Genomic DNA, 57671 nt, shown 5'->3' with positions numbered 1-57671 from the left:
ATTATATTGAAAAATCTATTCATAATTAAAACGCAATTATCTGGTTTGAAACAAAGATAAAATCTGTGTTAATTTAAATAAAAAGAAAAAATATTTGTTATTTTTTTGTTTTGTGAATAAGAAAGGAGGTATTTATGTTGGTTTCGAATAATCACCAAGATATTACATTGGTTGGAAATGAGAGACAAGTGAGTTTAATTAAACTTGTTGAAGAGCTAGGAACGATTCGTGTTTCAGACATGAGTAAGCGGTTTAATGTTACAGAAGAAACGATTCGTAGGGATTTTGAACGGTTGGAAAAAGAGGGATTTCTAACAAGAATTCATGGAGGTGCAATTACTTCAAAACAGAATGAAACTGAGATTCCAGTTTTAAAGAGACAGGAAATCAACATTGATGAAAAACAGGCCATTGCATACAAAGCCTCTTCTTTTGTAGAGGATGGAGACATTATCGCCCTTGATGCAAGTACCACAGCTTTGCAAATGACAAAATATCTAATAGGTAAAGATATAACGGTCATTACGAATTCAATTGGTGTTACTCTGGAACTTGCGAAAAAACCAGGGATAACAGTCATTACTATTGGAGGATATTTATTAGAAGATTCTATGTCGTTTGTTGGATCCTCAAGTGAAAAAATAATTGAAGACTATCACGTTGATAAGTATTTCTTTTCATGTATAGGATTTGATGTGAAAAGGGGTATTAGTGAAGTTAACGAACAGCAAGGACAGATAAAAAAGAAATTTCTCTCTATTTCTGGAGAATATTTTTTACTTGCCGATCATAGTAAATACGGAAATAAGTCATTAATTAAAATATCAAATCTCAATAAAATAAATTATTTGATAACTGATCACAAAATGGCTGTAAACGATTTAAGGACCATTCGTAATTTAGGTGTAAATACAATAGTTGCTGATTAAACCACACAAATTAAGTGTGGTTTTTTTATCGAAAAGTGAAAGCAAATTAAAGCTGTTACTTATCACAATTATTTGGATTGTGGTATTTTTTTATTTTATTGTTATTTACCGTTTTCAAATGTTTGTTTTACAATTGAATTAACGTACAATTTTTTGATTTTTTTAAATAAAACAATAAAATAATGTTGCAATTCAAAAATAACAGAATTATAATAAAAATCAATCAAGGAGATGAAGTACATGAACAACAAGTTTGTTTTTGGAGTTGACTTTGGAACAGAATCTGCAAGAGCAGTATTAGTAAATACGACTAATGGTGAAATCATTGCTTCATCAGTAAGTGCGTACCCTCACGGAGTAATAACTAGTTTTTTACCTGGTACAAATGAACGATTACAAAAGGAGTGGGCCTTACAGCATCCAGGCGATTATTTATACTGTTTAAAAGAAACAATTCATCAATGTTTAATAGAATCAAAGGTTTCAAGAGAAGATGTAATCGGGATCGGAATAGATTTTACTGCTAGTACAGTAATGCCAATCAAAAAAAGTGGTAATCCTCTTTGTTTTTATGAGGAATACAAAAAAAACCCACATAGCTGGGTGAAACTTTGGAAACACCATGCGGCACATAAAGAATCTTTACATATAAATGAAATCGCATACAAAAGAAATGAAAATTTTGTAAAAAGATATGGTGGAGAAATTTCCGAAGAGTGGATGTTCCCAAAAATTTTGCAGGTGTTAAATGAAGCGCCAGAAATATACGATGCGACGGATAAATTCATTGAGGCTGGTGACTGGATTGTATTTCAGCTCACTGGTGAAGAAAAGAGAAGCTCTTGTATGGCTGGTTATAAAGGGACATGGTGTAAAGAAAGTGGCTATCCGAACAAAGATTATTTAAAAATTCTACATCCTCATTTGGAAAACGTTGTGGAAGAAAAATTGTCCAACGATATTTATTCAATCGGATCAAGAGCAGGTCATTTAACGAAAGAATATGCTGATGAGCTAAACCTAACCGAGAATGTCGTAGTGGCAGTGGGGATTATTGATGCACATGCAGCAGTATTAGGAGCTGGAATCAGTGAACCAGGATCCATGGTCATGGCAATGGGAACTTCAATATGCCATATGTGTATCGATCCAAAAGAAGTTTTTGTCCCAGGAATCGGTGGGGTTGTTAAAGACGGAATTATTCCTGGATTTTATGCCTACGAAGCTGGACAAAGTGCTGGTGGAGATACATTTGTTTGGTTTATGAGAAATTGTATTCCGAAAGAATATCAAGAGGAAGCAGATCATCGGGGTATATCAATATACAAATTAATGGAAGAAAAAGCAGCGAGCTTAAAAATAGGTGAAAGTGGAGTTGTCGCCCTAGATTGGTGGAATGGAAACCGATCTGTCCTAAAAGATTCAAATCTCACTGGAACATTATTAGGAATTACATTGCAAACGAAACCTGAACATATATACAGGGCATTAATGGAATCCTTGGCATTTGGAACACGAAAAATTATCGATGCTTTTATTGAAAACGATATCAATATCTACAAGCTTTATGCTGGTGGCGGCTTAGCTGAAAAAAACAAACTATTAATGCAAATTTTTGCTGATATTACAGGTAAAGAGGTTCATGTTGTAACAGCACCACATGCAAGTGCAATGGGATCAGCGATATTAGCTGCAACTGCAGCAGGTACAGAAAGTGGTGGATGGGATTCGGTTGAGTCAGCAATAGATCACATGGTCCACTACGAAAGCGAAGTTTTTAATCCCATTTCTGAAAATAGTCGTACATACGATAAATTATTTACCAATTATGCAGCACTCTATAATTATTTTGGAAAAGAAGCACCTGTAATGAAATCGTTATTAGAAATACAAAGAAACAGTAAATAAAACAATTAGGCGGTGGATAAAGATGGCGTTACTTGGCCCTTCACTGATGTGTGCGGATATGGGAAACCTTAAAGATGAGGTAATCCGTTTAGATCAAGCAGGAATAGATTTTTTTCACCTCGACGTAATGGATGGGAAATTTGTTCCGAATTTTACGTTAGGTCCTGACTTAATTCGTAGAATAAGAGATTACACAGAAAAGCCTTTTGATGTACATTTAATGATTGAAAAACCGGAAGACCATTTAAACCTCTTTGTTGAAGCTGGGGCAGATATGATTTCAGTTCATGCAGAGGCTACACAGCATTTACAAAGAACATTGCAAACGATTCGTGATAATGGACTGAAAGCAGGAGTTGCCTTAAATCCATCCACACCTCTTACGGAAATCGAATACGTTCTGGATGTTATAGATTATGTAACGATTATGACAGTGAATCCAGGGTTTGCTGGACAAAAATTCGTTCCTTTAATGACGAAGAAGGTAAAAGAATTAAAGCGAATGATTGATGAAAATGGATACAAATTTGATATTCAGGTGGATGGGAATATCGGATATCATACAATCCCGGACGTATTAAAGTATGGGGCCAATATGCTAGTTTTAGGGACGTCCTGTTTATTTCGACCTGAGATAACCTTTGAAGAAGGCGTTAACAATTTAAGAGATTTTATTGAAAAGCAAAAAATTGAAATGAACGAGAGTGAGGGAAGAAAATGGGGGAAATAACCGTAGTTGGGAGTATCAATATAGACCTTACAGCCCTTACTAACCGATATCCTAACAGAGGAGAAACCATCTTTGGCAAAAGAATGGAAGTTTTGCCAGGTGGAAAAGGAGCAAACCAGGCAACAGCTTGTGCAAGGCTAGGCAAGACTGTAAATATGATTGGATCAATTGGTCAAGATCTGTATGGTGATATTATTTTAAACTCTCTGCAAAAGGATCAAGTTAATACTTCATTTGTAAAGCGTGTAAAAGAAAGCTCCACTGGATGTGCCATCATTACCATTGATAGCACTGCAGAGAATACAATGCTTGTTATGAAAGGAGCAAACGATTTTCTTACTGTACAAGATATTGAAAACGCTTTTTCCGAAATTGAGGATAGCAAAGTTCTTCTCGTTCAGATGGAGATTCCAGAAGAAGTTGTCATTGAGTCAATGAAGCAGGCAAGGAAAAAAGGCATGTATGTCATACTTGACCCAGCTCCTGCAGAAGGAATAACGGTACGCGCACTAGAATATGCAGATTTAATTACTCCAAACCGGCAAGAAACAAAACAATTAACAGGTATTGATGTGACGGATGTCGATACCGCCTATAAAGCAGCAAAATACTTTGATTCCATGGGAGTAAAAAATGCCATCATCAAGATGGCTGATCAAGGGTCACTCGTCTATCAGAATGGACAGTCAGATTATGTTGCATCCTTCCCAGTGAAAGCAGTTGATACTGTTGGGGCAGGGGATTCCTTTGCAGGTGCATTAGCATGTGCTATTGCTGAAGGCCAGAATTTGGTATCCGCTGTAAAGTTTGCTTCCATTGTTGGGGCTTTAAAGGTAACCAAGATTGGTGCACAAGCGGGAATTCCTACTCTTGAAGAAGTAAACAAGTTCTGTGATGAAAGAAATATTTCCTATTATAGACTTGAGAAAAATCAAGTGCCTCAAAAATAAAGCCAATAGGGAGGAGGATTTTAATGTCAGAGTACTTGTTGCAAATGAAAAATATAAGTAAAACATTCCCTGGGGTCAAAGCTTTAGAGGATGTAAGACTCGAGGTAAAACCAGGTGAGGTACATGCTTTGATAGGTGAAAATGGAGCTGGTAAATCAACGTTAATTAAAATACTAGCTGGTATATATTCTCCAGATCCTGGAGTTGAATTTTATTTCGAAGGTAAGAATGCTGAAATCAAGAAACCAATTGATGCAACTTTAAAAGGAATATCTATTATCTATCAAGATTTAAGTTTATTCCCTAACCTTTCTGTTGCAGAAAATATTTATATAGGTAGTGATAGTAATAGTAACAGCTTGAAAAAGATAAATTGGAATAAAATGGAGGAAATTGCTGAGCGTGCATTAAAAGAACTTGATGTCCAAATTGATTTGAAATTACCAGTTGAGAAGCTAAGTATTGCCCAGCAGCAATTAATCGAAATCGCACGGGCTTTAGCATTTGAAGCGAAATTAATTGTAATGGACGAGCCTACATCATCACTTTCTGCTGGAGAAGTAGAAAAATTATATAAAGTCATTAATAATCTGAAACAAAAAGGAATCTCGATAATATTTGTTAGCCATAAGCTAAAAGAACTTTTTACCGTTTCAGATCGTTTCACAGTTTTGCGTGACGGTAAGTATGTTGGAACCTATGAAGTTAAGGATTTAACGGAAGACAAATTAATTAATTTAATGGTTGGACGGCAAGTTTTATATGAAAAAAATAAGGGCGGTGTCCAAACCGGCCAAACCATCTTTGAAGTAAAAGGATTATCCAAGGATGGTAATTTCAAAGATATCTCATTTGAATTAAAACAAGGAGAAGTCCTGGGCATAACCGGTCTTGTAGGTTCCGGCAGAACTGAACTTGCGCAAGCGATTTTCGGAATTAATAGACCTTATACTGGTGAAGTAAAAATTAATGGAGAGAGTGTTTCTATTAAGTCATCTGAAGATGCAGTAAAAAAGGGAATTGCCTATATTCCGGAAAGCAGGAAGACACAGGGTTTAATATTAGAACAATCCATCATTAATAATATTTCCCTTTCCGTTTTAAAAACCTTGCGAAATGCATTGGGCCTCATTAATCGAAAAAAAGAAATCGAATTGGCCAATCACTATATTGAGACTTTAGATGTTCGCCCTGCACTGCCAAATATGAAAACAGGTCAAATGTCTGGTGGGAATCAACAAAAAGTCGTTATCGGTAAATGGTTATCTACTAAACCTAAAATTTTAATTATCGATGAGCCTACCAACGGGATTGATATTGGGGCAAAAACGGAAATTCATAAACTTTTAAGAAAGCTAGCTTCTGAAGGGATGGGAGTTATTGTGATTTCATCCGAACTTCCTGAGGTATTAGCAGTGAGTGACCGTATTTTAGTGATGAGACACGGAAGAATCGCTGGTGAATTAGCAATCGAGGAAGCAACTCAAGAAAATATCATGAATTACGCATTACTAGGAAATAAACAAAACGAGAAAAGCAAAAACAAAGAGAATGTAATGTTTGAAAGTGGGGTGTCGGTGTGAAATCGATCCTTAAATCAAAAGAAATGAGTATTGTTGCTATTATCGCCATTCTATCCATTGTTCTTTTTTCTATTAGTCCTGTCTTTTTAACATTTGAAAATATTACGGATATATTAAAAGGAAATGCTGTCTTGGGTATTTTAGCTGTTGGAATGACGCTTGTCATTATCACTGGTGGAATTGACGTATCTGTAGCAGCAGTAACCACCGCAGTCATTGTTCTTACTGGTAAAATACTAGTCTTTTTACCTGACAGCCCTATTTCAATTGTCTTGTTGTTTGTGATTGCACCGTTAATAGGAGTATTGCTGGGAGCTTTAAATGGAGTCCTTGTTTCAAAAATTCAAATACCTGCAATTGTTGTGACTCTAGGTACAATGAGTGTGATCAATGGGATTATTTTGTACATCACCAATGGGGAGTATCTAAATAGCACTAGTTTTCCAAAAATATTTGTTAAGTTTGCTAATTTTGAAGTTTTTGGAATCTCTATTTTAATTATTCTTTTCGCTATTGTTGCTGTGGTTACTTGGTATTTATTGAAATATACAGTGATTGGACGGGAAGTATTAGCGATTGGCGGCAACAAAGAGTCTTCTATACGAGCCGGAATTAATTTTGATAAGGTTCAAATTTTTGTGTATAGCTTTATGGGTTTGCTAGCAGGTTTAGCAGCAATTTCTCAATTATCCTATACAAAAGCAGTGGATCCTAACGGACTTCTAGGTTTTGAGATGCAGGTAATTGCCGCGGTTGTTCTTGGCGGAGCTAATATTATGGGTGGCCGTGGAACTATTTTCGGAACATTTTTAGGTGTTTTATTGCTAGGTATTATGCAAAATGGGTTAATCTTGGCACATATTGATGTTTTCTGGCAAAAGGTTGTTGTTGGGGCGATTATTTTAGCAGCGGTTACTTTCGATCAAATTCAATATAAGAGGTCAAAGGATAAACTGGCAAAAATTGAAGTAGAAGCATGAAGATGGGGTGAGGATATTGAAAGCGTTATCCAAAGAAAGTGTTCTAGGTTTAATAGCTTTAGTGTTGATTATTGGTATGAGCTTAATTGCCCCGGGGTTTTTAAGTCAACAAAATATAAATAATATGCTGTTTCAAATTCCAGAGTTTGGCTTAATCGCGTTGGCGATGATGGTTGTTATTGTAACTGGGGGGATTAATCTTTCCATTACCTATTCAGCAGCATTGTCTGGTGTAGCGATTGCCTTGATGCAAAGTCATGGATACTCTATTTTACTATCGATTGTTGTGGGGTTGGCTGTGGGTTTACTTTGTGGATTTATTAATGGGTTTATTATTTCTAAAATTGGCGTTTCTGCCATTCTTGTTACACTTGGTACCATGACTTTATTTGAAGGAGTCATCTTAACCATAACAAAAGGAAATTCCATTTCTGGTTTTAGCGAAGTATATGGCTTGATTGGGAACGGTTATTACATGGGTATTGTTCCTCTATCATTACTGATTTTTGTGATTTTCGCAGTGTTGACTGCCGTTCTAATGAATAAATCAAAATGGGGCAGAAGTGTTTACATGGTAGGAAGCAATCCAATTGCAACATTGTTTTCAGGTGTAAATAACAACAAAGTTCTAATGGGAGTTTATTTGTACTCTGCCTTACTTGCAACGGTTGCATCCATCATTATGACATCCAGATATAACATGGCAAAGGTAGACCTGGGATCTTCTTATCTCTTACAAAGTATTTCGGCTGCCGTGCTTGGAGGTACAGATATCCAAGGAGGATATGGAAAAGTAATGGGAACAGTATATGCTGTTATCATTTTCCAAGTATTGTCAAGCGGCTTGAATTTACTCGAAGTCCCTCGTGCTATTGTAGGAGTTATCATGGGAGCTATTCTAATTCTTGTTTTAATAATTAACTTTGTAAAAGCAAAATTAGATGAAAAGTCCCAGAAAAAAGCACAGCAACAAACAATCGCAGCTTAAGGGTACATTCTGATTATTTATCAGATTAACCATAAATTTTTAAACAAGAGAGGGAGTCAATAATGAAAAAGGTTTTAGGCACAATTCTTTCATTTGTATTAATGCTTGGTCTTCTTGCAGGATGTGTCTCTACAAACAGTGGAGAAAGCAAAAACACTGCAGAGAAAAAATCTGACAGCAATGGTAAACTTAAAATTGCAGTAGTACCAAAGCTTGTTGGTATCCCTTATTTCAATGCTTCTGAAAAAGGTGCGATTCAAGCTGGAAAAGATTTAGGTGTTGACGTAATTTATACTGGTCCAACTGAACCAGATGCTGCACAGCAAGTTAAAGTTATCGAAGATTTAATCAGCCAAAAGGTGGATGTCATTGCGGTTGCACCAAATGATCCTGCTGCTATAACACCGGTTCTAAAGAAAGCAAAAGATGCTGGAATTAAAGTAATGGACTGGGATACTCCAGCAGACCAATCTGTTGTTGAATTATCTGTTCACCAAATCGATGATGAGGCTTATGGACGTCATATTGCAAAGTCATTAATCGAAAAAATGGGTACTGACAAAGGTGAAATCGCTATTTTAACTGGTGGTCTCTCAGCTGCTAACTTAAATTCTTGGATTGACGGAGCAAAGAAAGAACTTGAGGAAAATTACCCTGGCATTAAATTAGTATCAGATAAAATTGCTACTGATGAAAAACAACCAGTCGCTTACCAAAAGACTCTTGATTTAATTAAATCATATCCTAATTTAAAAGGTATTATGGCATTTTCAACCATTGCCCCAATTGGTGCTGCTCAGGCAATTCAAGAAAAAGGGCTGCAAGATAAAGTTTCAGTAGTGGGTACTGCACTACCAAAAGATTCTAAGCCATTTCTTGAAGACGGTTCTTTAGATGTAGCTATCCTTTGGGAGCCAGACAAGTTAGGTTACTTAACAGTAGCTCTTGCTAAAGAATTAGTTAATGGTAAAAAACCAACAGATGGACAAGATGTTACTAATGTTGGGAAAATTGAACTTTGGAAAGATGGCAAAACTGTCATTATGGGACCACCATCTGACTTCACTAAAGAAAATGCAGGAAAATTTGATTTCTAAAAAGTTATAACCCCTTCTCGATTTGAGAAGGGGTTTTATTCAACATTTAACCATGAGAAACCTAATAATATGTAAGGGAGTATAAATCTTTGAAAAAACAAAACTATGAATTGATAAATGAAAAGATTAAACAAGCTTTCTTTAAAATGAAAAAAGAGCATCCTGAAAGATTTAAAAGAAGATTGAATTTATCATGGAGCAACTGGGGATTTGGAATTGAGTCCCTGGAAAGTTCAGTTGCTAGATTAAAAGAAAACGGAATAAACTATATTGAACTTCATGGAAATCATTATAGTGCTGATCTTGGGTATGACATTGAAGACACAATAAAAATTCTGAACAAATACGATATGAATGTTTCTGGTATTTGTGGAATGTTCTCCAAGGAAAATGACCTTTCCAGTAATCTGCCTATCAAGAGACAAGCCGCAATTGATTATATCAAAAGGGAATTAAAATTTACAAAAGCAGTAGGAGGACATTATTTATTAGTTGTACCCGGGGCAGTGGGAAGGCCGGAAGCTTATGATGAGTCTGAATTTGAAAGAAGTGTTCAGACATTACAAATTGTTGGGCACCTTTTTGACGAATATAATATAAAGGCAGCTGTTGAACCAATACGTTCAGCTGAAACAAGTTTTATTCATACAGTATCTGATGCCAAAAAATATATTAAAGCAGTAAATCGAAGTGGAATTAATCACATAAATGGTGATGTATATCACATGCACTCCGAAGAAACTCACATTGGTGAAGCAATTCTAGAGGCGGGGGAACAACTTGTAAATCTTCACATAGCCGATAGTAACAGGTGTGCTTTAGGTGAAGGTTTTCTGGATTTAGACACTATTATAATGGCACTATATTTAATTAGTTACAATCAGGAAGGCCGTTTTATTACAGCTGAACCTCTGGGTCCAGGAGGAGATCCATATCCGGCAATGAACTCCATTCCTGATCCTAAGAAATTGGATCATTTAGTTGCACAAACAGCTGCCTATTTTAGAAAGAGAGAAAATATACTTCTGGAAAGTAACTTCTTGATCCCAGAGGAGCCCCCTATCAAAATATATGGGCTATAAAGCCGATTAAATCGGTATAAAAAATCTCAGCGGAGTGAGTAGCTTGCTGAGATTTTTATTTTGATTTTTGGACATTTAAATACTAATCAAGATATTTAGTAAATTAGGAGAACTATTAAATTGTAAAACTATCATACTATAAGATCTTAGGTGGTACCAAATTTGAAATATTGGATTAAATTGCATGGAGTGCTGCCTTACTGGTGTTGGACTGCATGATGAGATTAAAAAGCTTGCAGATTTTATGTTTGCAAGCTTTTAATAGCGTTATAGGTGGCAAATAAGGACAATAAATTGGTCGAATCAAGTTATAGGAAAATCGCAGATTTCTAGTATCCTAGAGATAATAGTAAACGTTTCCAATCGAAGGGTGATATTAATGCAAAAATATAGTATAGCCGTAGATATCGGTGCCTCCAGTGGGAGACTAATCTTAGGATATCTTGAAAATGGGTTATTAAAGCTAGATGAAATCCATCGCTTTGAAAACAAAATAGTCAAAAAAGGTAATTCTTTTTGCTGGGAAGCAGATAAACTTTTTCAAGAAATTAAAGATGGACTGAAAAAATGTACTGAACTGGGCATTAAGCCAGATAGTATCGGGATTGATACGTGGGCAGTTGATTTTGTGTTATTGGATGAAAATAATGAGCTCTTAACCGAGGCCGTTTCTTATCGTGATCCTCGTACTGATGGGATGATGGAAGAAGTCTTCAAGCTTTTCTCCAAGGAAAGGATGTACTTGGAAACAGGCATTCAGTTCCAAAAGTTTAATACGATCTATCAACTATATTCTATCAAAAAAAATAATCCTGAAATTTTAGAAAAAGCAAAATCATTTTTAATGATTCCTGATTATTTCAACTATTTACTAACTGGAAAGAAAGCAAATGAATACACCAATGCTACATCGACCCAGTTGGTGAATGCATTTACGAAGAAGTGGGATGGGCAGCTACTGGGTGTCATGGGAATTAATAAAGAGATGTTCCAAGAGATTAGAACACCAGGAACAGTTCTGGGGAAACTTACTAACGAACTAGTTTCAGAGCTTGGATTTGATATGAAGGTCATTCTCCCAGCAACACATGATACAGGTTCTGCTGTTATATCAGTTCCGGAGCAGGATGATACCATCTACATCAGTTCTGGTACTTGGTCATTGATTGGAACCGAAAATTATTTTCCAATTTGTATTACAAAAGCATTGGACTATAATTTCACCAATGAAGGCGGAATCGATTATCAATACCGCTTTCTAAAAAATATCATGGGTCTTTGGATGATCCAGGAAGTAAAACGAAACTACAATGATGAATATTCCTTCGACAAGCTCGTAGATTTAGCGAGAGAAGCGAAAGATTTCAAATCAATCGTTAATGTGAACGATGAACGATTCCTAAAGCCAGATAACATGATTGAAGAAATCATGAACTATTGTATTGAAACCAAGCAGCCGTTACCAGCTACACCTGGTGAAGTCGCAAAATGTGTATTTGAAAGTTTAGCAGAAAGCTATCAGAAAGCTATTTCAGAAATTGAAGAAATCTTTGAAAAGAACTTTGAAAAAATAAATGTCATTGGCGGCGGCTGTCAAAATGAAATGCTCAATCAGCATATTGCTGATGTCACGGGTAAAGTGGTATATGCTGGACCTGTTGAAGCAACAGCAATTGGTAACATCGCCGCACAATTAATGGCTCTTGGGGAAATTGATGACATAAAAGAAGCACGTTCTATTATCAAAGATTCATTCGAAGTAAAAAAATTTGTACCTGCTCAGCAGGTAATCAGCTAAAACAGGAAGGAAGAATGAACATGTCAATCAAAGAAAACTATGAACTTGCCAAACAAGCCTATGCTAAATGGGGAGTCGATGTTGATGAAGCAGTAGAAAAGTTGAAAAGTGTACCAATTTCCATACATTGCTGGCAAGGTGATGATATTTGCGGATTTGAAGTAAACAAGAGCGAATTATCTGGCGGCATTGATATAACGGGAGACTATCCTGGGAAAGCAACTACACCTGAAGAACTAAGAAGTGACATAGAAAAGGCTCTATCACTTATCCCTGGTAAGCACCGCGTCAATTTACATGCGATCTATGCTGAAACAAATGGCGAAGTAGTTGAAAGAGATCAATTAGAACCAAAGCATTTTGAAAACTGGGTGAATTGGGCAAAAGAAAATGGACTTGGCTTAGATTACAACCCAACACTTTTCTCTCATCCAAAAGCATCTGATGGACTAACTCTATCACATCCAAATAAAGAAATCCGTGAATTCTGGATCAATCATTGTATTAGCAGCCGAAAGATTGCTGAGTATTTCGGAAGAGAGCTTGGGACACCTGCCTTAACAAACATTTGGATTCCAGATGGCTACAAAGATATTCCAAGTGACCGCCTGACTCCAAGAAAAAGATTAAAAGAATCATTAGATAAGATTTTTGCAGTGGAAACAGATGAGAACTATAACTTAGATGCGGTAGAAAGCAAGGTTTTTGGCATCGGCTCCGAATCATATGTGGTCGGTTCTCATGAATTTTATCTAAACTATGCCATGAAAAACAATAAATTGTGTCTATTAGATACTGGTCACTACCATCCAACAGAAACAGTATCAAACAAAATATCTTCTATGCTTTTATTTAGTGAAAAGCTCGCATTGCATGTTTCAAGACCTGTTCGCTGGGATAGTGACCATGTTGTTATTCTAGATGATGAACTAAAAGAAATCGCGCTTGAGATTGTTCGTAATGATGCCTTAAACCGCGTAATTATCGGACTAGATTTCTTTGATGCAAGTATCAATCGTGTTGCTGCTTGGACAATCGGCACACGTAACATGATCAAGGCTTTACTTTATGCAATGTTAGTACCAAATGAGTATTTAAAACAACTTCAAGAAGAAGGCAACTTTACCGAAAGATTAGCGTTAATGGAAGAATTCAAAACTTATCCATTTGGTTCTGTTTGGGATTACTACTGTGAAAAAATGGGTGTACCAGTAAAAGAATCTTGGTTAGAAGAAGTAAAAGCGTATGAGCAAGAAGTTTTATTAAAACGATAAGTTAAATAAAGAAAAAGCAGACTCATTAAGGGGTTGAAAGTTTCCTTTTTGAGTCTTCTTTTTTTAGTGGAGATGTTTGTTTTTCAAAAAAATGTGTTATAGTTATAACGAAAATACACAAAAAACAAAACAAACAAAAATAAAACATAGTTATTGGGTTGGGAAGGGGTAGAACAAGTGCTTGTAGCCGAGAGACAAAAAAAGATTGTGGAAATAGTTAATGAACGCTTAAGTATCCGGGTGACTGAGCTTAGCAAGATGTTCTCTGTAACAGAGGAAACGATTCGTCGTGATCTTGAGAAGCTTGAAAAAGAAAATCTATTAATGCGCAGCCATGGGGGTGCAGTAAGTATTGAAAAGGATCAAGGGGAGACCTCTTATTTAGAAAGGGAAATCACCAACGCTGCCGAGAAGAAAGCGATTGCTAGAGAAGCGATTCGATCTATCGAGCCGGGTGATCAAATTGTGTTAGATGCTAGTACAACGGCATGGTATGTGGCTAAGGAGCTCCCGGATATGCCACTCACAGTCCTTACAAATTCAATAAAGGTGGCCATCGAGCTTAGTAAAAAGGAACAAATAAAAGTGATTTCCACTGGAGGAACGTTATTGTCACAATCCCTTTCATATGTTGGGCCACTTGCTGAGCGCTCCCTTGCGATGTATCACGTTAACAAAGCCTTCCTTTCCTGTAAAGGGGTACATCTTGATAAAGGGCTAAGTGATTTTAATGAATTGCAAGCGTTATTAAAAAAGCAGATGATGGAAATAGCCGATGAAACCATTCTAATGGTTGATTCCAGCAAATTTGGGACTCGTGCTTTTTCGCATATTTCACCAGTTTCTAACATCGATTGCATTATTACCGATTCAAATATAAATGAAGAAACTAGAATCGAGTTGGAAGAAAAAAAGATAAAGTTAGTAATTATCAACTAGCAGGCCAGGTCCGGTCTGTTTTTTTATACACTTATTTCAAAAATTTTAAAGAAGAGACAGAAAAGGAAAATAAACTCTCCAGTCAGAAACATATCGAACGGTTACTTAGAATCACTTCCTACGTGAAAGAACATGAAATGTAAGCTGAAACAGGGCTAGAACAAGCCAAACATTAAAACGTGTATGGCTTGTTTGATTTGTCTCTGTGAGTTATTTTAATTTTTTTAAAAAGTCGGAATTTTGAAAGGAATTAGTCGGATTTACAGTAGGAAAGGGTTTTCATTTGTTTTATCTTTAATATAGAACAGACTATTTAAAATTTCTCCTGCAAATAAATCATTACAAAATAAGATTCGTAATGAAAAGAGGATGTGACAATGAAATGAAATATTCAAATCCAGTTATTAGCGGATTTCACCCTGATCCAAGTGTTTGCAGGGTTGGCAAAGATTATTATTTGGTTACCAGTTCGTTTGAATTTTTTCCAGGCATTCCGATTTTTCATAGTACCGATTTAGTTAACTGGAAACAGATTGGCCATGTATTGACGCGTGAAAGTCAGCTTCCGCTCACCCGCATTCATAGAATGGGACCTTCACAAGGAATATTTGCTCCAACAATCCGTTATCATAATGGACGCTTTTATGTGATTACAACCAATATCACAACAAATAAGAATTTTTATGTTCATGCCGAACAGCCAGAAGGTCCTTGGTCTGAGCCAATAGTCGTTGAGGGCTGGGGTGGAATTGATCCGTCCTTATATTTCGATGAAGATGGGAAAGTTTATTTGAGCGGAACAAGCTCTTTTGGTTCCAGTGAACCTGTAGGAATCTATCAGGCTGAGCTTGATATTGATTCTGGACAGCTGTTAACAGAGCGTCAGTTAATTTGGAAAGGAACAGGGGGCAGCTCTCCGGAAGGGCCGCATCTATATAAAATCAATGGATGGTATTATTTAATGATCTCGGAGGGCGGTACAGAATATGGCCATATGGTAACGATTGCAAGAAGCAGAAGTCCTTACGGGCCTTTTGAGAGCAATCCCAATAATCCAATCCTGTCGAATCGGAGTACTGATGAACCAATTCAAGCCACCGGTCATGCAGATTTTGTCCAAGCGGGGGACGGTACTTGGTGGTCTGTGTTTTTAGGGATCAGACCTGTGGGCTATCCAAAACGTCATCACCTTGGGCGTGAAACCAATCTTGCTTCAGTCCATTGGACAGAGGAAGGGTGGCCCATTATTGGTGCAGCAGGACGAGCAGAATTGGAGAATAGTGCTGGATCACATCCATTAGGCCAATCCCAGCCATGGCAGGAAAAAGAAAATTTTGATAACGCTTTCCTTTCGCCAGTTTGGAATTTTTACCGTAATCCGATTGCAAACTCTTGGTCAGTAACGGAACGATCTGGTTGGTTAACACTCCATGGTCAATCTTGCACATTGAATGATACGGGATCACCCACATTTGTTGGCTGCAGGCAGCAGCATTTTAACTGTGAGATTACGGCCCTTATGGAATTTATCCCAAATGAGGATGGAGAGGAAGCAGGTCTTACCGTATTTATGAACGAGAATTATCATTATGACATTGCTAGAACACTTAAGGAAGGAAAGTCTATTATATTATTCCGCCGCCGAATTGGCAGCCTGTGGAAGGTAGAAGCAGAAGTAGAGTATGACGAGCCGACCGTTGTCTTTGGAATTCAAGCAGATGACTTTAGTTTTACCTTTTCGTTTACATCCTCGAGTGGAGAAAAAATCACTTTGGGTAAAGGTGAAAGTTCTTTACTAGCAACTGAAGTTGCTGGCGGTTTTACGGGCTTATTTTTTGGAATGTATGCGACTGGAAATGGCAAGATTTCTACTGCACCTGCCCATTTCGATTATTTTAACTATATACCAGATGAAGATTCAAAACTTGATTTATTAACATCCTTAATAGGTGCAGTAGTAGATTAATAACTAATAAAGTTATCAGCCAATGAATGTTTTAAACGACGAATCTATAAAAAAAGGGGAAGTAAAAATGACAATGGAAATTGGATTAAATTTATTTTCAGTATTTAGAGAGTTAAACGAGGATTATTTCGGTACCTTAGAAAAGGTAGCTCAAATAGGGTACAAAAATATAGAGTTGATTTCTGCTAATTTTTCTACAGGCGAGCGCTTTACGGATACCTTTTCCCTTCCAGCCATCAAACAGAAGTTTGACGAGCTAGGATTAAAAGCGTTTGCAGCGCATGAAGGTGTTGCCCCTGGTAAAGCGTTACTAGATGCTGATTGGGAAAAGATTATTCAAGAAAATGCAACACTTGGATGTCAGTCGATTGTTTTCCCAATGGCTTTTATATCAGGCCGTGAGGATACCCTTCAAACAGCCGAACATCTAAATCAAATAGGAAAAAAGTGCAAAGAAGCGGGGATGAACTTTTACTATCATAACCATGCGCATGAGTTTAAGAGAATAGGAGAAACATCCTTATTTGAACTTCTAGTTGAAAATACCGATCCAGCGAACGTGAAATTTGAGCTAGACCTCGTTTGGGTTATGAGAGGCGGATATGATCCTCTTGCATTGCTTGAGAAATTGGGGAATCGCTGCGACATGATCCATCAGAAGGACTTAGGCAAACATGTAAATCCAGTTAGTATATTTACCGCATCGAGCCAAGAAGAAAGCAATGACCTGATGAAAATATATACAGAGTATGTGAAGCCAAATGATTTTGTCAATCTCGGAACTGGTATCGTTAATTTTCAAGAAACCTATCAAAAACTTAATGAATTGGGATACATCCGTTATGCAATTGTGGAAAACGAAGGACAGCTGGGAGATAAATTTACAAGCATTTCGGGGGATTTAACAGTAATGGAGAAATCTGTAAAAGGTCTTATCAAAAATTAATTAAGAGGAGTGTTCCTAATGTCTAAAAAGTTAAATATTGGAATCATCGGCTGTGGCGGAATTGCCAATCAAAAGCACATGCCTTCATTGGCAAAGCTTGGTCATTTAGGAGAAATGACTGCATTTTGCGACGTGGTAGAGGATAGAGCCGTTAAAGCAGCACAGCAATTTGGCACAGAAGAGGCAAAAGTTTATACCAATTATAAGGAGTTATTACAGGATGACTCGATTGATGTTGTACATGTACTTACTCCTAATCTGCAACACTCCTTTATCACTGTTGATGCACTAGAAGCAGGAAAGCATGTCATGTGCGAAAAGCCAATGGCCATCAATTCTAAAGAAGCCGAAGAAATGATTGATGCAGCCAATCGAACAGGAAAGAAGCTTACAATAGGTTACCAAAACCGTTTTCGTGATGACTCGGAAGTATTGTACAAAGCTTCAAGAGAAGGGGAATTCGGCGATATTTATTTTGCTAAGGCGCATGCCATTAGAAGAAGAGCGGTTCCTACATGGGGGGTGTTTCTTGATGTAGAACAACAAGGTGGCGGACCATTAATCGACATCGGTACACATGCATTGGATTTGACGCTTTGGTGTATGGACAATTACAAACCGCAATCTGTAACAGGTTCCGTTTTCCATAAGCTTGCAGATAAACATGAAGGAAATTTGTTCGGACCATGGGACCCAGAAACATATAGGGTAGAAGATTCAGCGTTTGGATTTATTAAAATGGAAAATGGGGCCACGATCATTTTAGAATGTTCTTGGGCATTAAATACAACGGATGTTCGAGAAGCAATGGCAACCTTATGTGGCACAGAAGGTGGTGCTGAAATGAAAGCATTACCAAATTCACCTACAAGTGAGTTAGTTTTCAATGGCACAAAATACGGGAAGTTGGTTGAAACGAAACCTGCCACAGGCGGAGGAATTGCTTATTTTGATGCAGGAGCAGAGGAGCCTGGAGTAAAAGAGGCGAGACAGTGGCTGGAATGCATTATTAATGATACAGAACCACTTGTTAAACCGGAACAAGCATTAGTTGTCACACAAATTTTAGAGGCGATATATACCTCAGCAAAGACAGGAAAAACAATAGACTTTTAACAAACGGGCAAACAAGAATAAGAAAATGGGGGATATTAGATCCTCCTTTTTCCTACCTGTTTCTGAGCAAAAAGGTGATCCTCTAATTAAAGGAGTAAAAAATTCGTGTCGAATACACCATCGTTATGGAACAAAACCTTTTTTATTATCATGTTTGCTAATGCATTTGCCTTTTTCGCATTTGATCTATTGCTGCCAACTCTCCCGCTCTTTTTGGCAAAACATGGGGGACTCGATATATCCCAAATAGGATTAATCATCGGGAGTTTTACTTTTTCAGCGATTATCATTCGTCCTTTTACTGAATTCTTTACCAATAAATTTGGAAAAAAGAAAACATTAGTAGTCTCCATCCTTATTTGTTTAATCTCCTCTCTAGGTTATTATTTTGGGACAAACTTCATCCTTGCACTTTCCATTCGTATTCTGCATGGTTTCGGTTTTGGTCTTGCTGTCACGATTCTTTCCACTTTAGCAGCGGAGATTATTCCAAAACAAAGAAGGGGCGAAGGGATGGGTATGCTTGGGAATGGTACAACGATTGCTTTAGCATTATCGCCATTTGTTGGGATATGGCTGTTTAATTCCTATAATCCAATCATATTATTCGGTACCGCAGGAGTTAGTTTACTAATCTTCCTGTTTTGTATTAGTTTCATTTCTTTCCCCGAAAGAGTGATCAATTCCAATCAAAAAGAAACATCATTCCTAAAATCATTGATTGAACCTTCTGCTATTTTTCCTAGCTTCTTGATGCTTTTATTTGGCATATGCATGGGTGGAGTCATTAGTTTTATGGCACTTTATGCAAAAGAGTTAGAGATTGAAGGAGTGGAATGGTTTTATTTTGTAAATACGGTTAGTGGATTCTTAATCCGTTTCATTTCAGGAAAAGTATTTGACCGTAAAGGACATGCTTGGGTGTTAGTTCCAAGTTCGATCTCAGTCATAATTGGTTTTGTATTAATATATCAAACTACTACTTTAAGTGATTTAATCATTGCTGCAATCCTATATGGGATGGGTACAGGATCATTGTTCCCTTCTCTCCAAGCCTGGGCACTGAATAATACGAAGCCTGAACGGTATACGAAAGTAACCGCCATGTTTTTTAATTCATTTGACTTAGGAATTGGAGGAGGGTCTGCCGTTCTTGGTTTGATTGCGGCAAAAACAAATTATGGTTCTATTTATTTGTTTTCAGCCTTCGTAATGGTATTTTTTCTCCTTGTCTATTGTTCCGTATTATTTTTAAACAAACAAAACATGGTGAGAATTCAGAAAAGAGCAAATTGAATATAGTGAGCAACTTTAGAAATGAAGATGGTCACTACTACACTGTTTTCAAGGAGGATTTTAAATGAAAGATGTTAAAACAAAAATCGATACTGAAGCTCATATCAAATATGTAGGAAATAACGGTGGACCAACGTTAGGATATTCCGAAACTTCTGGAGTTACTATCATCCAAAAAGATGGTCATTTTTTTAAGGATTTAAACAAAGATGGAAAAATAGATAAATATGAAGATTGGAGATTAACTCCTGAGGAGAGAGCAAAGGACCTTGCATCTAAAATGACAATTGAGCAAATCGCGGGACTCATGTTATATAGTAGGCATCAAGCCGTTCCTGCAGGGAGTAAGGGTTGGTTTGCTGGTACGTACGGGGGTAAGTCCTACGAAGAAAGCGGTGCAAATCCATGGGACTTAACCGATGAACAAATCGAGTTTCTTTCTAAAGATAATTTAAGGCATATCCTCGTAACTACGGTCGAAAGCCCTGAGACTGCTGTGCAATGGAATAATAATATTCAGGCTTTTGCAGAAGGGACAGGGCTTGGTATCCCAGCAAACAACAGCTCAGATCCACGCCATGGTTCAGATTCTAGTACCGAATTTAATGCAGGAGCGGGCGGCAACATTTCTATGTGGCCTGAGCCACTTGGTCTTGCGGCAACATTTAATCCAGAAGTGGCAGAAAGATTTGGGCAAATAGCCTCAAAGGAGTACCGGGCTTTAGGCATTACAACTGCATTATCGCCGCAAATTGATATTGCAACAGACCCGCGTTGGTTCCGTTTTAATGGAACCTTTGGTGAAGATTCACAGCTTTCCGCTGACATGGCTCAAGCTTATGTGGAAGGTTTTCAGAATTCAGAAGGTGATAAAGAAATTGCTGAGGGCTGGGGTTATAACAGTGTTAATGCAATGGTAAAACATTGGCCGGGAGGCGGCTCTGGCGAGAGTGGAAGGGATGCACACTATGGATATGGTAAGTTTGCCGTTTATCCAGGCGGCAACTTTGAAGAACATTTAATTCCATTTACTGAAGGTGCCTTTAACTTACCTGGAAAAACAAAGATGGCTTCTGCGGTCATGCCTTATTACACTATTTCAGTGGAACAAGATCCGGTAAATGGAGAAAATGTTGGTAACTCTTACAATTCTTACTTAATAAATGATTTGCTTCGAAAAAGATATGGTTATGATGGTGTTGTTTGCACGGATTGGATCATTACTGCCGATGAACCAGAGAATATTGATACGTTTGTCGGCGGGAAGCCATGGGGTGTTGAAAATCTGACCGTTGCACAACGGCATTATAAATTAATTTTGGCTGGGGTCGATCAATTCGGAGGGAATAATGAAGCGGGTCCGATCCTGGAAGCGTACCAAATGGGGATTGCTGAATATGGTGAGGCATGGATGCGAAAGCGCTTTGAAGAATCAGCAGTACGTTTATTAAAAAATATCTTCCGTCTAGGAATCTTTGAAAATCCTTATATAAAAGTGGAAGAAAGTGTTTATGAGGTTGGGAAACCAGAGTATATGCAGGAAGGATATGAAGCACAGCTTAAGTCTATGGTTATGTTGAAAAATAGGAATGGCATCCTGCCACTAAATAAAGAAAAAGTCGTCTATATCCCTAAAAAATATACACCTGCAGGCAAAGATTGGTTTGGTAATCCAACACCTGAAAAATTCGAATATCCAGTAAATATCGATGTTGCTAGGAAATATTTTAAGGTAACGGATAACCCTGAAGATGCAGATTTTGGATTGGTCTTTATTAGCACTCCTAAGTCCGGAACTGGTTATAGTCATGATGATGTAAAGGAAGGTGGAAATGGATACGTACCAATTAGCCTTCAATATAAACCCTATACGGCGATTTATGCTCGAGCAAAAAGTCTTGCTGGGGACGCTCGTGAGGGTGATGTTTTAAACCGATCGTACAAAGGAAAAACGGTGACTCCAAGTAATACCAAGGATTTGGATATGGTGGTAGAAACAGTTGATGCAATGAAAGGAAAACCGGTAATTGTTTCGCTTCTTCTATCGAACCCGACAGTGGTGGATGAATTTGAAAAGAATGTCGATGCTATTATTGCGAATTTTGGGGTTCAGGATCAAGCTATTTTTGATATTTTAACAGGCGGAGCTGAGCCTTCGGGTCTTCTGCCAATGCAAATGCCTGCTAACATGAAAACCGTCGAAGATCAATTGGAAGATGTGGCACATGACATGGAGTGTCATGCAGACTCTGAAGGTCATGTGTATGACTTCGCATTTGGTCTTAATTGGGCTGGCAGGATTCAAGATGATAGAACAAAAAAATATCAAAAAACCAAATAGAAAAAAGTTAAGAATGAAACTCGAAAAATGAAGAGGAGATGAAAGCCGCATGAAGTCGTTTCAAAACTTAAGCCCATTATTAAAAAGTTTTGTGGAAAGGGGGCCTGTTGGCTGCGCCTGTTCTGTTATGCACCATGGAGAAAAGGTATTTGAAGAGTACATTGGCTATGCTGATTTAGAAACGAAAAAACCTGTTTCTACCGATACGATTTTCCGGATCCACTCCATGACAAAGATCGTTACATGTACAGCTGCCATGATCTTATATGAACGAGGGCTGTTTTTGTTAAATGACCCGCTCGAGGAATATTTACCTGAATTCAAAAATCCACATGTCTACCGGACTGCTGAAGAAGGAGAACAGATTATAAAGCCTGCATCAAATTCTATCAGGGTCAAAGATCTGTTCACGATGTCATCCGGTTTAAGTTATAGCTGGGGAACAACGGAACAGGAAAGCGAGGTAAGGAAAGTAGAGGAACGTTTAAATAGTCAAGATGATTTTACCGAAGAAACCTATATTCGCGCACTTTCTAAAGCACTAAGTACGATTCCGCTAGCCTTTGATTCCGGAACTGGCTGGAAGTATGGATACAGCCATGATGTTTTAGGGGCACTAATAGAAGTGGTTTCTGGAAAGACACTTGGCCAATTCTTGAATGAGGAAATTTTTCAACCTTTATCAATGCATAACACATTCTTCAATCTACCCGATGAGAAAAAAGAGTCTCTCTCTAGCTTTTACATCCGGAATGAAGAAGGCAATCTAATTAAAAGCTCAGATATGTTTCCTAAAGTAAATACTCACTTTGAAAGTGGAGGTGGAGGGCTTTTCTCTACTCTAAATGATTATAGTCAATTTGCCCATATGTTAGCCAGTGGAGGAGAAATGAATGGCAATCGAATTATAGGAAGAAAAACCATCGAGCTGATGTCAACGAATCATCTAAACTCCCAGAATTCCTTGGATTTTAATTGGGATCGTCTGGCCGGATATGGCTATGGACTTGGAGTACAGGTAATGATGAATCCACCATTATCAGGCAGTAACAGCCCTGTTGGTGAATTTGGCTGGAACGGAATGTCGGGAGCTTGGGTAACAATCTGTCCAACAGAAAGGCTTTCGGCCGTTTATATGCAGCAAATGCTCCCAAACTTTGAGGATTATCAGCAGCCAAGACTACGATCTGTTATTTATGGAGCACTATGAGCCTAAAAAATAAGTCTTGGGTGAAAATTGCTCAAGGCTTTTTGTTTTTCATTAAATTCCTATAATAATAAGAGTATGATTCTTTTATGAAATTCTTTTTCTTTTTTTATTTATATAATAGAATATTTCTATTTTTCGATGAATATTACCATACATCTAGTTAGAAATTAATATAATTAGATTGTAAATCCGAAAACGCTTTCTATTAATTAGATCGTAACTAATAGCCGTGAGTAAAAAATAGCTCTCGGCCTTTTATTATTGACTATCTCTTATTTTAGAAGGATTCCCTTAGTAAGCCTTTTTTTTTAAATGGACTCTTCAGAATATTTTTAATTTATATTGTATAATTGGAATTACATTTTAGAGAGTTTACAACTGGAGGATCACTATGGGAAAAATGAAACTAGTTTTCAATTCGTTACTGTTTAAACTCTTTTTGAGTGTGTTTTTAATTATTGGACCATTAATTGTCGTTCACATTGTAAATAACTACTATGCGGTCGAAGTTATCAGGAGCCAGGTGGCCCAGTCAAACAAAAATATGCTGAATATTTATATGGACCAAATCGACCGAAATTTGGAAGGTGTTGGAAACTATATTTTTCAAATTACACAAAACAATACAGATTTATATTTTCTTCAATATAATGAAACGATAGATCCCAATGATTATGAAGAAGCAAAGATACGTTTATTTAATTCTATTACCAATCAGTCTTATTTCTACACTGCCATCGATTCCATTTTTATTTATTCAGATGCGTATAAGGATTTCCTTTTTACACAAAAATCCGCTGACAATTATTTTGAACGGTATGAAGCAAGAGACGAAATTTACCAGATGTTCGAGAAAAACCCGGAGCAGCTTAGAGAGGGGAAATGGAATATATGGAAGGGAGAAAAAAATTATTACTTGCTTCAATACTATAAAGTAGATGGAGTATATGTAGGCGCCTGGGTGAATATGGACAAGCTTATTACGCCGTTTAAATATATTGATTTTGGAGATACAGGAAGAGCCTTGTTGGCAACTTCCGACCTAAAACCGATTACAAATAAGAAATTTATTGAAAAGGAAAAAATAGATTTATCGATTAAGAAGGAAAAGTATATTATTACTGGGAAAAATAACCGTTTTGTTTTAATGAAAAAAAAATCATCACAAAGTGATTTCTATCTTGCAGCATTGATACCTGAAAGAGAAATCCTAGAGAAACTACCATTTTTACAAAGAATATCGTCGGTTATTACTTTTTTAGCCGTGTTGTTCTTACTATATTTTATCTTCATCATGAGAAAGGTATTTCTTCAACCAATTAATCGAATTGTCGCCGCTATGAAAAAACTACGACAAGGAGATTTAGATATTCGTCTTCCCATCCATCGAAATTCTACTGAGTTTGAGGTGATGAATGGTACCTTCAATCATATGATTTCTGAGATTAAGGATCTAAAAATAAATGTATATGAGGAAAAGCTAAATCTTCAAAGAGCGGAATTAAAACATTTACAGCTGCAAATCAACCCGCACTTTTTCCTTAATTCATTAAATATTATCTATAATCTAGCTACGGTTAAGGATTTTGCAGTCATCCAAGAGATGGCAAAATGTCTGGCCAATTACTTTCGTTTTATGTTTCGGAGTAATTCGTATTTTGTTAGCTTAGAAGATGAACTAAAACATACGGAAAATTACTTGAAAATTCAACAGCTCAGATTTCCCGATACATTTAAGTATTCTGTTGAATCACCACCAGAGCTTTTAGAATGTAAGATTCCTCCGCTTGTCATTCAAACGATGGTGGAAAATTCAATTAAACATGCCTTTAATCTAGATGACCCGCTTGATATTTTAATAGTGGTAAAAAAGAATGAGAACCCTGGGTTTATAAGTATAAAAATTCAAGATACAGGTGATGGATTCCCTGAGGATGTTTTACGCAGTTTGAAAGAAGACGAATCTTTAACTAATGAGGAAGGAGAGCGTATTGGAATATGGAACGTTAAACAAAGACTAAGTTTGTTATATGGAGAAAAATCAAACATACATTTTTCGAATGATCCAGGCAAAGGGGCGACTGTTTGGATACAAATTCCGAACGATATAATCTAAGTCAAGAGGGTGGGTATGGTTTATGAATCAATTTCAGGTTCTAATAGTTGATGATGAAATTCATTCCATTAGGGGTGTCCAGGCTGGTGTGAATTGGGAAAAGCATGATATCTCTTCTGTTTTTACAGCTAATAACTTAAGACAAGCTCAAGAAGTGTTTTTAAATAACAAAGTTGATTTGTTATTATGTGATATTGAAATGCCTAGAGGCTCTGGAATTGACTTGCTAAAGTGGGTGCGCGAACACTTCCCAATGACTGAAGCGATTTTTTTAACCTGTCATTCAGACTTCTCTTATGCAAAGCAAGCTCTGGAATTGAAAAGCTTTAATTATTTATTAAAACCCGTCGATTATCAAGAACTTGAAGAAGTTATTCATAGCGCATTGGGGAAAATCAAAAAGGATCAAGAAACAAGAATGGTAGAGGAATCTTACCTTCAATTGAAAAAGTCCCACCATTCAGTCATGCAAGAACGTTTCTGGTTAGATCTTATTAATCAAGCTTTCCCAACAACCAAAGATCAAATTGAAAAACAAATGAAGAATTATCATTTATCCTATTCAGAATTAACTACTTTTCTACCCATTTTATTTCATGTTCAGCAATGGAAAGAGGAACTATCTGTCCATGAAGAAAAGGTGAGCGAATATGCTCTTCATAAAGCACTGGGTGAAGTAATCGAAAAGAATAATATGGATGGTTATGTAATTAATGTAGAAATTGGCTATGTCTTAGTGATTATTGCATTAGTAGAGCCAATCAACCTGAAGGAGTTTAATGAAAATTGTAATCACTTTATTTCACAATTCGCTCAGTTTTTTTCTTGTGAACTTTGTGGCTACATTGGAAATCAGGTTCCGATTGAAGAATTAGTAGGGATGGTCCATACATTACAGGAATTTGATCGCAATAATGTAACGGTAAGTAACCAGACAATTAAATGTAACAATAAGAAAAAATGTTTATGCACTTCCCCGATGCTTCCTTCCGCGGAATGGACGAGTCTAATGAAAAATGGTCCAAAAGAAAGGTTTTTAGATGCGGTCAATCAGTATTTTACTGATTGGAAAAAATCGGATGGAAATATAACAGCTCAATCCCTTCAATTGTTTTATCAAGATTTTTTGCAATTAATCTTTTATGTTCTTCAGGTAAAAGGAATTCAAGCCAATCAGGTTTATTCACAAAATCTGCTGACTGAAAAACCAAAAAGAGTATTGAAATCATTGAACTCTCTCCAAGAATGGGTCATATATATTGCCGATGTTGCCATGAACCAGCTCCATCAGCCTCAAGAAAAAGGATCAGTGGTGGACATAGTAAAAAATTATATTAATCATCATCTAGGAGAACAGCGGTTAACTCGTGATGAAATTGCAAATTATGTCTATTTAAATCCAGATTATTTAACAAGATTATTTAAAAAACAAACAGGTTTATCCATTTCGGACTATTTGCAGCAGAAGCGTATTGAATACGCCAAAAACCTGTTAATAGAAACCAATCTGCCTGTAAGTGAAGTGGCATTATCTGCAGGTTATTCTAATTTTTCCTATTTTTCTACTATATTCAAGAAATCAACTCAATTAAATCCGATGGAATATCGAAAAAAGTCGTTTTTTTCAGAAAAGTCGGAATAACGAAAATAAAAGGTCGTATTTTTAGTAAGTGTTTTTTAAGCCAACCTCTATACTAAAACTAGATGAGTGGTAACGCTTTCAACAAGAGTTATCATAGAATCAACTAGATTATAAGGGGGAAAGAATGGATGAAATTTTTTAAGACATTTTCAAGGTTTTTACTGATTGTAATGTCAGCAGTTTTAGTATTGGCTGGCTGTAGTTCAAAGGAAAGCAGTTCAAGTACAAAGGACGATACGAACTCGAAGGGGCAGCCAAATGAGCTTAACATGGCGTATATGAACTTTACGAATATAGAAGATCTTCCTTTAGTTCAGGAAGAAATTAATAAAATTGCTAAAAAGAAGATTAATGCTACTGTGAAATTAGTCCCGATTAATGCAGCGAACTATCAACAGCAAACAAACTTAATGCTGACTGGAAATGAAAAACTTGATCTGGTTGTTTCGTCAGCTTTTTTTGGTTACAACACACAAGCCACAAAAGGACAACTTGTTGCATTAGATGATCTGCTTAAATCAAATGGAAAAGGTATTTTGGAAGTTGTTCCAAAAAATCTTCTAGAGGGTAACAAGGTAAACGGTAAAATATATGGAATTCCTAGTATTAGAGACTGGGGCTCTTATTATGGATTTATTATGAGAAAAGATATAGTAGATAAATATAAGATTGATCTTTCTCAAATAAAAACATTTGCTGATTTGGAAAATGTTTTTAAAATTGTCAAAGAGAAAGAACCAACTTTAACTCCTATTGTAAACGCAGGAACTATATCGGTTGCTTCCATCATTGCAGGTGGAAAATTTGACATTCTTGGGGACAACCTAGGAGTAGTATCCTTTAAAGACAAGAAAATCGACAATATGTTTGAAGAACCTGAATATGTTGATGCGGTCCAGTTAGCCAGAAAGTGGTTCAAAGCCGGTTATATCATGAAGGATTCAGCAACGTCACAAGAAGTTGCGGCGAACATTGTGAAGGCAAATAAAGGATTTGGCTATTTCTCTCATATGAAACCAGGCTTTGAAGTACAAGAAAAAGGTATTACTGGACATGAAATGGTATCTGTGAAATTGACGGATGTATATTCGTATACCGATGCTGCAACAGGCTTTAATTTGTCCATTGCCAGAAACAGTCAGAATCCTGAAAAAGCAATGGAATTTATCAATTTACTTTACACAGATAAAGAGATTATGAATTTACTTGATAACGGTATTGAAGGGAAACATTATGCAGTTAAATCTGATGGTGTCATTACATTGCCAAAAGGTGTAAAAGACTCCAAATATGTATTTGGCCAATGGCAAATCGGTAATAACTTCCTGACATACCCTTGGGAAGGAAATCCAGCGAATTATTGGGAAGTTATGAAAAAACATAATGATTCAGCGATATTTTCTCCGGCATTTGGTTTTACATTTAATCCAGATCCTGTGAAAACAGAAATTGCGGCATCGACGAACGTATTAAATCAGTATAAATTAGGTATTGAATCTGGTACTTTAGATCCGGAGAAAAGTTTAAAGGAATTTAATAAGAAACTTAAAGCATCCGGCATTGATAAAATTATTGCAGAAAAACAAAAACAGTTTGATAAGTGGAAAGAAAAGAAATAAGAACGAAGAGAAGAGAGCTAGTGTAGATCTAGTTCTCTTTTTTTATAAATCCATAGATTTAAAATGGCTAAAAAACTGAATTAAATATATTCTGAAAAGTCGGATAAACAAAAATAAGAAGTCGTATTATGGATAGTAACAAATTTACTAGTCTAATAGAATAAGTATATAAGCAGGAAGGATAGTTTTTGTAAGCGGAAACATTTTATGAGAACAAGGGGGAATGGGGATGTCAGAAGTTACAGTAAAGCCATTAAGTAAGGAGGTCCATGCTGCAACTGGGAAAAAAACGAGTGTTAGAATGATGAAATTTAAAAGGTACCTGCCATTATTTATTATGATGCTGCCTGGCTTAATTTACTTATTGATCAATAATTATTTACCAATGTTTGGCCTTATGATTGCTTTTAAAGATATTAACTATGCTAAAGGAATATTCGGCAGTGATTGGATTGGATTTAAAAACTTTGAATATTTGTTTAGTACAAGAGATGCCTTTGTTATTACCCGGAATACCATTTTCTACAATGGAGGATTTATAATCTTAAATACGATATTGGCCATCGGTGTAGCGATCATGTTAAATGAGATTAAAAATAAGCTGGCGAAAAGCTTTTACCAAAGTGTCATCCTATTGCCATTCTTAATCTCAATGGTTATTGTCAGTTATTTAGGCTTTGCCTTTCTTAGCGAAGATGTTGGTTACCTGAACAAAACGATTTTACCGTTTCTTGGGCTTGATAGTGTTTCATGGTATAACGAAGCAAAATTTTGGCCATATATTTTAACCTTCATCAATATGTGGAAGGGTGTCGGTTTCTTGTGCGTCATTTACTTAGCCGCGATTATCGGGATCGACCAAGAATACTATGAAGCAGCCACTTTAGATGGGGCAAATAAATGGCACCAAATCATTCACATTACCCTTCCATCAATTATGCCTGTGATTATCATGATGACTTTATTAGGGATAGGACGCATTTTTTACTCCGATTTCGGCTTGTTCTATCAAGTGCCAATGAATTCAGGTGCTATTTATGACACGACGAATGTTATTGATACCTATGTTTACCGTGGATTAATGCAGCTCGGGGATATCGGGATGTCAGCTGCAGCAGGTTTATATCAATCGATCGTCGGATTTGTCCTCGTATTATTATCAAATTATCTCGTTCGTAAAAAAAGTAAAGATAATGCATTATTTTAAGCTGGAGGTCGAAAGAGATGTATAAATCTGATCGAATAACACAATGGGTTTCTCATATCTTTTTAATCATACTTGCGGCAGGAAGCATCATTCCGTTTATCATTCTTTTATCTTCTTCTTTGAACAGTGAAGCAGCCATCATGAAAGAAGGATATTCCTTTATTCCCAAGGAGATTAGCTTTGATGCTTATAATTACCTGCTAAATAATTCATCTAGTATATTAAGGGCTTATGGAATCACCATCATTGTAACTGTATTTGGAACCTTTGTAAGCTTGGCGATGACTTCGTTTTTGGCATATGCGCTCTCTCGACGAGATTTACCCTATAAAAACGTTTTTGCTTTTCTGGTTTTCTTTACTCTATTGTTCAATGGTGGACTTGTTCCGACCTATCTCGTTTATACGCAAGTATTTGATATTAAAAACACCATTTGGGCACTAATAGTCCCAGGGTTACTCATGAACGGATTTAACGTATTGTTGATGAGGACATTCTTTATGACTTCTATTCCAGAACCAGTTATTGAATCAGCACGCATGGATGGTGCAGGTGAATTTAGAACCTTCTTCTCTATCATTCTGCCGCTCTCACTGCCAATTCTGGCAACGATTGGATTACTTCAAACGATCATTTATTGGAATGATTGGTTTAATGGACTGATCTATATCACTGAACCGTCATTATTTAGTATCCAAAACATCTTAAACAGGATGTTATCAGACATTCAGTTTTTAGCAAGCAGCAATCTAGGCACAAACGCTAGCCAGGCTGCTTCGCAAGTTCCTACAACAGGTGTACGGATGGCGATTGCCGTTATCGGTGTCCTGCCGATACTAATTGCTTATCCATTCTTCCAAAAATACTTGGTAAAAGGGATTGCCTTAGGTTCCGTTAAAGGTTGATTGATTTAAATTAATACCCATGGAGGGCTGATTGCAAAGCAATGGCCCTCCTAGATTTATTCCAAGGATACAGAAAAGCATAGGGGGATAGACTGATGGAAGGTTTTATGCGGGGATTTTATAGTATCTCGGAGTGGATTATGAAGTTTGCTTATGTGAATATTCTTTGGATTGCATTTACCTTGCTTGGTTTTGTTGTTATTGGTTTTTTTCCGGCCACACTGGCTATGTTCACAGTGGTACGTAAGTGGGTATTGAAGCAGACTGATATTCCAGTATTTAAAACGTTTTGGTTCACCTATAAAAAAGAATTTGTTAATGGGAACCTATTAGGACTCATAATCGGCCTATCTTGTTTTTTCATGTACTCAAACATAAGAATAGTCGAGGCAACTACGGTACCGACATTTAAATTACTTTATGTCCCCAATGTTATATTCATAATCTTATTTATATTTACTCTATTATATATTTTCCCGGTGTTGGTTCATTTTGATGTTCGTTTGAAAGAGGGGATTAAAAATTCATTTATTTTAATGACCATAAATCCAATCCCAACATTTTGTATGGCTACTTTGACTGGGTTTCTATGTTTCATCTTTTTTAAAATACCCGGAGTCATTCCGTTTTTTAGCGGTAGTCCTATAGCTTTTTTACTTCTGTGGATAAGTAACAATGTTTTTGTAAAAATGAATAAAACTGCCGATTTTACGGTGGAAAGGACCAGAACAGAAGCGCATTAATTCAGTACTTCCTGGTAAACAATATATGGCTGTCAGGATGACTAAAATATAAAGTAAATAGATTTAACAAAAGGAGAGGTAAAAATGAATCGTTCCTACATGACTGTGACAGAGGTTACTGACTATGGCCCTTACATAACAAAAATCATTCTTCCGCTTTCCCAATCAATTAAATCAGAGGCACTATCGGAAGATACATTCAACGTTTATGTCGAGAGACGAAGCAAAAAAACGGGCGAAGTGCTAAAACTCAGAAAAGATTGGAATTCGGTAGAGCTATATCCGTCAAAAGGCTATTGTCGTGTTACAAACGCGTATACATCAGACAGTGAAGGGAACAAAATAGAAATAGGCAGCCACGCCACGCTGGAACTTGAATGTGAGGCGATCTACCGTTTGAACTCGGAAAATGCGTTTGAGCAGGAACATAATGTTTATGTTTTCTGCGATTTTCGCATAACGCAGGTGAAAGAAATACAAACCAATAATAATTCCATTTCAGGACTTGTCTATGATCATTTTGGTGGCGGTATGATGGAGCAGGTCAAAGGCTGGGCAAACAGCGAGTCATCATATGCTGAGATGCCCCTCCGTTTCGGCTATTTTTCACCAAATATGAGCAGAGAAAAACTTCCCTTGATCATCTGGCTGCATGGTGCAGGCGAAGGCGGATATGACACGACGGTCGCTTATACCGGAAATAATGTTGTAAACCTGTCAAGTGAAAAAGTACAGAGTATATTCGGGGGCGCTTATGTCCTTGTTCCACAAGTACCCACTATGTGGATGGACGATGGCCACGGATTGTATACTGAGAGTGGCCAATCTAAGTACGTGACGGCATTGAAAGCGCTCATTGATGAGTTTGTCAAAAATCATTCGAATATAGATACAAATCGATTCTACATCGGTGGCTGTTCCAATGGCGGCTTCATGACGATGCGCATGATTATCGATTACCCCGGTTTCTTCGCAGCAGCATATCCTGTATGTGAAGCCCTTTATAACAAGGTGATTACGGATCAAAATATTCAAGATATCAAGAATACTCCTATCTGGTTCACGCATGCAAAAAATGATGAAATCGTAAAACCTGAGATTACAGTGATTCCAACATATGAGCGTCTACTCAAAGCCGGTGCTCCTAATGTTCATTTTTCATATTTTGATAAGGTCGTAGATACCTCAGGCATTTTTAAGGATAATAAAGGCAATCCCTTTGAATTTTTCGGCCATGGTACCTGGATCTACATGCTCAAAGACGAATGCGTACTGGACTACGATGGTTCTCCGGTAATAGTGAACGGAAAAGATGTAACTCTACTCCAATGGTTGGCGTTGCAGTCAAACCAAATTACAGTCCAGACACATAGTTCCAATATGTAAAATGCGGCTATAATACAAATTTCTGCTAGATTTATGAAAAAATCGCTTATTGTAGATTGATAGAGCTGTAAATGAAGGTTTAAATTTCTATTTTTCTCTGGAGGGGTAAGATGATAATTAGTAGTTTAAAAACAAACCATGTGGTAAATCCGCTGGGATTTGAATTTGATCGATTAAGTCTTTCATGGGTGACCGAATCAGAAGATAGTTCATCCATTTTTCAGTCAGCTGCCAAAGTAGAAATTGCAGTAGATCCTAGCTTTGAAACGATTCTTTTTGATAGTGGGAAAAGTCAGGAGATTGATAGTTTAGCCTATCACCCTGACATTAAACTTAAGCCTCGAACTCGTTATTATTGGCGGGTTACTGTCTGGGGCGATGCTGGGGATGAGGTTACCAGTGAATCAGCCTGGTTTGAAACCGCGAAAATGGATGAACCTTGGGAAGGTAAGTGGATTAGCCCTGAATTGGATAAGGAAATCCATCCGTTAATTCGAAAAACCTTCTCTGTGCCATCTGACATTGAATCAGCAAGGGCTTACATCTGTGGAGTAGGTTTGTATGATGTAGAAATCAATGGGATAAGGGTTAGCAATGAATATTTTGCTCCAGGCTATAATGCTTATGATTTCTGGCTTCAGTACCAAACCTATGATGTGACGGACTTATTAAAGAGCGGAGAAAACGCGATTGGTTTTATGCTTGGAAATGGTTGGTATAAAGGCCGATTTGGGTTTGAAGGCGGTTATCATGAATTATATGGAAGTGAATTTGCTTGTATTGGTGAAATCGTTGTAACACTCAAGGATGGGTCTACGACCGTAATTGCTACGGATGAAGACTGGAAGTGTGCACCGGCACCGATCACATTTAGCGGTATTTATGATGGCGAGATTTACGATGCAAATCTAGAAAGTAAAAACTGGACACTGCCTGAATTTGATGACAGCACATGGACTGGCGTTAGGAAGACGGAAATAAAAACAGAAAAGTGTACTGCCAGGCGAAATTTACCTGTCAAAATCATGGAAGAAAGAAAACCAATTGAGATCCTGCATACACCGGCCGGAGAGGTAGTTCTTGATTTTGGTCAAGTAATGACTGGCTGGGTCCGATTTAAAACCAAGGCATCAAAAGGAACAACATTGCAGCTTCAATACGGGGAAATCCTTCAAAATGGGAACTTCTATCGCGAAAATTTGCGAGAGGCAAAAGCTGAATATATTTATATTGCTGACGAAAGTGTAAGAGAAGTACAGCCTCACTTCACCTTCTATGGCTTTCGGTATGTAAAGCTTACTGGTTTTGAAGGAGACATAAACCTGGATGACTTTACTGGCTGTGTTATTTACAGTGAAATTGAACAAACGGGAACAATTGAAACTTCAAATCCATTGGTGAATCAATTATTCCTAAATACTGTTTGGGGGCAAAAAGGGAATTTCCTCGATGTACCCACAGACTGCCCGCAGCGTGATGAACGAATGGGATGGACTGGAGATGCACAAGTATTTGCACCTACTGCTTGTTTCAATATGTATTCACCGGCATTTTACCAAAAATATATGTTTGATTTACATGAAGAACAGAAAAGGTTAAGTGGTTCCGTACCTTTCACAGTACCTGTTGTAAAACCAAAAGATGGAAACGGTTTTATTTCAGGGAGTGGGTCAGCTGCATGGGGTGACGCTGCCACCGTTATTCCGTGGACATTATATACGTACTATGGAGATAAAGAGCTTCTTCGTCAGCAGTTCGATACCATGAAGGACTGGGTCGATTATATCAAAAAAGTGGATGATGAATCTGGCGCCAAGAGGCTGTGGCAGGTTGGCTTCCATTTTGGCGATTGGCTTGCTTTAGATGGAAAAGATCCGCAAAGTCCTATGGGTGGAACAGATTCTTATTATATTGCTTCCGCTTATTACTGTTATTCGGCACAGCTAGTAGCGAAAGCAGCCAAGGTCATAGGAATCAATGAAATGGCTGAACAATATGGCGAACTGGCGAATGAAATTAAAGAAGCGATCAGGAAAGAGTATTTTACGCCAAATGGCAGAAGTGCATTAAATACCCAAACTGCGATGATTGTTGCCCTATATATGGACCTGATCCCGGAAAGTTTCCGGCCAAGATTAATAGACGATTTAAAGGCGAAGCTTCGTGAAGATAAAATGCATCTAAATACGGGCTTTGTCGGTACACCTTATTTCTGTAATGTTCTATCTGAGTATGGAGCCAATGACTTTGCGTATACATTATTGTTAAATGATGATTTTCCAAGCTGGCTATATGCGGTTAAACTTGGCGCAACAACTATTTGGGAGCGCTGGAATTCAGTACTTCCAGACGGAAGCATTAGTGGAACCGGAATGAACTCATTAAATCACTACGCTTATGGCTCGATTGCTGAATGGATGTATCGTTATATGTGCGGCATCAATCCGGTGGAAGAGGCGCCTGGATTTAGAAAGTTTAAGCTTTGTCCAAAACCATATGGAAAAGTAACTTATGCAAAGGCAAAATTTTCTTCACCTTCCGGAGATATTGAAAGCGGCTGGGAATTAAAAGAGGATGGGCGGTTAACTTTTACCTTTACAGTTCCTTTCAATACCAATGCTGAAGTAGTGCTGCCCGATGCTTCTTTAGAAACGATCAAGGTAAATGGTGAATTACTAGTGAATAGGAGTTTAAAAGCTAAGCAGGAAAATCAGGATATTCAATGTGAACTTTCTGCAGGCACATACGTGTTTGATTATCTACCGACAATATCTTATATCTTAACCTATAGCACAAACAGTAGTTTAAAAGAGCTTCTAAACAATGAAGAAACAAAAGAAATTGTTAAAAAGGATTTTCCAGAAATCGTAAATAACCCGATTGTAAAAAATGATCAATTTGTTGAAAACTCATTGCAAGAATTAATTAATTTCCCTTTATTCACTTCGTTGGCTTCTTCAGAAAAATTAGATGAGTTAAATAAAAAACTAGTTCTTGTTCGACAATAGACTGTAGATAAAACAAGCCAAACGCATTCAAGAGTTTGGCTTGTTTTATAGTATTGTTGAATTCAGTTTGGAAGTTGGAACCAACAATACACAAGTTTGGAAAGATATAGTTCTGAACAAATACGATATCTTTAATGAAACTCTTTAAAAAAATACTACTTTTCCGTAAAAAATACCATAAATATTTTTAAAATCGATATAAACTGACAAGTATTAAACCGTTTACATAATTGAAACTAGCAATGGAAAGGAATGGAACTTATGACTGAAAAAACTGTTTTATGGATGGAATCCACACGAGATAATTATTGGCAAACGAAGAAACCAGTTGAAACTGCTGATACACAACGTAATTTAATCATTACAGACAATAAAGGCCGTGTTGTTGAAGGATTTGGCAGCTGTTTTAATGAACTGGGTATGTATGCGCTTAATAATTTATCTGAAGAGGACCGTCAAAGAGTCCTGGATTCTTTATTTGCAACGGATGGAGACTGCCAGTTTACGCTTTGCCGCCTGCCAATCGGTGCAAGTGATTATGCCCTCGAATGGTATAGTCATAATGAAACCGATGACGACTATGAGATGGAGCATTTCTCGATTGAAAGGGATCAAAAATATCTCATCCCCTACATTCGTGAGGCACAAAAAAGAAACCCGGATATGAAATTCTTCGCTTCACCTTGGAGCCCTCCTACTTGGCTGAAATTTCCGAAGGCTTATAATTATGGGACACTGCGCTGGGAGAAAAAAGTCCTTGAGGCGTACGCGCTTTATTTCGTTAAATTTGTCCAAGCGTATGAAAAAGAAGGAATAAAAATCAACCAAATCCATGTGCAAAATGAAGTAATGGCTGACCAAAAGTTCCCTTCTTGTAAGTGGACCGGTGAACAATTGCAGGAATTTATCCGTGACCATCTTGGCCCAGCTTTTGAACAGCACAATCTAGCTACTGAAATCTGGCTCGGGACCATCAATGCACCAGAACCATGGCAAGAGTTAATGACGGATACGACATCTGATTTTGATGTGTATGCAGGTCTTGTTCTCAGTGATCCTGAAGCATATAAATATATCACTGGTGTTGGCTATCAATGGGCTGGAAAACATGCGATCCAGCGAACAACCGAGAGTTACCCTGAGCTGCGTTATTTGCAAACGGAAAATGAATGTGGAAACGGCAAAAACACTTGGGAATATGCTCAGTATGTCAGCAACCTATACCGCCATTATTTTGTCAATGGGGCTAATGGATATGTTTACTGGAATGCCGTTCTAGAACCTAATGGCCGCAGCACTTGGGGCTGGGAACAAAATTCGATGATTACCGTCGATCCAGAAACGAAAAACTTCACCTTCAACCCTGAATTTTATGTGGTTAAACACCATTCTCATTTTGTGAAAAATGGAGCTGTAAGATTAGAAACAAAAGGCCATCTAACGGCACATGCGCTTGCTTTTCAAAATCCTGATGATTCGATTGTATTAATCGTGAATAATCCACTAAAAAAACAACGGGAGTTAGTATTTGAATATCAAGGCAAATCCTATCAATTTGATTTAAAACCTGAATCCTTTAACACGATTGTTTTAAAGTAAAACCAATGACTCCGGTAAGAATGCCGGAGTCACCTTTTTCTAATAACAATAATAGTTATTATCTAAAAAAAATCATGAAGAAATTCTTCAGTTGGAGGGAACTTGTTGAATAAGTCAGCAAAAGTAATCATTGCTACTAAAACCAAAAAATTTCCTGTAAGTCCTTCATTGTATGGTCTTTTTTTTGAGGAGATCAACCATGTGCCAAAGTTACAACTGATTCTATTTATTGTTATCTTGATGGTCAGCTGGTGCATGAGTATAAAATAGCAACCATACCCTATCTCACTTCTGTAACCACCCTTGATGAAAAGAATAATGAGGTAATCATCAAATTGGTTAATGCCTCTGAGTTTAATCTCCGAACATTGATTGATATTGAGGGGAAAGAGAAACTAGAGGGAAAGCAGATCATTTTAACCTCTGACGATCCAAACAATATAAATACAATGGAAGACCCTAACAAGGTAATTCCTATTGAAACTGTATTGCAGTTGGATAGTAATATGTATGAAATCCCTGCTTATAGTGTAGTCATTTTAAGAATTGAGCTATAATAATTTCTTCTATGGTCCAGGTGCTATCCTGGACCGTTTTTATGTAATTTCACTATTCTTAAAGAGTAATCTCAGAATTTTTATTTATTTTTGATAAAAGTTAAAAAATACTATTTATCCTAAAATAATACCATAAACTGGCTCACTCTCAATTTATACTATAAATAAATAAAGCGCTTTACTAAACCAAATAAATTTATTTATTATTTTATCTCATGTTGGAAAGAGAGAATGACTAATTAAAAATTAACAAAAATGAAAACGTTTTAACTATCTAGGGAGGGAAAATCATGGCATTAAGAGAACAAGATTTACTAAAAGTGAACCAAACTTCAAGTACAAATCAAAAGCTGTCCTTATTAGAAAAAGTTAGTTACGGTTTGGGAGATACGGGTTCAAACTTAATTTATACGGTCATAACCACTTATTTAACGTTTTACTTTACGGATGTTTTTGGAATTGGGGCCGCTGCAGTTGGTACCTTAATGTTAGTTGCAAGATTTGTAGATATGATTGATAGTCCAATTTTTGGGGTCTTGATCGATAGGACAAATACTAAATGGGGAAAATCAAGACCTTGGATATTATGGTCCAGTATTCCATTTACGATTGTTTCCATCCTACTCTTTATGGGACCGGAATTAAGCGCTTCCGGTAAATTGGCCTACGCTTACATATTTTATATTACAGCCAATGTCTTATATGCAGCCGTTAATAACCCATTAACAACAATGCTTCCAAGTATGTCAAGCGATGTTCAGGAAAGAACCGTTGCCAATGTGTTCCGTATGTTAGGCGGACAAGTGGGCGGATTAATTGTTAACTTATCTTTATTACCACTCGTTGCTTATTTTGGTGCTGGCAATCAGCAAAAAGGTTTCTTCTATGCGATGACACTATTCTCTGTTATTGGTTTAATCTTGTTCTTTGTTACCTTCCTTAACACAAGAGAACGTGTTCAAAATATCTCTGGTAACGAAGCTATTCCTGTAAAAGAAAGTCTAAAAGCAATTAAAGGCAATCGCCCATGGATGGCTGTTTCCTTATTAGGAATCGTCTTCTTCATGTTGTATATCATGAAATTGTCTGCAGGTATATATTACATGACTTATAACATCGGTAAACCTGAAATCATTTCTACGGTCAACACCCTTGCAATGTTTTCACTTGTTGGTATTTTGGCAGTACCTTTCTTAACAAAGAAATTTAGTAAAGTACTATTAATTAATACAGGTATTGTTATTAATATCATTGGGCAAATAATCATCTTTATGGGTGGAGATAATGTATCGATTATTATTGCTGGAACGATTATAGGATCCATCGGTATGGGATTGCCAGCAGGGTTACTGTTTACCTTAATGGCAGATACTGTTGACTATGGTGAGTGGAAATCAGGAATCCGTGCCCAGGGGATCCTTGTATCAGCTGCAGGAATAGGAATTAAATTAGGCTCTGGACTGGGTGGTGCGATTCCTGCTTGGTTACTGGCTGCCGGTGGTTACGTTGCTAATCAACAGCAAACAGGGACTACTCTGCAAATGATTTCTCTTAGCTACCTTTGGCTGCCAATTATTTTTAGCGTTGTTTCCATCCTTATTATGGCTTTTGTCTATAAATGGGAAAAGCCGCATCATGAAATTATTGCTGAATTAGAAGCCAGAAGAGCCAAACGTTAATGAACAGATAGCTGATTACTAAATTCATTTATAATTTTTGAAGAGACCGTGGCAGACATACCCGGTCTCTTTAATTTACAGGATTATCTTTAAAATGCTTGGGGGTAACTCCTGTAAATTTCTTAAACACTTTTATAAAATAACTTTGATCCGTAAAGTTTAATAGAGTACAAATTTTGGATAGAGAATAGGAAGTTAATGTTAATAAATTTTTTGCTTCATCTATTTTCACTTTTTGAATATATTCGCTCAAAGAAACTCCTGTTTCTTTTTTAAAAAGCGAGGATAAATAATTTGGAGTCAATTGTACCAGCTCTGATAATTGAGACAATGTAATGTTTTCATATACATGGTTAAAAATAAAATTCTGACAGAGTGAGATAGGTTTAGAATACTGTTCAATTTGGCTGGTGTGAACTCTTTCAGCAAAGTCACCAAATGCTTTTTCCATTAATTTCTTTACCTCATGAATATCCTGTAATTCTTCGAGTCTTTGAATATATAAATCACTTAAGGAATAGGCGATTTCTGGATATAAACCGCCTTCCATTGCAGCTCTAGTGGCTAAGGTAATGCCTGAAATGGTTAAATTCTTTTCACTTCTTAATTGGCTATTCTTTGATAGGACTCCATATTCAAATTCCTCATTAGCGATGTTCAAATAGTTTAACAGTTCCTCTTTTTTTCCTTTTGTTATTGCTCCAAAAAGTTTCTTTTCAATTAAATAATCATGATGGAATTTAGTATTTTGACGTCTTAAAGATATTTCCAAATCGGGACTTTCAGTAAGAACCTCCTGATCCTTCATTATTTGATTTTGTTTGATAACATATTCTGTATCAAGTAATTGATGATAGATCATATAGTGGACAAGGATACCGGCACGGATCAAGTCATGAAGCTTCATAACTGGAAGTGATTGATAGTAAAGAATAATGAATTCTTGATCGATAAAAAATCCAAGGTCATGATTCATCCTTCTTATCATGTCTTCAGAGTAATTAGTAAAAACGGATGGACCTCCAATAATACTCCCTTGGAATGTATCTCCACCCTGTAAATTAACAATCAAGTAATTTTCAAGTAATTTAGTCGATTTGATTATCGGGTATTCTGATGAATCATCGTTCCTCATTAGCTGTCTTAAATAGTCTAATTTTGCAAGGTATAGTGGGTTTTGTCTGTAACCTGATGATGATTCAAAAAGTAATTCACCTTTTGAATCAAATAGGTAAAAAGGAATTTTCAAAGTCTCATTCATATGCCTGCAAATATACTCTAAGTGGTCTCTATTAAGATATGGCATGCTTAGTTAGTTCCCCTTTTAAAGTAAACGAATTCAATATTATTTAATTTAGTTAATAAGATAATACTATTTTTCGATAAATATTACCATAACTAACAGCGAGAAATTAATACAATATAAAAATAGAAAGCGTTTTCTATTAACTTGTACTAGGAGGTTCACAATGCGAGATATCAAACAATTAATTACACAAATGACATTAGAAGAAAAAGCGAGCCTATGCTCTGGATTAGATTTCTGGCATTTAAAAGGGATTGAACGTCTAGGGATTCCATCTCTTATGGTGACAGATGGGCCGCATGGTCTTCGCAAGCAGGCACAGGGTGCAGACCACTTAGGGATTTATAACAGTGTCCCGTCCACTTGTTTTCCGTCAGCTGCCGGAATGGCCAGCTCTTGGAATCGCGAACTCATTGAAAAAGTAGGAATAGCTCTAGGAGAAGAATGCCAGGCAGAGGATGTAGCAGTGTTGCTTGGACCTGGAGTGAATATTAAGCGTTCTCCGCTTTGTGGAAGAAACTTTGAGTATTTCTCTGAAGATCCTTATTTAGCATCAGAAATGGCGGCCAACCATGTTAAAGGTGTTCAAAGCCAGGGAGTCGGAACATCTTTGAAACATTTTGCAGCTAATAACCAGGAGCACCGCAGGATGTCAACGGATGCTGTTGTTGATGAAAGAACATTGCGCGAAATTTATTTGGCCAGCTTTGAAGGCGTGGTCAAACAGTCCCAGCCATGGACAGTTATGTGCTCCTACAACAAAGTAAACGGTGAATACGCCTCTGAAAATGAATATTTGTTAAATGAGATTCTGAAAGATGAATGGGGCTTTGAAGGCTTTGTCGTTTCCGATTGGGGTGCGGTGAATGAACGTGCAGAAGGATTAGCAGCCGGATTGGAACTTGAAATGCCATCTAGTAATGGCATCGGTGACCAAAAGATTGTCGACGCTGTGAAGAGCGGTAAACTGTCTGAAGAAAAACTCAATAAAGCAGTAGAACGATTATTGCGGATTATTTTTATGGCCGTTGATCATAAAAAAGAAAATGCTGTCTATGACAAAGATGCCCATCACCAGCTTGCCAGAGAAATGGCAAGGGAAAGCATGGTGTTATTAAAAAATGAAGAAGCTATTCTTCCTCTGAAAAAAGAAGGAACCATTGCCGTTATTGGAGAATTTGCTAAAAAGCCAAGATATCAAGGCGGGGGAAGTTCTCATGTAAAACCGACAAAGCTTGAAAACATTGTGGAAGAAATCGAAAAAACTGCTGGTAAGCACACGAATGTGTTATATGCTCAAGGATACAGTCTCGACTCTGACGAAATTGACGGAACGCTTATTGCAGAAGCAAAAGAAGTGGCGGCTCAAGCTGATTCGGTTATCCTTTTTGCCGGGCTTCCTGACCGTTATGAATCGGAAGGCTATGACCGAGAACATTTGCGCATGCCGGAAAACCACCGTCTATTAGTCGAATCTGTAGCGGAAGTGAACCGCAATATCATTGTCGTGTTAAGCAACGGCTCACCGATTGAAATGCCATGGATTGGAAATGTAAGGGGTATACTTGAAGCCTATTTAGGTGGACAAGCACTTGGAGGTGCCATCGCAGATTTATTATTTGGCGATGCAAATCCGAGCGGAAAATTGGCAGAATCGTTCCCTAAACAATTAAGCGATAACCCTTCTTTCCTGAACTTCCCTGGAGAAGGCGACAAAGTGGAATACAATGAAGGTATTTTTGTCGGTTATCGTTACTATGATACGAAAAAAGTTGAACCGCTATTCCCGTTCGGATTTGGATTAAGCTACACCACTTTTGAATATAGCAATCTTTCAATCAGTCAAAAAGAAATTCAAGATACCGAAACGGTAACAGTCAGTGTAACCGTTAAAAATACAGGTGATCGAGCTGGAAAACAGATTGTTCAGCTTTACGTAAAAGATGTAAAAAGCAATGTCAACAGACCTGAAAAGGAGCTTAAAGGCTTCGAAAAAGTGGACTTGCAGCCAGGTGAGGAAAAAACGGTTACGTTCTTATTGAATAAGCGGGCATTTGCTTACTATAATGTGGAAATGAAAGACTGGCATGTGGAAACAGGAGAGTTTGAAATTTTAGTAGGAGAATCGTCGCAAAAGATTGTTCTTAAAGATAGCATCGTTGTTCAATCAACAGTTTCCATTAGAAAGCAGGTTCATCGCAATACCTTAATTGGTGATTTGCTGGCAGATCCAATTTTACTACCGTTAGCGACGGAATTATTAAATAAACACAATCCATTCCCGGATTTAGGAGCAAATGAAGGGGATGCTGCCGAAATGATGGAAGCCATGATGAAATATATGCCGCTCCGTGCATTAGTGAACTTCAGCATGGGTGCGTTTACCGAAGAAATGTTAACAAATCTGATGGACGAATTAAATCGATTCTCGGGTAGTAATGAAACTAATCTTGTTAAGAAATAAGTAGATTACACCTATTTTGCCCCCTTCTCACAGAGTAGGGGGGCAAATAAATAAGAAATATTTTAGTTCAAATTGCTCTATATTTAAATTTCTATAAGGAAAAGGAATCATTATAAAAACTAAAATTTGTTTAGCGTGTTTAGTAGCAGTAATATTTTTAAAGAACCAAAGAAATCGATCATAAAGGAAAAGATTACACTTACCGAATTTAAAAAAACAAATTAATGCTGTCTCAAAAGCTTTTTTAAACCAAGTATCCCACGGAATATGACATTCCGTGGGTTTTTTTGCCATGGCAACCAATAGGGGTTCAAAATTCACCAATCGTAGTCTGTAAAGTTCCGAATAGATGTTGAATTAAAACCAAATTTTGATTTAATCCTTCCTAGTTTGTCTCTTTGTGTGCTGCACATGAATTCCTTTCTATGAGTTCTGTATCAACAAACAATTTTATTTTATCAGAGTCATTATTTTCAATCTGTCTAATTAGTTTTTCAACTGATAGTAATGCGATCCTGTCTTTTTTTACATGTATTGTCGTTAATTCAGGAGTAATCACTTGTGATTCAAAGATGTTATCAAAGCCGATAACAGAAATGTCTTCCGGGACTTTTATTCCTAATTCAGTGAGCGATTTAATCACGCTAATGGCCATATAATCTGCTTCACAAAATAAGGCTGTGGGTAATTGACCTATCCGTTTATTGATTTTTTCTTTAAAAGCATCTTGGGATGAAATCACAGTTGGGGATAATGAAAAGTAATTACTTTCGACAATTTTTAAACCGTTTTCAGTGAGTGCTTGCAAAAAGCCTTTTTTCCTCATGTCAAAATTATACATTCTTGTATTTGACCCTACATAACCAATTTGCTGGTGTTCCAACTCCATTAAATACTGTCCTGCCTGGTAAGCACCATATACGTTGTTCATCACGACAAAGTTTACGTCTAACGTTTCAAAACAAGTATCCAGGACAACGATATTTGGCTGTATGTCTGCAACTAGATTAATTTGCTCTGGCGTTAAGTTGGTACCTAACAATAATATGCCTGCCGATTTTTGTTCTTGTTCGAGCCTCGATACTTCTTCTTGAAGGCTTTCTATACTGATAGATGAAACCAAAAGAGAATAACCACTGGAACCGATTTGTTTGTCAAGATTATGAATTAACTCCATAAAAAAAGGGAGCGATTCATATTGCTCTGTTACTATTCCTGCATTTGTACAAGCAATAAATCTCAATAATTTTGTGTTTGGCTGAAAATATTGATCAGCTTTAATAATAGGGCGCGGAATGTATCCATGTTCTTGTGCGATTCGTAAGACTTTCTCGCGCGTTTTTTGACTTACCCCATTTTTTCCATTCAACGCCAGAGAGACAGCGGATTTTGAGACATTGGCTAATTTAGCAATATCATCTATTTTCATAAAATATAACACCTACCTAGTTGATAAAAGTCCTGATCAGATTTTATTTGATTATAGCATAAAACAAGTTTTTTTAGTTGATGTTTAGTAAATATAAATCAATTATATACAAATATTCAGTAGTAATTCGGTAGTATTTATACGTTTCAAGGGAAAGCTCTTAAAATTGCTTAAATAAAAAAGTTTATATAAAACTAAAAAATAACTAAATAAATTTACTTAAACAATTGACTGATAATTTAATTGTTGATATTATTGACTCAAGTAGTTTAAACGAACTAAATAATTTTAGTTTGTTTAACATTTTAGTTTTATTTGAATGCGCTTTAAATAAAATGAGCGTTTTAGTATGTTTAGATGAATTTTAGTTGATGTTGTAATCGCTTAGGAGGCATAGGAAATGGAAAAGATTAAGCTTGGATTCGCACCCACTCGAAGATTTGTATTTAGTAAAGAAGATGCATTGAAGTTTAAACAATTAATAAGAGAAAAAATAGAGAGCTTTGGATTGGAAATGGAAATCGTTGATTTAGAGGGGATTAATGAAGAAGGGTTGTTGCATGAACGTTTAGAAGAACCGGCCATTATTAAACGCTTTAGAGATGCAGAAGTGGATGCTGTTTTCTTCCCACACTGTAACTTTGGAACAGAGGATATTGTTGCACGAGTAGCAAAAGCAATCGGCAAACCGGTTTTACTTTGGGGTCCAAGGGATGAGGCTCCACTGGAAGATGGGATGCGACTTCGTGATTCACAATGCGGAATTTTTGCAACAGGTAAAGTGCTAAGAAGATTTAATGTTAAGTTTACATATATTACGAATTGCAGTGTGGATAGCCCTGTTTTTGAACGCGGGTTTAAGAATTTTATTGGTGCAGCCAATGTTGTAAAGCAATTTACTAATCTACGAATCTTGCAAATATCGACTAGGCCCTCTGACTTTTGGTCTGTTATCTGCAATGAGGGTGAATTGTTAGAGACGTTTGGAATACAAATTCATCCGATCAATCTCGAAGAGTTGAAAAAAGGAACATTGAAGATAGAAAAGTCTGATAGCCCAGAATTAGATGAAGCAATTGGCTATATCAAGGAAAAGCTTGATTGGAGTGGAGTAACAGAACAGGATGTCCGGCGAATCGCTTCATTAAAAGTAGCGATGAAACAATTGGCTGTAAATACAGGAAGTACAGCGATTGCGATTCAATGCTGGTCAACCTTACAAGATATTATTGGCATTATGCCATGTTTGGCAAATGCGATTTTGACAGACGAACAAATCCCAGTAACCTGTGAAACAGATATACATGGTGCGATAACTTCCATTATGGTTCAAGCAGCTACATTAAATACGAAACCAACATTTTTCGCAGATATTACAGTACGCCATCCTGAAAATCCAAATGGCGAGTTATTATTCCACTGCGGAAATTTCCCTGTATCGTTAAGTGTAGAAGAAAAGCCAAAGCTAAACAAACATTTCTTATTTGATGATCATTCTCCTGGAACTCATGAAGGAGAAATAAAGGGTGGAGAAATGACACTTGCACGTTTTGACGGAGATCATGGTGAATATTCTATATTCCTTGGAAAAGCAAAGGGGATAGAAGGGCCATTTACCAGAGGTTCATACGTTTGGGTAGAAGTAAATGACTGGCCATTATGGGAAGAAAAGTTAGTAAAAGGTCCATATATTCACCACTCAGTAGGTGTCCATGCTAACGTTATCCCGGTCCTGTTTGAGGCATGTGAATATATTCCTGGGTTGAATCCTGATCCAGTAGATCCAACTGAAAGTGAAATTAGAGCATGGCTTCGTGGGAGCGACCTTAATAAATAAAGCTGGGAGGTAAAAAGGATGAGTAAAATTGAGTTTCTAAAACAAAAAGCAACAGAAATTCGTATGGAACTGCTAAAAATGATTTATGAGGCAGGTACCGGTCATACAGGTGGTTCGCTTTCCAATACGGATATCTTAACGGTTCTTTACTATCATATTATGAATGTGGATCCCAAGAATTCTAAATGGGAAGATCGTGATCGATATGTACAGAGTAAAGGGCATGCCGTTGAATCGTACTGGGCGATATTAGCAGATAAGGGATTCTTTCCGAAAGAGGAATTAAAAACATTCTCTCAATTTAATACAAGATTAATAGGTCACCCGAACAATAAAGTACCTGGTGTAGAAATGAATACAGGTGCGTTGGGACATGGGTTGCCAATCTCAGTTGGTATGGCCTTGGCTGCCAAAATAGATGAAAAATCGTATCGAGTCTATACCTTAATGGGGGACGGCGAGCAGGCAGAAGGGTCAGTTTGGGAAGGGGCTATGGCCGCTTCACAGTACAAGTTGGATAATTTAGTCGCTATTATTGATCGTAATAGATTGCAAATAACAGGAAGTACCGAGGATGTTATGTCCCTTGAACCGTTAGGGAATAAATGGAGATCGTTTGGCTGGGAAGTCGTAGAAGTAGATGGAAATGATATCGAACAGTTAGTAGAAGTTTTAAGCAATACGCCTAGAGTGAGCGGAAAACCAACGATGATTGTTGCCAATACAGTCAAAGGCAAGGGAATTTCATTTGCTGAAAATGTAGCAAAATGGCATCATTACGTACCTAATAAAGAAGAATATGAATTAGCAATGGAAGAACTTTCAAAGCAACTGGAGGTGCTACAATGACTAAAGCGGCTTTAAAAAGTGTAAAAGGAAATAAGATTGCTAATCGTCAAGCTATCAGTGAGGTTTTAGAAGAATTAGCGAAAGAAAATAGAGATATTTTAGTCTTAACCAGTGATTCCAGAGGATCAGCTTCTCTTGTGAATTTTGGGAAAGAATTACCGGATCAAATTGTAGAGGTCGGAATTGCAGAACAAAATCTCGTTGGGATTGCTTCGGGCTTGGCGGCTTCTGGTAAAAAACCATTTGTTGCATCACCTGCTTGTTTTTTAAGCATGAGAAGTATTGAACAAATCAAAGTAGATGTTGCGTATTCCAATACAAATGTGAAACTAATCGGTATTAGCGGCGGCGTTAGTTACGGTGCACTAGGCATGTCTCACCATTCTCTGCAGGATCTCGCTGTGACCCGTGCCATTCCTGGTCTAGATGTAATGATGCCAGCGGATCGTCATGAGGCGAAAAAAATGATTAAAGCGTTAGTTGAATATGATAGACCGGTATATCTTCGGATTGGTCGCAATCCAGTTGAAGATTCATATGTATCTGAAGACTATGAGTTTCAAATTGGTAAAGCAGTGACGATGAAAGAAGGAACAGATATAACCATTATTGCAACTGGCGAGACGGTCAGAATCGCATTAGATTCCGCAGAAGCCCTTCAACATGAAGGAATCGATTGTCGAGTTATCAATATGCATACGATCAAACCGTTAGATAAGGAAGCGATTCTAAGGGCTGCTCAGGAAACAGGAAGAATTATCACCATCGAAGAGCATAGCATTTATGGCGGTTTAGGTTCAGCGGTAGCTGAGGTTGTTTCACAAAGCCACCCGATACCTGTCAAGATTCTTGGTCTGCCAGACGAACCGGCTGTTGCAGGAAAAACAGCTGAAGTGTTTGAACACTATGGATTAAGTGTAACCAATGTTAGGAAGATTGCCATGCAGATGGTGAATAATGGATGAGGTGTTCCTATGACAAACGAGAAATATATTCTTTCGATTGATCAAAGTACATCGGGAACAAAAGTATTGCTCGTTAATACGAGAGGACAAATAATTCATAAATGTTCTATAAGTCATACACAATACTATCCACACCCAGGATGGGTAGAGCATGATCCGATTGAAATCTATGAAAATGTTAAAACCCTGTTGAATGAAATGGTCCAAACATCTGCAGTCTCACAAGATGAGTTAGCTGTTTTAGCGATTACAAATCAACGAGAAACGATAGTCGTTTGGGATAAAGAAACAGGAATCCCAGTTTATAATGCTATCGTTTGGCAATGTCGAAGAACGTCTGACAATTGCCAAGAGCTAAAAGAGCAGGGATATGAACATCTTATACAATCAAAAACTGGGTTAAAGGCAGATCCATATTTTTCTGCATCTAAGGTAAAATGGATAATGGATCATGTAGATGGCGTCAAAGACAGAGCAAGAGAAGGCGAGCTCCTCCTTGGAACGATTGATAGTTGGCTCATCTGGAAATTAACAGGTGGGAAGGTCCATGCAACCGATTATACGAATGCAAGCAGAACTCTTTTATTTAATATTCATACCCTTCAGTGGGATGAAGAGTTGTTGGAACTTTTTTGTATCCCTAGAGAAATGCTTCCTGAAGTAAAAGATTCCAATAAACTATTTGGTGTTACCGAGGATGCAAATCTTCCGTTCACACAACTTCCAATCTCAGGTGTAATTGGAGATTCACAAGGTGCTTTATTTGGGCAGAAATGTTTTGAGCCTGGAATGGCGAAAGCTACATATGGTACAGGTACTTCTGTACTGATGCAAACTGATGAAATAGTAGATGGTACCAAAGGTTTAGTCACTTCTATTGCGTGGGGATTGAATGGGAAAGTGAGCTATGCGCTGGAAGGGATTATTAATAGTACTGGTGATACGATTAAATGGCTGAAGGAGCAGCTCGAATTGATTGGTGAAATCGGTGAGGCTGAGCAGTTGGCAAGTTCTATATCAGATAATCAGGGAGTCTATCTCGTACCAGCTTTTGTGGGTTTAGGAGCTCCATACTGGAAACCGTACTCACGTGCCGCAATCATGGGAATGAGCCGAAATACCGGAAAACCGCAAATTGTGCGTGCGGCATTAGAAAGTATCGCTTATCAGGTTAAGGATGTTATTGAACTGATGCAATCAGAATCCAATATTCAAATTAAGAGTGTAAAAGTGGATGGAGGCGCAACAAGCAACCGCTTCTTAATGCAATATCAAGCAGATATGTTGGATATTGATGTTATCGCTTCAGAAGTAGCTGAATTATCTTCAATGGGCTCTGTTTATTTAGCTGGTTTAGGAGTCGGAATTTGGAAATCCAAAGAGGAAGTAAATAAACTTAATCAAGAACATGAAATGTATCACCCTTTGATGACAAGTGATGTAAGAGATAAGTATTATCAAGGGTGGAAGCAGTCAGTAAATGGTGTTTTAATATATTAAATAATTCTACCTGCTGGAGGTTATCAATTTGGAATTTACAGAAAAAACGAAACTAGGTAATGTTTTGTCTAATAAAGAAGCTAGGGGCATATTGGAAAAACATATTCCGCAACTTTTTGATTTAATGCTTGATCCAAGTCTAGGTACATTTATTAGGTTAGCTGATTTACCACAGCTTGCTTCGTATATTCCAGAATTAACACTGACGTCGGAAATTGTAACAGCACTGCAGCAGGATTTGGCAAATGTCTCGGAGGAGTCGGGGCACAGCGGTGAGATTACACCGGCTACTGATTATGAAGATGAATCGGTGGTTAGAGGATCGGCGGCGATTACACTGCCTGATCATGTCGACAAGTGGGGCGTATTCGAGTTGAAATTGCAGGGCCCTGATCATGGAAATCCGTTTGTCGACGTAGCTCTGAGTGCTGAATTTAGTTTTGAAGATAGAACACTGGAAACACTAGGTTTCTATGACGGAGAAGGCGTTTACCGGATTCGATTTATGCCTGACACTGAAGGCAAATGGACATTCCGGACGAAAAGCTCCGCCAGATCACTTGATAGTATTGAAGGTCAATTTGTCTGTATGGAAGCATTGGAAGGGAATCATGGTCCGGTTCGTGTACAAAACACCTTTCATTTTGCTCATGAGGACGGAACAAGGTACATCCCGGTCGGTACGACTTGTTATGCATGGGTCCATCAGGAGGAAAGCCTGATTAAGCAAACACTGGAAACACTTGAAACATCTCCTTTCAACAAAATGCGTATGTGTGTGTTTCCGAAATCGTATTCTTTCAATACCAACGAACCTCCCTTTTACCCGTATGAGGGATCGATTGAGGAAGGTTGGGATAATACTCGATTCAATCCATTGTTCTTTCAACATTTGGAACAAAGAATTATCGATCTCGGAAAACTTGGTATCGAAGTGGATTTGATTTTGTTCCACCCATATGATCGATGGGGATTTGCGGATATGAAAAAGGTCGCTGACGATCGTTATTTGCGATACATCGTTGCCCGTCTTTCCGCCTATCGACATGTTTGGTGGTCTCTGGCCAATGAGTACGATTTAATGTGGTCTAAGGAAATAGATGATTGGGAACGTTTTGCAAAAATTATTACGGAAAATGACCCATATAATCATTTGATCTCTATCCACAACTGTTTACAATTTTATGATTACAACCGACCATGGATTACTCATTGCAGCGTTCAACGCATTGATGTATACAAGACGGCAGAAAGCACTGATGAGTGGCGGAAACAATGGAATAAACCGATTGTTATTGACGAATGTGCCTATGAAGGAGACGTTGATCAAGGCTGGGGAAACATAACAGGTGAAGAAATGACAAGACGATTCTGGGAAGGTGCCTTAAGAGGAGGATATGTTGGGCATGGTGAAACATACCTGCGTCCTGATGAGGTTTTATGGTGGTCTAAAGGCGGCAAACTGCATGGAAGCAGTCCCAATCGTATTGCATTCTTAAGGGGCATCATGGAAGAAGGTCCAAAAGATGGATTGAATCCTTTGCAAATGTCATGGGATGCACCTGCGGCAGGAATACCGGACGAATATTATCTTTTCTATTACGGCTTTAACCAGCCTCGCTTCAGAGAATATCGGATGAAGCTAGGGACGAAGTATAAAGTAGAAGTAATTGATACGTGGAATATGACAATTAACGAATTGGAAGAAATCTATGAAGGAAAATTCCGAATCGAGCTCCCTGGCAGACAATACATGGCAGTCAGGATGTCAAGGATCTAATCTAAACAGTTATCTTCTCTTGAAAGTTTGAAAATATTATATATTTTAATATAGGTACGAAACAAAAATCAGCCAGGAAGCGTCCCCGGCTGATTTTTTTGTTCGATATATTCTTTTTTGCATTGTCAGCGATATTGACATTTAGGAACCTGTTTGCTCAATAAATTCTCCACAGAGTTTGTTAAATTCAATTGTCCTTCCAATCAAAGTTTTCAATAAAGCGTACGAATGCCTTAACAACATTCCATTCCAGAGATTCCTTATGATAATACATCCACGTTCTTCGCAATATAGGATTTCCTTCTTGATCAAGTAGGTGGATTTTATGTAAATCTTCTATACCGGTAAGTACCCTGCTGGACAGGATGCCATAGCCTAAACCATTTATAACCATTTCCTTACACGTATCAACTTGGTCAACTTCTATACTAATAAAGGGCGCTTGCGAATAATTTTCACCCCACCAATGATCAATTACTGATTTTAATAAATAATCTCCTCTATATTCGATTCTAGGAAGACGAGGGAGATCCATTATATCAATCTCATCCATTGACGCAATGCATATGTCTTCCTCAAATAATTGATGTTTTGATAATCCCCGCCAACCATAGTCTCCTCGAACAAAGCTGATATGAACATCCTTATTGTGTATAAGTTGAGTTACGTCTCTGCTCCACCCTGTAACCACTTTGAATTCCACATGTGGATATTGCATTTTAAATAATTTCAAAACATAGGGAAGTTCATAATTCGCGAAAAAATTGGATACCCCCAATTTCAACGTACCTACCACTTCGTCACTTTCGTTATTACTCATATTTTGGACATTTTCTTTAATCTTTTCATAATGAGCAAGGGCCTCCTCAGCACAATGAACAAGATATTCTCCTTGTGGAGTAAAATGCACTCCTCTGCTTTCACGAGTTACGATTTTAACGCCTAGTTCTTCCTGCATATGCTTTAATCGAGTCGTTAACGCGGGTTGAGTAAGAAATAAGAGGCGAGCTGTTTTTGTTAGATTCTTTTGATGATAAAGCACCTTTAGTATTTCCCAGTCACGGTAATCCATTTTTCCACCTATCTATCTGATATAAATATTTTTTATAGATTAATATAATTTTTTAGCATTTTATTTATTTCAATTATTACATTATCCTTATCCTAAAGCAATTGATAATTACTTCACTAAATTATCCGAAACAAAACATATAAAGTAACACAACAATGGGGGAATTGGGAATGGGAGTACAAAAAAACGAACATAATCCATGGCGGAAATTTAATGGTCCAAACTTGGGCTATGTAATCGAACAATATGAGCGGTACACGAACGGTGAAGACACCCTTGATCCAAAATTAAAAGAGCTTTTTATTAAATGGGGCTCACCTTTGTCTTTTGAATCAAGTCATACCGAAGAAACCATCAATAATGAATCTGTCAATCCTGATAATTCCATAAATATACAGAAGGTACTTAAAGTGGTAAAACTGCTTGAAGATATTCGTTCAAACGGTCATTTAGCGGCAAATATGAACCCATTAGAGGGGAATCTACAAAATCAAGAGTTGTTTAATCCAGAAAAACATGGGGTAAGTGCGTTAGACCTGAAAGCGATTCCATCCAAACTTGTTTGGGAGGAGGCACCAGCAGGTATTCAAACCGCATTGGATGCTATCAACCATTTAAAGCGTATTTATACCTCCACACTAGCCTATGAATTTAACCATGTGCAACATATGGATGAACGAGCATGGTTAACTCAAATGGTGGAGACAGGTTCCTTGCATCGCTCCTTATCTAAAGAAGAACAAACGAACTTGTTACAGAGTTTGACAGAGGTTGAAGGATTTGAACAATTTTTGCATAAAACCTTTGTCGGTCAAAAGAGATTTTCCATTGAAGGCGTTGACATGCTTGTCCCGATGCTGAATGAAGCCGTGCACGAAGGTGTCGGGGATGGAGCACGTAATGTCGTGATTGGAATGGCGCATCGCGGCCGCCTAAGTGTCCTTGCGAATGTGTTAAACAAACCATACAGAAAAATGTTCTCTGAATTTCAGCACTCGTCTGCCAAACAACAGGGTCCGTCAGAAGATTTGGTCGACATAAGTGAGGGCTGGACTGGAGATGTGAAATACCATTTAGGCCGAAATCGATTCATGGAAGGCCCCGGAAACGTTCGCGCACGTATTACTTTAGCCAATAATCCGAGTCATCTTGAATTTGTCGATCCGGTAGTCGAAGGTTTTGCAAGAGCTGCCCAAGAAGAACGAAAGTCTGCCGGTTACCCTAAGCAGGATGTTAAGAGGGCGTTTGCGATTTTGGTCCATGGTGATGCAGCCTTTCCGGGCCAGGGGATAGTAGCGGAGACCTTGAATTTAAGCGGCTTAAAAGGATATCGAACAGGTGGAACCATCCACATCATTGCCAACAACATGGTCGGTTTTACGACAGATAGCCACGATTCTCGTTCAACGAGATATTCGAGTGATTTAGCAAAAGGATTTGAGATTCCGATTGTACATGTAAATGCGGACGATCCAGAAGCATGTCTGTCTGCAGTTCGTCTGGCCTATCAATATCGAACTCGGTTCCAAAAGGACTTTTTGATTGATTTAGTTGGGTACCGGCGATTTGGCCACAATGAAATGGACGATGCAGCGGTCACCCAGCCACAGGTTTACAAAAAAATCGCGAACCATCCAACGGTAAGAGCGGTGTATTCCAAACAGTTGCAAAATAGTGGCATTCTCAAACAAGAAGAAGTTGAGCACATTAACCGCAGCGTGCAAGAAATGTTGCAGTCTGAGTTTGAAAAAGCGTCCGAGAAGAAGCAGAGTGAACCCCTTGCAGAAGTAGAGGTTCCGAGGGTGATCGCCAAAGGAATTCCACCGGTGGAAACAAGCGTTCCCCTTGATGCCCTTCGTGAATTAAACCAAGATTTGCTGAAATGGCCGGATGGTTTCCATGTTTATCCAAAATTAAAGCGGATTCTGGAGCGCCGCAATTCGGCACTAGAAGAGAACGGGAAAGTAGAATGGGCGGTAGCAGAAGTGCTGGCATTTGCATCGATGTTAAAAGATGGGACGCCGATTCGTCTAACCGGCCAAGATTCTGAGCGTGGAACGTTTGCGCAGCGGCACATTGTGCTCCACGACTCGGAAACAAACGAGACCTATTCACCACTGCACCAGCTTCCGCAAACACGAGCTTCGTTTGCGGTTCATAATAGCCCGCTGTCGGAAGCAGCGGTTGTAGGTTTTGAATATGGATATAATGTATTTGCTCCTGAAACACTTGTCATGTGGGAAGCACAATATGGCGACTTTGCCAACACAGCACAACCCCTCTATGATCAATTTGTTTCAGCCGCAAGAGCAAAATGGGGGCAAAAATCAGGGCTTATTCTCCTGTTGCCTCACGGGTATGAAGGCCAAGGTCCGGAGCATTCCAGTGCCCGTCCGGAACGCTTTTTACAATTAGCAGCTGAAAACAACTGGACAGTTGCCAACTTGACAAGTGCGGCCCAATATTTTCATATTTTACGCCGTCAAGCATCCATCTTAGGAACAGAGTTTGTTCGGCCATTGGTGATTATGACGCCAAAGAGTCTGCTTCGTCACCCGTTGGTCGCTTCTCCAGGTACTGCGCTAAGCGAAGGCCATTTCCAAACAGTAGTGGAACAGTCTCAGCTCGGAAAAGAGACAGACAAGGTAAAGCGTTTAGTATTGACAACTGGTAAGATGGCCATAGACTTGGCTGTAGAGATCGAATCAAAGAAAGAAGATCAAAACTTAGAAGAGTTACACATCGTTCGAATCGAACAATTGTATCCATTTCCTCAGGAAAAAGTAGAAGCAATCTTGAAGCGTTACCCAAACTTGAAGGAAATCATTTGGGTACAGGAAGAACCGAAAAATATGGGTGCGTGGCACTATATCGCCCCAATTCTCTTTGATCTTGCTTCCGGGAGCCTGACAGTTGGTTACATTGGACGTCAGGAGCGTTCAAGTACGGCAGGCGGCGATCCAATCGTTCATAAAAAGGAACAAGAACGCATTATCCAACAGGCTTTGAACTATATAGAGTCTGGAAGATACTCAGAAACAAGAAAGAGAGTTTAGTTCTAACTAACCATCATCACTCACAAATTACGATAGTTGAAATACTAGCATAATAGGAGACATACCATCATACCTAGGAGGATACACCACATGATAGAAATAAAAGTACCAGAACTGGCAGAATCCATTACAGAAGGAACCATTTCACAATGGCTCATTAACATTGGTGATAAAGTGACCAAAGGAGATAGTGTTGTTGAGCTGGAAACAGACAAAGTGAATATCGAATTAAATACCGAATACTCAGGTATAGTTTCAAAATTATTAAAAGAGACGGGCGATATCGTCGAAGTAGGCGATGTAATTGCGATTATCGAAGAGAACACGGCTGCAGGAGCCACTCCAGGCACTCCAACTCTTCCAGTTGCAGCTCCGGAAAGACCGGCAGAAGAAACTTTTAATCAACAAAGCAACCAACCTGAGCCAGAACTTTCGAAAGCCGCACGTCCAATTGCTTCACCAGCTGCAAGAAAATTGGCAAGAGAACGGGGAATCGATTTACACCAAGTAAGCAGCCGTGATCCACTTGGCAGAATTAGAACAGAGGATGTAAAAGCATATACACATACACCTGCGGTTAAAGAAGAGCCAAAGTTGGAAAAGACCAGCCCTAAACCGGTCGTACAACAAATAGATGAAGAGTTTGACAAACCAGTAGAACGTGTGAAAATGTCCCGCCGGCGTCAAACCATCGCTAAACGCTTAGTAGAAGTCCAGCATACAGCGGCGATGTTGACCACATTTAACGAAGTGGATATGTCTGCTGTTATGGATTTACGCACGAAGCGGAAAGACGCCTTTTTCGAAAAACATGGGGTACGTCTTGGGTTCATGTCGTTCTTTACAAAAGCCGTGGTTTCGGCTTTGAAGCAATTCCCGCTTTTAAATGCTGAAATTCAAGGCGATGAATTGATTCTGAAGAAGTTTTATGATATCGGAATTGCCGTGGCAGCACCAGAGGGGTTGGTCGTACCGGTTGTACGCAATGCGAACCAGAAAAACTTTGCCGAAATCGAACAAGAAATCAGTAATCTCGGTAAAAAAGCTCGTGATAATGCCCTTACTTTAAATGATTTGCAAGGTGGAACATTTACGATTACAAACGGCGGAGTTTTCGGTTCATTAATGTCAACGCCGATCTTGAATAGCCCGCAAGTGGGGATTCTCGGTATGCATAAAATCCAAATAAGACCAGTAGCGATTGATCGAGAACGAATGGAAAACCGCCCGATGATGTATATTGCCCTTTCTTACGACCATCGAATTGTCGACGGAAAAGAGGCTGTTAGCTTCCTTGTTGCAGTGAAAGAATTGTTGGAAGATCCTCACTCCTTACTATTAGAAGGATAATCTTATAGATTTGCTTGTTTAATTCTAAAAGACCAAACAAAAACAGACCTCAAAGGTCTGTCAGATTGTCGAGAAAGAGTATTTTTCTCGGCAATTTTTTATTCTCAGCATTTAATTATTCATTGTACCTGCTAATGGGCCTGTTGATTTCCGCTCTAGGCACTTCGCTTTCCGCGGGCGTGCCGGGGAGCCTCCTCGTCGCTATGCTCCTGCGGGGTCTCCCCTGCCCCGTACTCCCGCAGGAGTCTGCGTGCCTTCCGCGGAAATCAACAGGGAGGTAATCAACCTAAAGAATTGCAACACACTTTTTCTAGCCTTGCTAATTGTGTTGCAATCTTTTTCATATTTTGGCAGGCTGCCGTAAGGAGAGCCTGTTCGCTTGCTTTCTTCAATCCCCGTAACCGGCAATAGCGAAGCCCGTGCAGCTCTTTTGAGTCTGCGAAGCTTCGCTCAATTTTTTCCTTTCTAA

At 37.9% G+C, this 57671-nt stretch carries 42 protein-coding genes; 38 read left to right on the top strand and 4 right to left on the bottom strand.

The features are described from left to right. Positions 1 to 134 precede the first annotated feature (134 nt). The 30 genes from J7E63_RS02660 (at position 135) to J7E63_RS02515 (ending at position 39594) form a co-directional block, all read left to right on the top strand. Positions 135 to 929 carry a DeoR/GlpR family DNA-binding transcription regulator gene (locus J7E63_RS02660; RefSeq protein WP_215010176.1) on the top strand — a complete coding sequence of 265 codons (795 nt, stop codon included), beginning with the start codon at positions 135 to 137 and terminating at the stop codon, positions 927 to 929. Positions 930 to 1169: 240 nt separating this feature from the next. After that, on the top strand, positions 1170 to 2837 hold the full coding sequence (locus tag J7E63_RS02655; RefSeq protein WP_215010175.1) for a ribulokinase: 1668 nt from the start codon (positions 1170 to 1172) through the stop codon (positions 2835 to 2837). A gap of 22 nt (positions 2838 to 2859) precedes the next feature. Then, positions 2860 to 3567 (top strand): ribulose-phosphate 3-epimerase, encoded by a 708-nt coding sequence (gene rpe / locus J7E63_RS02650; protein WP_215010174.1) that lies wholly within the window; start codon positions 2860 to 2862, stop codon positions 3565 to 3567. Then, on the top strand, positions 3555 to 4517 hold the full coding sequence (gene rbsK, locus J7E63_RS02645; RefSeq protein ID WP_215010173.1) for a ribokinase: 963 nt from the start codon (positions 3555 to 3557) through the stop codon (positions 4515 to 4517). Before rpe ends, rbsK begins: the two co-directional genes overlap by 13 nt. 44 nt (positions 4518 to 4561) lie before the next feature. Further along, the gene (locus J7E63_RS02640) at positions 4562 to 6100 is read left to right on the top strand and encodes a sugar ABC transporter ATP-binding protein (protein WP_483861480.1); all 1539 of its coding nucleotides are present in this window, start codon (positions 4562 to 4564) and stop codon (positions 6098 to 6100) included. Further along, positions 6097 to 7080 (top strand): ABC transporter permease, encoded by a 984-nt coding sequence (locus J7E63_RS02635; RefSeq protein WP_215010171.1) that lies wholly within the window; start codon positions 6097 to 6099, stop codon positions 7078 to 7080. The genes J7E63_RS02640 and J7E63_RS02635 overlap by 4 nt, the downstream gene beginning before the upstream one ends. 16 nt (positions 7081 to 7096) lie before the next feature. After that, the gene (locus J7E63_RS02630; protein WP_215010170.1) at positions 7097 to 8068 is read left to right on the top strand and encodes an ABC transporter permease; all 972 of its coding nucleotides are present in this window, start codon (positions 7097 to 7099) and stop codon (positions 8066 to 8068) included. Positions 8069 to 8130: 62 nt separating this feature from the next. Continuing rightward, a complete protein-coding gene (locus J7E63_RS02625; protein WP_215010169.1) occupies positions 8131 to 9165 on the top strand; it encodes an autoinducer 2 ABC transporter substrate-binding protein in 1035 nt (344 codons plus the stop codon). A gap of 89 nt (positions 9166 to 9254) precedes the next feature. Then, the gene (locus J7E63_RS02620) at positions 9255 to 10247 is read left to right on the top strand and encodes a sugar phosphate isomerase/epimerase family protein (protein WP_215010168.1); all 993 of its coding nucleotides are present in this window, start codon (positions 9255 to 9257) and stop codon (positions 10245 to 10247) included. A 379-nt stretch (positions 10248 to 10626) separates the two neighbouring features. Next, positions 10627 to 12045, top strand: a complete 1419-nt coding sequence (gene rhaB / locus J7E63_RS02615; protein ID WP_215010167.1) for a rhamnulokinase — start codon at positions 10627 to 10629, stop codon at positions 12043 to 12045. 20 nt (positions 12046 to 12065) lie between these two features. Continuing rightward, the gene (gene rhaA, locus J7E63_RS02610) at positions 12066 to 13319 is read left to right on the top strand and encodes an L-rhamnose isomerase (RefSeq protein ID WP_215010166.1); all 1254 of its coding nucleotides are present in this window, start codon (positions 12066 to 12068) and stop codon (positions 13317 to 13319) included. A 177-nt stretch (positions 13320 to 13496) separates the two neighbouring features. Further along, entirely contained in the window at positions 13497 to 14258 is a 762-nt protein-coding gene (locus tag J7E63_RS02605) for a DeoR/GlpR family DNA-binding transcription regulator (protein WP_215010165.1), read from the top strand. A gap of 382 nt (positions 14259 to 14640) precedes the next feature. After that, the gene (locus J7E63_RS02600) at positions 14641 to 16224 is read left to right on the top strand and encodes a glycoside hydrolase family 43 protein (protein WP_215010164.1); all 1584 of its coding nucleotides are present in this window, start codon (positions 14641 to 14643) and stop codon (positions 16222 to 16224) included. A gap of 67 nt (positions 16225 to 16291) precedes the next feature. Then, positions 16292 to 17170, top strand: a complete 879-nt coding sequence (locus tag J7E63_RS02595; protein ID WP_215010163.1) for a sugar phosphate isomerase/epimerase family protein — start codon at positions 16292 to 16294, stop codon at positions 17168 to 17170. 18 nt (positions 17171 to 17188) lie between these two features. Continuing rightward, positions 17189 to 18286 carry a Gfo/Idh/MocA family protein gene (locus tag J7E63_RS02590; protein ID WP_215010162.1) on the top strand — a complete coding sequence of 366 codons (1098 nt, stop codon included), beginning with the start codon at positions 17189 to 17191 and terminating at the stop codon, positions 18284 to 18286. 105 nt (positions 18287 to 18391) lie between these two features. Beyond that, positions 18392 to 19582, top strand: a complete 1191-nt coding sequence (locus tag J7E63_RS02585; protein ID WP_215010161.1) for an MFS transporter — start codon at positions 18392 to 18394, stop codon at positions 19580 to 19582. Between the two features lie 64 nt (positions 19583 to 19646). Further along, positions 19647 to 21923, top strand: a complete 2277-nt coding sequence (locus tag J7E63_RS02580) for a glycoside hydrolase family 3 protein (protein WP_215010160.1) — start codon at positions 19647 to 19649, stop codon at positions 21921 to 21923. A 49-nt stretch (positions 21924 to 21972) separates the two neighbouring features. Then, positions 21973 to 23133 (top strand): serine hydrolase domain-containing protein, encoded by a 1161-nt coding sequence (locus tag J7E63_RS02575; protein ID WP_215010159.1) that lies wholly within the window; start codon positions 21973 to 21975, stop codon positions 23131 to 23133. 391 nt (positions 23134 to 23524) lie between these two features. Next, complete coding sequence (locus J7E63_RS02570; protein WP_215010158.1) at positions 23525 to 25249, top strand: sensor histidine kinase; 1725 nt, start codon at positions 23525 to 23527, stop codon at positions 25247 to 25249. Positions 25250 to 25271: 22 nt separating this feature from the next. Next, positions 25272 to 26891: a response regulator transcription factor gene (locus J7E63_RS02565; RefSeq protein WP_215010157.1), complete on the top strand. Its 1620-nt coding sequence runs from the start codon at positions 25272 to 25274 to the stop codon at positions 26889 to 26891. Between the two features lie 128 nt (positions 26892 to 27019). Further along, positions 27020 to 28510: an ABC transporter substrate-binding protein gene (locus J7E63_RS02560; protein ID WP_215010156.1), complete on the top strand. Its 1491-nt coding sequence runs from the start codon at positions 27020 to 27022 to the stop codon at positions 28508 to 28510. Positions 28511 to 28811: 301 nt separating this feature from the next. Beyond that, the gene (locus tag J7E63_RS02555; protein WP_251033345.1) at positions 28812 to 29717 is read left to right on the top strand and encodes an ABC transporter permease; all 906 of its coding nucleotides are present in this window, start codon (positions 28812 to 28814) and stop codon (positions 29715 to 29717) included. A gap of 17 nt (positions 29718 to 29734) precedes the next feature. Beyond that, positions 29735 to 30622 carry a carbohydrate ABC transporter permease gene (locus tag J7E63_RS02550; protein ID WP_098932939.1) on the top strand — a complete coding sequence of 296 codons (888 nt, stop codon included), beginning with the start codon at positions 29735 to 29737 and terminating at the stop codon, positions 30620 to 30622. A gap of 95 nt (positions 30623 to 30717) precedes the next feature. After that, positions 30718 to 31365 (top strand): YesL family protein, encoded by a 648-nt coding sequence (locus J7E63_RS02545; protein WP_215010155.1) that lies wholly within the window; start codon positions 30718 to 30720, stop codon positions 31363 to 31365. A gap of 84 nt (positions 31366 to 31449) precedes the next feature. Next, complete coding sequence (locus J7E63_RS02540) at positions 31450 to 32751, top strand: prolyl oligopeptidase family serine peptidase (RefSeq protein ID WP_215010154.1); 1302 nt, start codon at positions 31450 to 31452, stop codon at positions 32749 to 32751. Between the two features lie 110 nt (positions 32752 to 32861). Then, a complete protein-coding gene (locus tag J7E63_RS02535; protein ID WP_215010153.1) occupies positions 32862 to 35759 on the top strand; it encodes an alpha-L-rhamnosidase in 2898 nt (965 codons plus the stop codon). A gap of 261 nt (positions 35760 to 36020) precedes the next feature. After that, positions 36021 to 37358: a glycoside hydrolase family 30 protein gene (locus J7E63_RS02530; RefSeq protein WP_215010152.1), complete on the top strand. Its 1338-nt coding sequence runs from the start codon at positions 36021 to 36023 to the stop codon at positions 37356 to 37358. Between the two features lie 105 nt (positions 37359 to 37463). After that, complete coding sequence (locus tag J7E63_RS02525) at positions 37464 to 37628, top strand: hypothetical protein (protein ID WP_215010151.1); 165 nt, start codon at positions 37464 to 37466, stop codon at positions 37626 to 37628. Next, positions 37610 to 37915: an alpha-L-arabinofuranosidase C-terminal domain-containing protein gene (locus J7E63_RS29465; protein WP_215010150.1), complete on the top strand. Its 306-nt coding sequence runs from the start codon at positions 37610 to 37612 to the stop codon at positions 37913 to 37915. The genes J7E63_RS02525 and J7E63_RS29465 overlap by 19 nt, the downstream gene beginning before the upstream one ends. A gap of 290 nt (positions 37916 to 38205) precedes the next feature. Beyond that, the gene (locus tag J7E63_RS02515) at positions 38206 to 39594 is read left to right on the top strand and encodes a glycoside-pentoside-hexuronide (GPH):cation symporter (RefSeq protein ID WP_215010149.1); all 1389 of its coding nucleotides are present in this window, start codon (positions 38206 to 38208) and stop codon (positions 39592 to 39594) included. A gap of 70 nt (positions 39595 to 39664) precedes the next feature. Here the strand turns inward: J7E63_RS02515 and J7E63_RS02510 are convergent, their stop codons facing one another. Then, a complete protein-coding gene (locus tag J7E63_RS02510; RefSeq protein ID WP_215010148.1) occupies positions 39665 to 40900 on the bottom strand; it encodes a helix-turn-helix domain-containing protein in 1236 nt (411 codons plus the stop codon). A 163-nt stretch (positions 40901 to 41063) separates the two neighbouring features. Here J7E63_RS02510 and J7E63_RS02505 point away from each other — a divergent pair, with 163 nt between their 5' ends. Continuing rightward, a complete protein-coding gene (locus tag J7E63_RS02505) occupies positions 41064 to 43364 on the top strand; it encodes a glycoside hydrolase family 3 C-terminal domain-containing protein (RefSeq protein WP_215010147.1) in 2301 nt (766 codons plus the stop codon). 385 nt (positions 43365 to 43749) lie between these two features. Here J7E63_RS02505 and J7E63_RS02500 read toward each other — a convergent pair whose 3' ends face one another. Beyond that, positions 43750 to 44793, bottom strand: coding sequence for a LacI family DNA-binding transcriptional regulator (locus J7E63_RS02500; protein WP_215010146.1), 1044 nt, complete (start codon positions 44791 to 44793; stop codon positions 43750 to 43752). Positions 44794 to 45193: 400 nt separating this feature from the next. Between J7E63_RS02500 and J7E63_RS02495 the strand changes: the two genes are divergently transcribed. Genes J7E63_RS02495 through J7E63_RS02475 form a run of 5 tightly spaced genes read left to right on the top strand, consistent with a single transcriptional unit; the run spans position 45194 to position 51724 of the window. After that, positions 45194 to 46630, top strand: coding sequence for an L-fucose/L-arabinose isomerase family protein (locus J7E63_RS02495; protein ID WP_215010145.1), 1437 nt, complete (start codon positions 45194 to 45196; stop codon positions 46628 to 46630). Between the two features lie 18 nt (positions 46631 to 46648). Continuing rightward, a complete protein-coding gene (locus tag J7E63_RS02490) occupies positions 46649 to 47479 on the top strand; it encodes a transketolase (RefSeq protein WP_215010144.1) in 831 nt (276 codons plus the stop codon). Further along, positions 47476 to 48444 carry a transketolase family protein gene (locus J7E63_RS02485; RefSeq protein WP_215010143.1) on the top strand — a complete coding sequence of 323 codons (969 nt, stop codon included), beginning with the start codon at positions 47476 to 47478 and terminating at the stop codon, positions 48442 to 48444. Before J7E63_RS02490 ends, J7E63_RS02485 begins: the two co-directional genes overlap by 4 nt. 9 nt (positions 48445 to 48453) lie before the next feature. Next, on the top strand, positions 48454 to 49944 hold the full coding sequence (glpK, locus tag J7E63_RS02480; protein WP_215010142.1) for a glycerol kinase GlpK: 1491 nt from the start codon (positions 48454 to 48456) through the stop codon (positions 49942 to 49944). A gap of 28 nt (positions 49945 to 49972) precedes the next feature. Beyond that, entirely contained in the window at positions 49973 to 51724 is a 1752-nt protein-coding gene (locus tag J7E63_RS02475) for a DUF5605 domain-containing protein (RefSeq protein ID WP_215010141.1), read from the top strand. Positions 51725 to 51911: 187 nt separating this feature from the next. Here the strand turns inward: J7E63_RS02475 and J7E63_RS02470 are convergent, their stop codons facing one another. Next, positions 51912 to 52796 carry a LysR family transcriptional regulator gene (locus tag J7E63_RS02470; protein WP_088086493.1) on the bottom strand — a complete coding sequence of 295 codons (885 nt, stop codon included), beginning with the start codon at positions 52794 to 52796 and terminating at the stop codon, positions 51912 to 51914. Positions 52797 to 52966: 170 nt separating this feature from the next. On the opposite strand from J7E63_RS02470, the gene J7E63_RS02465 reads away from it, so the two are divergent. After that, positions 52967 to 55852, top strand: coding sequence for a 2-oxoglutarate dehydrogenase E1 component (locus J7E63_RS02465; protein ID WP_215010140.1), 2886 nt, complete (start codon positions 52967 to 52969; stop codon positions 55850 to 55852). A gap of 90 nt (positions 55853 to 55942) precedes the next feature. Next, positions 55943 to 57202: a 2-oxoglutarate dehydrogenase complex dihydrolipoyllysine-residue succinyltransferase gene (gene odhB, locus J7E63_RS02460; protein ID WP_215010139.1), complete on the top strand. Its 1260-nt coding sequence runs from the start codon at positions 55943 to 55945 to the stop codon at positions 57200 to 57202. 281 nt (positions 57203 to 57483) lie between these two features. Here the strand turns inward: odhB and J7E63_RS02455 are convergent. Then, the coding region (locus J7E63_RS02455; RefSeq protein ID WP_215009856.1) for a transposase at positions 57484 to 57671 on the bottom strand (188 nt) is incomplete at its 5' end.

This window comes from Bacillus sp. ISL-75, assembly GCF_018613095.1.
Note: the sequence above shows the minus strand (reverse complement) of the source record. Positions and strands in the feature narration are given on the sequence as shown.

Bases quoted from the DNA above. Each gene is read 5' to 3' on its own strand.
- J7E63_RS02660 (WP_215010176.1), top strand. From the start codon at position 135: ATGTTGGTTTCGAATAATCACCAAGATATTACATTGGTTGGAAATGAG.
- J7E63_RS02655 (WP_215010175.1), top strand. From the start codon at position 1,170: ATGAACAACAAGTTTGTTTTTGGAGTTGACTTTGGAACAGAATCTGCA.
- rpe (WP_215010174.1), top strand. From the start codon at position 2,860: ATGGCGTTACTTGGCCCTTCACTGATGTGTGCGGATATGGGAAACCTT.
- rbsK (WP_215010173.1), top strand. From the start codon at position 3,555: ATGGGGGAAATAACCGTAGTTGGGAGTATCAATATAGACCTTACAGCC.
- J7E63_RS02640 (WP_483861480.1), top strand. From the start codon at position 4,562: ATGAAAAATATAAGTAAAACATTCCCTGGGGTCAAAGCTTTAGAGGAT.
- J7E63_RS02625 (WP_215010169.1), top strand. From the start codon at position 8,131: ATGAAAAAGGTTTTAGGCACAATTCTTTCATTTGTATTAATGCTTGGT.
- rhaB (WP_215010167.1), top strand. From the start codon at position 10,627: ATGCAAAAATATAGTATAGCCGTAGATATCGGTGCCTCCAGTGGGAGA.
- rhaA (WP_215010166.1), top strand. From the start codon at position 12,066: ATGTCAATCAAAGAAAACTATGAACTTGCCAAACAAGCCTATGCTAAA.
- J7E63_RS02600 (WP_215010164.1), top strand. From the start codon at position 14,641: ATGAAATATTCAAATCCAGTTATTAGCGGATTTCACCCTGATCCAAGT.
- J7E63_RS02595 (WP_215010163.1), top strand. From the start codon at position 16,292: ATGACAATGGAAATTGGATTAAATTTATTTTCAGTATTTAGAGAGTTA.
- J7E63_RS02590 (WP_215010162.1), top strand. From the start codon at position 17,189: ATGTCTAAAAAGTTAAATATTGGAATCATCGGCTGTGGCGGAATTGCC.
- J7E63_RS02580 (WP_215010160.1), top strand. From the start codon at position 19,647: ATGAAAGATGTTAAAACAAAAATCGATACTGAAGCTCATATCAAATAT.
- J7E63_RS02575 (WP_215010159.1), top strand. From the start codon at position 21,973: ATGAAGTCGTTTCAAAACTTAAGCCCATTATTAAAAAGTTTTGTGGAA.
- J7E63_RS02570 (WP_215010158.1), top strand. From the start codon at position 23,525: ATGGGAAAAATGAAACTAGTTTTCAATTCGTTACTGTTTAAACTCTTT.
- J7E63_RS02565 (WP_215010157.1), top strand. From the start codon at position 25,272: ATGAATCAATTTCAGGTTCTAATAGTTGATGATGAAATTCATTCCATT.
- J7E63_RS02560 (WP_215010156.1), top strand. From the start codon at position 27,020: ATGAAATTTTTTAAGACATTTTCAAGGTTTTTACTGATTGTAATGTCA.
- J7E63_RS02555 (WP_251033345.1), top strand. From the start codon at position 28,812: ATGATGAAATTTAAAAGGTACCTGCCATTATTTATTATGATGCTGCCT.
- J7E63_RS02550 (WP_098932939.1), top strand. From the start codon at position 29,735: ATGTATAAATCTGATCGAATAACACAATGGGTTTCTCATATCTTTTTA.
- J7E63_RS02545 (WP_215010155.1), top strand. From the start codon at position 30,718: ATGGAAGGTTTTATGCGGGGATTTTATAGTATCTCGGAGTGGATTATG.
- J7E63_RS02540 (WP_215010154.1), top strand. From the start codon at position 31,450: ATGAATCGTTCCTACATGACTGTGACAGAGGTTACTGACTATGGCCCT.
- J7E63_RS02535 (WP_215010153.1), top strand. From the start codon at position 32,862: ATGATAATTAGTAGTTTAAAAACAAACCATGTGGTAAATCCGCTGGGA.
- J7E63_RS02530 (WP_215010152.1), top strand. From the start codon at position 36,021: ATGACTGAAAAAACTGTTTTATGGATGGAATCCACACGAGATAATTAT.
- J7E63_RS02515 (WP_215010149.1), top strand. From the start codon at position 38,206: ATGGCATTAAGAGAACAAGATTTACTAAAAGTGAACCAAACTTCAAGT.
- J7E63_RS02510 (WP_215010148.1), bottom strand. From the start codon at position 40,900: ATGCCATATCTTAATAGAGACCACTTAGAGTATATTTGCAGGCATATG.
- J7E63_RS02505 (WP_215010147.1), top strand. From the start codon at position 41,064: ATGCGAGATATCAAACAATTAATTACACAAATGACATTAGAAGAAAAA.
- J7E63_RS02500 (WP_215010146.1), bottom strand. From the start codon at position 44,793: ATGAAAATAGATGATATTGCTAAATTAGCCAATGTCTCAAAATCCGCT.
- J7E63_RS02495 (WP_215010145.1), top strand. From the start codon at position 45,194: ATGGAAAAGATTAAGCTTGGATTCGCACCCACTCGAAGATTTGTATTT.
- J7E63_RS02490 (WP_215010144.1), top strand. From the start codon at position 46,649: ATGAGTAAAATTGAGTTTCTAAAACAAAAAGCAACAGAAATTCGTATG.
- J7E63_RS02485 (WP_215010143.1), top strand. From the start codon at position 47,476: ATGACTAAAGCGGCTTTAAAAAGTGTAAAAGGAAATAAGATTGCTAAT.
- glpK (WP_215010142.1), top strand. From the start codon at position 48,454: ATGACAAACGAGAAATATATTCTTTCGATTGATCAAAGTACATCGGGA.
- J7E63_RS02470 (WP_088086493.1), bottom strand. From the start codon at position 52,796: ATGGATTACCGTGACTGGGAAATACTAAAGGTGCTTTATCATCAAAAG.
- J7E63_RS02465 (WP_215010140.1), top strand. From the start codon at position 52,967: ATGGGAGTACAAAAAAACGAACATAATCCATGGCGGAAATTTAATGGT.
- odhB (WP_215010139.1), top strand. From the start codon at position 55,943: ATGATAGAAATAAAAGTACCAGAACTGGCAGAATCCATTACAGAAGGA.